The organism is Allobosea eneae, assembly GCF_042657265.1.
GTDB classification, from domain to species: Bacteria; Pseudomonadota; Alphaproteobacteria; order Rhizobiales; family Beijerinckiaceae; genus Allobosea; species Allobosea eneae.
In genome coordinates this window covers 56,864-111,475 of sequence record NZ_JBHSLW010000013.1, presented here as the reverse complement: position 1 = coordinate 111,475, position 54,612 = coordinate 56,864, and the positions used below count along the sequence as shown (strand labels likewise).

The 54,612-nt window shown below is 67.3% G+C and carries 56 protein-coding genes (2 of these 56 only partly in view); 26 read left to right on the top strand and 30 right to left on the bottom strand.

The window, feature by feature from the left end; translation table 11 throughout:
• The 5 genes from ACFPOB_RS11745 to ACFPOB_RS11725 form a co-directional block, all read right to left on the bottom strand.
• Positions 1-171, bottom strand: partial view of an OsmC family protein gene (locus ACFPOB_RS11745; RefSeq protein WP_137884437.1) — the 5' portion only. It extends 339 nt beyond the left edge of the window; 171 of the gene's 510 nt are visible here — the first part of the coding sequence; the start codon lies at positions 169-171; its stop codon lies beyond the left edge, outside the window.
• A 41-nt stretch (positions 172-212) separates the two neighbouring features.
• Positions 213-923 carry an AAA family ATPase gene (locus tag ACFPOB_RS11740; RefSeq protein WP_377798495.1) on the bottom strand — a complete coding sequence of 237 codons (711 nt, stop codon included), beginning with the start codon at positions 921-923 and terminating at the stop codon, positions 213-215.
• A gap of 162 nt (positions 924-1,085) precedes the next feature.
• Positions 1,086-1,868 (bottom strand): ABC transporter ATP-binding protein, encoded by a 783-nt coding sequence (locus ACFPOB_RS11735; RefSeq protein ID WP_377798493.1) that lies wholly within the window; start codon positions 1,866-1,868, stop codon positions 1,086-1,088.
• A gap of 7 nt (positions 1,869-1,875) precedes the next feature.
• On the bottom strand, positions 1,876-2,709 hold the full coding sequence (locus ACFPOB_RS11730) for an ABC transporter permease (RefSeq protein ID WP_377798491.1): 834 nt from the start codon (positions 2,707-2,709) through the stop codon (positions 1,876-1,878).
• Positions 2,710-2,893: 184 nt separating this feature from the next.
• Complete coding sequence (locus tag ACFPOB_RS11725) at positions 2,894-3,874, bottom strand: aliphatic sulfonate ABC transporter substrate-binding protein (protein ID WP_377798488.1); 981 nt, start codon at positions 3,872-3,874, stop codon at positions 2,894-2,896.
• 326 nt (positions 3,875-4,200) lie between these two features.
• Here ACFPOB_RS11725 and ACFPOB_RS11720 point away from each other — a divergent pair, with 326 nt between their 5' ends.
• The 3 genes from ACFPOB_RS11720 (at position 4,201) to ACFPOB_RS11710 (ending at position 8,321) form a co-directional block, all read left to right on the top strand.
• On the top strand, positions 4,201-6,966 hold the full coding sequence (locus ACFPOB_RS11720; RefSeq protein WP_377798738.1) for a [protein-PII] uridylyltransferase: 2,766 nt from the start codon (positions 4,201-4,203) through the stop codon (positions 6,964-6,966).
• Between the two features lie 95 nt (positions 6,967-7,061).
• Positions 7,062-7,685 carry a nucleotide exchange factor GrpE gene (grpE, locus tag ACFPOB_RS11715; RefSeq protein ID WP_377798486.1) on the top strand — a complete coding sequence of 208 codons (624 nt, stop codon included), beginning with the start codon at positions 7,062-7,064 and terminating at the stop codon, positions 7,683-7,685.
• A 3-nt stretch (positions 7,686-7,688) separates the two neighbouring features.
• Complete coding sequence (locus ACFPOB_RS11710; RefSeq protein ID WP_377798484.1) at positions 7,689-8,321, top strand: trimeric intracellular cation channel family protein; 633 nt, start codon at positions 7,689-7,691, stop codon at positions 8,319-8,321.
• On the opposite strand, the gene ACFPOB_RS11705 is transcribed toward ACFPOB_RS11710, so the two are convergent.
• The 3 genes from ACFPOB_RS11705 to ACFPOB_RS11695 form a co-directional block, all read right to left on the bottom strand.
• The gene (locus ACFPOB_RS11705) at positions 8,313-8,936 is read right to left on the bottom strand and encodes an alpha-ketoglutarate-dependent dioxygenase AlkB family protein (RefSeq protein WP_377798482.1); all 624 of its coding nucleotides are present in this window, start codon (positions 8,934-8,936) and stop codon (positions 8,313-8,315) included. The genes ACFPOB_RS11710 and ACFPOB_RS11705 overlap by 9 nt on opposite strands.
• Positions 8,936-9,742, bottom strand: a complete 807-nt coding sequence (dapB, locus tag ACFPOB_RS11700; protein ID WP_377798737.1) for a 4-hydroxy-tetrahydrodipicolinate reductase — start codon at positions 9,740-9,742, stop codon at positions 8,936-8,938. Before dapB ends, ACFPOB_RS11705 begins: the two co-directional genes overlap by 1 nt.
• A 142-nt stretch (positions 9,743-9,884) precedes the next feature.
• Positions 9,885-10,856, bottom strand: a complete 972-nt coding sequence (locus ACFPOB_RS11695; protein ID WP_377798480.1) for a TIM44-like domain-containing protein — start codon at positions 10,854-10,856, stop codon at positions 9,885-9,887.
• Between the two features lie 248 nt (positions 10,857-11,104).
• Here ACFPOB_RS11695 and ACFPOB_RS11690 point away from each other — a divergent pair, with 248 nt between their 5' ends.
• Positions 11,105-11,347, top strand: a complete 243-nt coding sequence (locus tag ACFPOB_RS11690) for a hypothetical protein (protein ID WP_377798478.1) — start codon at positions 11,105-11,107, stop codon at positions 11,345-11,347.
• A 475-nt stretch (positions 11,348-11,822) separates the two neighbouring features.
• Here ACFPOB_RS11690 and ACFPOB_RS11685 read toward each other — a convergent pair whose 3' ends face one another.
• The 3 genes from ACFPOB_RS11685 to ACFPOB_RS11675 all read right to left on the bottom strand — a co-directional run bounded on the left by ACFPOB_RS11685 (position 11,823) and on the right by ACFPOB_RS11675 (position 14,676).
• A complete protein-coding gene (locus ACFPOB_RS11685) occupies positions 11,823-13,067 on the bottom strand; it encodes an amidase (RefSeq protein WP_377798476.1) in 1,245 nt (414 codons plus the stop codon).
• 131 nt (positions 13,068-13,198) lie between these two features.
• Positions 13,199-13,978 (bottom strand): SDR family NAD(P)-dependent oxidoreductase, encoded by a 780-nt coding sequence (locus ACFPOB_RS11680; RefSeq protein ID WP_377798474.1) that lies wholly within the window; start codon positions 13,976-13,978, stop codon positions 13,199-13,201.
• Complete coding sequence (locus tag ACFPOB_RS11675) at positions 13,978-14,676, bottom strand: hypothetical protein (RefSeq protein WP_377798472.1); 699 nt, start codon at positions 14,674-14,676, stop codon at positions 13,978-13,980. The genes ACFPOB_RS11680 and ACFPOB_RS11675 overlap by 1 nt, the downstream gene beginning before the upstream one ends.
• A 122-nt stretch (positions 14,677-14,798) precedes the next feature.
• Between ACFPOB_RS11675 and ACFPOB_RS11670 the strand changes: the two genes are divergently transcribed.
• From ACFPOB_RS11670 to ACFPOB_RS11655, 4 genes are read left to right on the top strand one after another with little or no spacing between them, the layout of a single operon-like run.
• A complete protein-coding gene (locus tag ACFPOB_RS11670) occupies positions 14,799-15,647 on the top strand; it encodes an IclR family transcriptional regulator (RefSeq protein WP_377798470.1) in 849 nt (282 codons plus the stop codon).
• Positions 15,644-16,450: an ABC transporter permease gene (locus tag ACFPOB_RS11665; protein WP_377798468.1), complete on the top strand. Its 807-nt coding sequence runs from the start codon at positions 15,644-15,646 to the stop codon at positions 16,448-16,450. Before ACFPOB_RS11670 ends, ACFPOB_RS11665 begins: the two co-directional genes overlap by 4 nt.
• 51 nt (positions 16,451-16,501) lie before the next feature.
• Positions 16,502-17,491, top strand: a complete 990-nt coding sequence (locus ACFPOB_RS11660) for an ABC transporter substrate-binding protein (protein ID WP_377798466.1) — start codon at positions 16,502-16,504, stop codon at positions 17,489-17,491.
• A complete protein-coding gene (locus ACFPOB_RS11655; protein ID WP_377798464.1) occupies positions 17,488-18,270 on the top strand; it encodes an ABC transporter ATP-binding protein in 783 nt (260 codons plus the stop codon). Before ACFPOB_RS11660 ends, ACFPOB_RS11655 begins: the two co-directional genes overlap by 4 nt.
• Positions 18,271-18,394: 124 nt before the next feature.
• On the opposite strand, the gene ACFPOB_RS11650 is transcribed toward ACFPOB_RS11655, so the two are convergent.
• Positions 18,395-19,102, bottom strand: coding sequence for a glutathione S-transferase N-terminal domain-containing protein (locus tag ACFPOB_RS11650; protein ID WP_377798462.1), 708 nt, complete (start codon positions 19,100-19,102; stop codon positions 18,395-18,397).
• A 181-nt stretch (positions 19,103-19,283) separates the two neighbouring features.
• Here ACFPOB_RS11650 and ACFPOB_RS11645 point away from each other — a divergent pair, with 181 nt between their 5' ends.
• Together ACFPOB_RS11645 and ACFPOB_RS11640 are read left to right on the top strand one after the other, a co-directional pair.
• A complete protein-coding gene (locus ACFPOB_RS11645) occupies positions 19,284-19,688 on the top strand; it encodes a DUF2306 domain-containing protein (protein ID WP_377798460.1) in 405 nt (134 codons plus the stop codon).
• Between the two features lie 118 nt (positions 19,689-19,806).
• Positions 19,807-20,952, top strand: a complete 1,146-nt coding sequence (locus ACFPOB_RS11640) for an extensin-like domain-containing protein (RefSeq protein WP_377798458.1) — start codon at positions 19,807-19,809, stop codon at positions 20,950-20,952.
• A gap of 9 nt (positions 20,953-20,961) precedes the next feature.
• On the opposite strand, the gene mepA is transcribed toward ACFPOB_RS11640, so the two are convergent.
• On the bottom strand, positions 20,962-21,903 hold the full coding sequence (mepA, locus tag ACFPOB_RS11635) for a penicillin-insensitive murein endopeptidase (RefSeq protein ID WP_377798456.1): 942 nt from the start codon (positions 21,901-21,903) through the stop codon (positions 20,962-20,964).
• A gap of 148 nt (positions 21,904-22,051) precedes the next feature.
• Here mepA and ACFPOB_RS11630 point away from each other — a divergent pair, with 148 nt between their 5' ends.
• Together ACFPOB_RS11630 and ACFPOB_RS11625 are read left to right on the top strand one after the other, a co-directional pair.
• The gene (locus tag ACFPOB_RS11630; protein WP_377798454.1) at positions 22,052-23,035 is read left to right on the top strand and encodes a Bug family tripartite tricarboxylate transporter substrate binding protein; all 984 of its coding nucleotides are present in this window, start codon (positions 22,052-22,054) and stop codon (positions 23,033-23,035) included.
• Positions 23,036-23,129: 94 nt separating this feature from the next.
• Positions 23,130-23,303, top strand: a complete 174-nt coding sequence (locus ACFPOB_RS11625) for a DUF3309 family protein (protein ID WP_092155107.1) — start codon at positions 23,130-23,132, stop codon at positions 23,301-23,303.
• Positions 23,304-23,419: 116 nt separating this feature from the next.
• Here the strand turns inward: ACFPOB_RS11625 and lhpI are convergent, their stop codons facing one another.
• From lhpI to sppA, 4 genes are read right to left on the bottom strand one after another with little or no spacing between them, the layout of a single operon-like run.
• Positions 23,420-24,364, bottom strand: a complete 945-nt coding sequence (gene lhpI / locus ACFPOB_RS11620; protein ID WP_377798452.1) for a bifunctional Delta(1)-pyrroline-2-carboxylate/Delta(1)-piperideine-2-carboxylate reductase — start codon at positions 24,362-24,364, stop codon at positions 23,420-23,422.
• 10 nt (positions 24,365-24,374) lie between these two features.
• Entirely contained in the window at positions 24,375-24,710 is a 336-nt protein-coding gene (locus tag ACFPOB_RS11615) for a lipopolysaccharide assembly protein LapA domain-containing protein (protein WP_092155111.1), read from the bottom strand.
• A gap of 18 nt (positions 24,711-24,728) precedes the next feature.
• Positions 24,729-25,013 (bottom strand): integration host factor subunit beta, encoded by a 285-nt coding sequence (gene ihfB, locus ACFPOB_RS11610; protein WP_092155113.1) that lies wholly within the window; start codon positions 25,011-25,013, stop codon positions 24,729-24,731.
• Positions 25,014-25,041: 28 nt separating this feature from the next.
• A complete protein-coding gene (sppA, locus tag ACFPOB_RS11605) occupies positions 25,042-26,010 on the bottom strand; it encodes a signal peptide peptidase SppA (protein ID WP_377798449.1) in 969 nt (322 codons plus the stop codon).
• A gap of 164 nt (positions 26,011-26,174) precedes the next feature.
• On the opposite strand from sppA, the gene ACFPOB_RS11600 reads away from it, so the two are divergent.
• Entirely contained in the window at positions 26,175-26,549 is a 375-nt protein-coding gene (locus ACFPOB_RS11600; protein WP_377798447.1) for a cupin domain-containing protein, read from the top strand.
• 6 nt (positions 26,550-26,555) lie between these two features.
• On the opposite strand, the gene ACFPOB_RS11595 is transcribed toward ACFPOB_RS11600, so the two are convergent.
• Entirely contained in the window at positions 26,556-27,845 is a 1,290-nt protein-coding gene (locus ACFPOB_RS11595) for an Hsp70 family protein (RefSeq protein WP_377798445.1), read from the bottom strand.
• Between the two features lie 89 nt (positions 27,846-27,934).
• Positions 27,935-29,641, bottom strand: coding sequence for a 30S ribosomal protein S1 (rpsA, locus tag ACFPOB_RS11590; protein ID WP_377798443.1), 1,707 nt, complete (start codon positions 29,639-29,641; stop codon positions 27,935-27,937).
• A gap of 448 nt (positions 29,642-30,089) precedes the next feature.
• Here rpsA and ACFPOB_RS11585 point away from each other — a divergent pair, with 448 nt between their 5' ends.
• Positions 30,090-31,097 carry an LLM class flavin-dependent oxidoreductase gene (locus tag ACFPOB_RS11585; protein ID WP_377798441.1) on the top strand — a complete coding sequence of 336 codons (1,008 nt, stop codon included), beginning with the start codon at positions 30,090-30,092 and terminating at the stop codon, positions 31,095-31,097.
• A 6-nt stretch (positions 31,098-31,103) separates the two neighbouring features.
• On the opposite strand, the gene ACFPOB_RS11580 is transcribed toward ACFPOB_RS11585, so the two are convergent.
• A complete protein-coding gene (locus ACFPOB_RS11580; RefSeq protein WP_377798439.1) occupies positions 31,104-32,096 on the bottom strand; it encodes a helix-turn-helix transcriptional regulator in 993 nt (330 codons plus the stop codon).
• 261 nt (positions 32,097-32,357) lie between these two features.
• On the opposite strand from ACFPOB_RS11580, the gene ACFPOB_RS11575 reads away from it, so the two are divergent.
• The 5 genes from ACFPOB_RS11575 (at position 32,358) to ACFPOB_RS11555 (ending at position 37,975) form a co-directional block, all read left to right on the top strand.
• Positions 32,358-34,586, top strand: coding sequence for a TonB-dependent receptor (locus ACFPOB_RS11575; RefSeq protein WP_377798437.1), 2,229 nt, complete (start codon positions 32,358-32,360; stop codon positions 34,584-34,586).
• A gap of 2 nt (positions 34,587-34,588) precedes the next feature.
• The gene (locus ACFPOB_RS11570; RefSeq protein ID WP_100963278.1) at positions 34,589-34,960 is read left to right on the top strand and encodes a hypothetical protein; all 372 of its coding nucleotides are present in this window, start codon (positions 34,589-34,591) and stop codon (positions 34,958-34,960) included.
• Positions 34,957-36,198: an MFS transporter gene (locus tag ACFPOB_RS11565; RefSeq protein ID WP_377798435.1), complete on the top strand. Its 1,242-nt coding sequence runs from the start codon at positions 34,957-34,959 to the stop codon at positions 36,196-36,198. Before ACFPOB_RS11570 ends, ACFPOB_RS11565 begins: the two co-directional genes overlap by 4 nt.
• A 114-nt stretch (positions 36,199-36,312) precedes the next feature.
• Complete coding sequence (locus tag ACFPOB_RS11560; RefSeq protein WP_092155139.1) at positions 36,313-36,870, top strand: LemA family protein; 558 nt, start codon at positions 36,313-36,315, stop codon at positions 36,868-36,870.
• Positions 36,871-36,904: 34 nt separating this feature from the next.
• Entirely contained in the window at positions 36,905-37,975 is a 1,071-nt protein-coding gene (locus ACFPOB_RS11555; RefSeq protein ID WP_377798432.1) for a M48 family metallopeptidase, read from the top strand.
• On the opposite strand, the gene ACFPOB_RS11550 is transcribed toward ACFPOB_RS11555, so the two are convergent.
• Complete coding sequence (locus ACFPOB_RS11550; protein WP_377798430.1) at positions 37,972-38,580, bottom strand: 2-hydroxychromene-2-carboxylate isomerase; 609 nt, start codon at positions 38,578-38,580, stop codon at positions 37,972-37,974. The two genes, ACFPOB_RS11555 and ACFPOB_RS11550, sit on opposite strands and share 4 nt — an antisense overlap.
• A 258-nt stretch (positions 38,581-38,838) precedes the next feature.
• On the opposite strand from ACFPOB_RS11550, the gene ACFPOB_RS11545 reads away from it, so the two are divergent.
• Positions 38,839-40,071, top strand: a complete 1,233-nt coding sequence (locus ACFPOB_RS11545; RefSeq protein ID WP_377798428.1) for an argininosuccinate synthase — start codon at positions 38,839-38,841, stop codon at positions 40,069-40,071.
• A 94-nt stretch (positions 40,072-40,165) separates the two neighbouring features.
• Here ACFPOB_RS11545 and ACFPOB_RS11540 read toward each other — a convergent pair whose 3' ends face one another.
• Entirely contained in the window at positions 40,166-42,367 is a 2,202-nt protein-coding gene (locus ACFPOB_RS11540) for an esterase-like activity of phytase family protein (RefSeq protein ID WP_377798426.1), read from the bottom strand.
• Positions 42,368-42,504: 137 nt separating this feature from the next.
• Positions 42,505-42,927, bottom strand: coding sequence for a hypothetical protein (locus ACFPOB_RS11535; RefSeq protein ID WP_377798424.1), 423 nt, complete (start codon positions 42,925-42,927; stop codon positions 42,505-42,507).
• A 134-nt stretch (positions 42,928-43,061) separates the two neighbouring features.
• Between ACFPOB_RS11535 and ACFPOB_RS11530 the strand changes: the two genes are divergently transcribed.
• Positions 43,062-43,883, top strand: a complete 822-nt coding sequence (locus ACFPOB_RS11530; RefSeq protein WP_377798422.1) for a helix-turn-helix domain-containing protein — start codon at positions 43,062-43,064, stop codon at positions 43,881-43,883.
• An 89-nt stretch (positions 43,884-43,972) separates the two neighbouring features.
• Positions 43,973-44,164: a CsbD family protein gene (locus tag ACFPOB_RS11525; RefSeq protein WP_091833448.1), complete on the top strand. Its 192-nt coding sequence runs from the start codon at positions 43,973-43,975 to the stop codon at positions 44,162-44,164.
• A gap of 59 nt (positions 44,165-44,223) precedes the next feature.
• Here ACFPOB_RS11525 and dnaJ read toward each other — a convergent pair whose 3' ends face one another.
• Both dnaJ and dnaK read right to left on the bottom strand, forming a co-directional pair.
• Positions 44,224-45,357 (bottom strand): molecular chaperone DnaJ, encoded by a 1,134-nt coding sequence (gene dnaJ, locus ACFPOB_RS11520; RefSeq protein ID WP_377798420.1) that lies wholly within the window; start codon positions 45,355-45,357, stop codon positions 44,224-44,226.
• Between the two features lie 138 nt (positions 45,358-45,495).
• On the bottom strand, positions 45,496-47,418 hold the full coding sequence (gene dnaK, locus ACFPOB_RS11515) for a molecular chaperone DnaK (RefSeq protein WP_377798417.1): 1,923 nt from the start codon (positions 47,416-47,418) through the stop codon (positions 45,496-45,498).
• A 463-nt stretch (positions 47,419-47,881) separates the two neighbouring features.
• Between dnaK and ACFPOB_RS11510 the strand changes: the two genes are divergently transcribed.
• Complete coding sequence (locus ACFPOB_RS11510; RefSeq protein WP_377798415.1) at positions 47,882-48,784, top strand: hypothetical protein; 903 nt, start codon at positions 47,882-47,884, stop codon at positions 48,782-48,784.
• A gap of 9 nt (positions 48,785-48,793) precedes the next feature.
• Here ACFPOB_RS11510 and ACFPOB_RS11505 read toward each other — a convergent pair whose 3' ends face one another.
• Entirely contained in the window at positions 48,794-49,780 is a 987-nt protein-coding gene (locus ACFPOB_RS11505) for a methylated-DNA--[protein]-cysteine S-methyltransferase (RefSeq protein WP_377798414.1), read from the bottom strand.
• Positions 49,781-49,898: 118 nt separating this feature from the next.
• On the opposite strand from ACFPOB_RS11505, the gene ACFPOB_RS11500 reads away from it, so the two are divergent.
• Positions 49,899-50,504 (top strand): class I SAM-dependent DNA methyltransferase, encoded by a 606-nt coding sequence (locus ACFPOB_RS11500; RefSeq protein ID WP_377798412.1) that lies wholly within the window; start codon positions 49,899-49,901, stop codon positions 50,502-50,504.
• A gap of 8 nt (positions 50,505-50,512) precedes the next feature.
• Here ACFPOB_RS11500 and ACFPOB_RS11495 read toward each other — a convergent pair whose 3' ends face one another.
• Together ACFPOB_RS11495 and ACFPOB_RS11490 are read right to left on the bottom strand one after the other, a co-directional pair.
• Positions 50,513-51,016: a hypothetical protein gene (locus tag ACFPOB_RS11495; protein WP_377798410.1), complete on the bottom strand. Its 504-nt coding sequence runs from the start codon at positions 51,014-51,016 to the stop codon at positions 50,513-50,515.
• 2 nt (positions 51,017-51,018) lie between these two features.
• Entirely contained in the window at positions 51,019-51,546 is a 528-nt protein-coding gene (locus tag ACFPOB_RS11490; RefSeq protein ID WP_377798409.1) for a DUF2244 domain-containing protein, read from the bottom strand.
• A gap of 20 nt (positions 51,547-51,566) precedes the next feature.
• On the opposite strand from ACFPOB_RS11490, the gene nth reads away from it, so the two are divergent.
• Complete coding sequence (gene nth / locus ACFPOB_RS11485) at positions 51,567-52,268, top strand: endonuclease III (protein WP_377798407.1); 702 nt, start codon at positions 51,567-51,569, stop codon at positions 52,266-52,268.
• A 3-nt stretch (positions 52,269-52,271) separates the two neighbouring features.
• On the opposite strand, the gene ACFPOB_RS11480 is transcribed toward nth, so the two are convergent.
• Positions 52,272-53,258: a Bug family tripartite tricarboxylate transporter substrate binding protein gene (locus ACFPOB_RS11480; protein ID WP_377798405.1), complete on the bottom strand. Its 987-nt coding sequence runs from the start codon at positions 53,256-53,258 to the stop codon at positions 52,272-52,274.
• Positions 53,191-54,393, bottom strand: coding sequence for a 4-oxalomesaconate tautomerase (locus ACFPOB_RS11475; RefSeq protein ID WP_377798404.1), 1,203 nt, complete (start codon positions 54,391-54,393; stop codon positions 53,191-53,193). The genes ACFPOB_RS11480 and ACFPOB_RS11475 overlap by 68 nt, the downstream gene beginning before the upstream one ends.
• A gap of 86 nt (positions 54,394-54,479) precedes the next feature.
• Here ACFPOB_RS11475 and ACFPOB_RS11470 point away from each other — a divergent pair, with 86 nt between their 5' ends.
• On the top strand, positions 54,480-54,612 hold the beginning of the coding sequence (locus ACFPOB_RS11470; RefSeq protein ID WP_377798402.1) for a LysR family transcriptional regulator. It continues 782 nt past the right edge of the window; only the first 133 of its 915 coding nucleotides appear in the window; the start codon lies at positions 54,480-54,482; its stop codon lies off the right edge, out of view.

Here is a 54,612-nt window from a genome sequence, read left to right as displayed (position 1 = left end):
TGCCGGGTGCAGGCCGGCGAGCGCGATCGCCCGGCCGGTCTCGACCTTGCAGGCGATATGCTGGTCGTCGAGCTCGCCTTTGGCTTTCAGCGTGATCACCGCCGCATCGGGAGCCTCACGATACTTGTCCTTGAGCGGAGCCTGCAGAGCGCGCAGCGCGGTGACGTCCATGATCGTTATCCTTATGCACCAGTCGCAGGCTTGTAGCCGGTTCAGGCGGCCGCCTCCACCTCCGGCGCGGCATGCCGAACTTCCTTGTCGAGCGCCCGGCGCAATTCGCGGCGCAGGGCGACGAAGCCGACCGAGCTCTCTTCGCGCGGTCGTGCCAGCAGGTTGTCCAGGCTGAAGGCGACCGGGCCCGGCTGCTGCGGCAGGACGAGGATGCGGTCGGCGAGGCGCAGGGCATCCTCGACCGAGCCGGTGGCGATGACGACGGCCGGACGCCCCTGCGTACAGAGCTCAGGCAGGAAAGAAGCGAGCCGGTCGCGCGCCTCGCTGTCGAGCCCGGCAAAGGGCTCGTCGATCAGCAGCAGGCGCGGCCTCACCAGCAGCAGGCGGGCGATGGCGAGCCGCAACAGCCCTTCGGCCGGGAGAGCATCCGGCCGTTGCGCTGCCTGCGCGGCGAGGCCGACGCGGACCAGCACATTGGCGATCAGGCCTTCACGCTCGAACGGGCTCGCCTTCGGCAGAGCGAAGGCAAGATTCTCGGTGAGATTGAGCCAGGGAAAGAAGCGCGGCCGGGCGCAGAGCAGGCCGATCTCGGCCGTCGGCACAGTTCCCTCGTCGGCGCGCAGGCCGGCGAAGCCGCGCAGCGCCGCCGCCCGAGCCTCGGCAGCGCCGAGCAGAGCGACGACTTGCCCCGCAATCGGGCGCGGCAGAGCGCTTTCGGGAGAGCGGGAGAGCGTGTGAAGATCAGCCGACATAACTGGCTCCATCCATTAAGAAGGCGGAAGGAGCGCCGACGGCCGGAAGGCCGTCCCGTCGTTCCCGCGCTTTAGCTGCATTTGTTTCGCGCCCGCAAGCTGAGGCTCAAATCGGCGCGTGTCCTTTCATAAGGTCTAAGCGTCCGTTTTGTCAAACGGCCATCACCACCACATGCCGGCGCTCTCGGCCGCCTTGTGCTGGCGCGGCTCGCTGTCGGTGAGCGAGCGATCGAGCGTGCGCAGCGCCTCGCGCTTGATCGCCTCGAAAGCAGGCGAGAGCCGGTCGCGCGGACGGGTCAGTGGGTTGTCGAGCTCGTCGAAGATGCGGCCGGGCCTGGGCTGCATCACCACGATGCGGTCAGCCAGCGTCACCGCTTCCTCGACATCGTGGGTGACCATCACGACGGTCGGCCGGCTCTCCTCCCAGAGGGCGAGGAGATGGCCATGCAGGCTGGCGCGGGTGGTCGCGTCGAGGGCCGAGAAAGGCTCGTCCATCAAAAGGAGCTTCGGCCGGGTGACGAGCGCCCGGGCGATCGCAACGCGCTGCTGCTGGCCGCCGGAAAGCTCGCGCGGCCAGCGCGCCTCATAGCCGGCGAGGCCGACGCGAGCGAGCGCCCCGGTGACGAGGCGGTTGCGCTCCGCCGCGGGCAGATGGCTGAGGCCGAAGCCGGCATTGTCGGCAACCGAGAGCCAGGGCAGCAGGCGCGGCTCCTGGAAGATCACGCCGACATCGGCGCGCGGCTCGGTGATGGCGGCGTCGTCAAGGAGGATGCGGCCCTCGCTCGGCCGGTCGAGCCCAGCGACGAGGCGCAGCAGGGTGGTCTTGCCGCAGCCGGAACCGCCGACCAGCGCCAGGATCTCGCCGGCGGCGACGGAGATGTCGATGCCCGACAGGGCGCGGGTGCCGTCGGCATAGGTCTTGGAGAGGTGGTCGAAGGTCAGCATCGCGCCCTCAGAGCCTGTCCCTTGCGGTGTCCTGCCAGGCGAGGAAGGGGCGTGTCAGCGCGAGCAGCAGGCCGTCGGCGAGCTTGCCGAGCACGGCGAAGGCGATGATGGCAGCGATGATCGTGTCGGGGCGGCCGACCTGCTGGCCGTCGACCAGGAGATAGCCGAGGCCCTCGCTCGCGCCCATGATCTCGGCGGCGACGACGAACATGAAGCCGAGGCCGAGGCCGCCGCGCAGCGCCGTGAACCAGTCGGGCAGGATCGCCGGCAGCAGTACGCGGCGGACCATGGCGAGCCGGCCGAGGCGGAAGACGCGGCCGACCTCGACGATCTTGCGGTCGATCGAGAGAATGGCGGCGGCGACGCCGAGATAGACCGGGAAGAAGACGCCGACCGCGATCAGCGCCACCTTCGAGGCCTCGAAGATACCGAACCACAGGATGAACAGCGGCACCCAGGCGATCGAGGGGATGGCGCGCAGGGCCTGCAAGGTCGGGTCGAGCAGGCCGCGGGCCAGCGGCAGGGCGCCAGTGAGAGCTCCGAGCGCAGTCCCGACGGCGGCGCCGATGCCGAAGCCGGCGCCGACGCGCCAGAGCGTCGCCCATGCATGGGTCCAGAGCTCGCCGCTGACTGCGAGCTGCCAGAGCGTTTTGCCGACCACGCTGGGCGGCGGCATCAGCCGGCCATTGGCGAGGCCGGCGCGAACGAGGATTTCCCAGATGATCGCGAGGACGACCGGCAGCAGGAGGCCGGCGAGCCGCAGGCCAACGCGGGAAGCCGGCCGATCAGGAGGCGCGGCCGGCTTCTCGTCGATGGCGTCTGCGACCTCGATTGAACTCATCGTGGTGTGATCATCGCCACTCGGAACTCGTTTGGGAACTCCCCCCAGCCCTCATCCTGAGGAGCCGCGCAGCGGCGTCTCGAAGGATGGCCCAGGAGGCTCCCGAACCAGCTGGAACATCCTTCGAGACGCGCTCCTGCCGAGCGCTCCTCAGGATGAGGGCTGTGAATTTGCAAGCCAATGCTCAGTTGGTCGCGGCAAAGCGCTTGTCGATCAGCGCGTCGACGGATGCCTTGACGTCGGCAGTCGCGGGCAGCACGCCGGCCTGCTGCAAAGCGAGGCCCGCGGCGAGAATGGTCTCGGCCTGCGCCGGGCCGATCGTGCTGTGGGTCAATTCGGTCCGGGTGAGCTGGCGCTCGATCACCGCGTCGGAGAGCTTGGTCGCCTCGACCAGCGCCTTCCTGACCTCGGCCGGATTGGCGAGGGCGATCGCGCGCGCCTCCTCATAGGCCTTGAGCACCTTGCGGACGAGCTCTGGATTCTTCTCCGAGAACTCCTCGCGGACATTGAGCACACCCCAGGTGTTGTCGGCGGCCTTGCGGTGGAAGAGCTTGGCGCCGGCTTCGACCTCGGCGGCGGCCATCATCGGGTCGAGCCCGGCCCAGGCCTCGACATCGCCGCGCTCCAGGGCGAGCCGGCCATCGGCATGCTGCAGCAGCACGAGCTTGACGTCCTTCTCGGTCAGGCCGGCCTCGGCCAGCGAGCGGACAAGGAAGATGTGCGGATCGGTGCCGCGGGTGACGGCGACGCGCTTGCCCTTGAGGTCGGCGACCTTGCTGATCTCGCTCTTGGCGCCCGTGACCAAAGCCGTCCATTCCGGCCGCGAATAGACATAGATCGACTTGATCGGATTGCCGTTGATCTTGGCGATCAGCGCGGCGGCGCCGGCGGTCGAGCCGAAATCGAGCGAGCCGGCATTGAGGAATTCAAGCGCCTTGTTCGAGCCGGCCGAGAGCACCCAGCGCACCTTGATGCCCTCGGCCTCCAGCGCCTTCTCAAGGATGCCGCGCTCCTTCAGCAGCAGGCTGACCGGGTTGTAGGTGGCGTAGTCGACGCGGATCTCCTTCGGCGCCTGCGCCTGCGCCTGCGCACTGCCAAAGGCGACCGAAGCTACGGCAAGGCCGGCGAGCACAGCGCGGCGGGTCGGAAATGAGATGATCGGCATGGCGTTCCCCTTCGATCGACTTATGCGAAGGGGTGGAGAACATCAGTCTCCGGCGCCCCCGCTTTAGCTGCACTTGTTTCGCGCCCGCAAGCTGCTGGCTCAAATCGGCGCGTGTCCGATTGATAGGTTCGATCGTTCTCTTTGTCAAACAAAACGTAGAATGGCGTGATATTGATAATTTCACATTATATGCTTGTTTAATTATGTCTCCGCGCCGGCCCTCGTTCGTGCTAGGGATCGGCCGCCGCCGCGTTGCCGAAAGTCTCGAAGAGCCTCGTTCAGTGCCGCCCTCCCCCGACAAGCCAGCACCCCGCCTCGCCGAATTCATCGACAATCCCCTGGCTGCGGTCGGCAAGCTGGCGCGACGGTTCAACGAGGGCGATCGCGATAGCCTGCGCGGTGCGCTCGTCGATGCACTGCGCGACAATCTTGAGGAAGGCCGCCAGTCAGCCCGCGAGATTCTGGCCAAATCCCGCAATGGTCTCGCTTGCGCCAAGCGGCTCTCCAGCGTGATGGACAGCGTCGTCGGAAGCCTGCATGTCGCGGCGACACGGCATTTCTACCCGGTCGAGAACCCGTCCGCCGGAGAGCGCATCGCCGTCGTCGCTGTCGGCGGCTATGGCCGCGGCACGCTGGCGCCGGGCTCGGATGTCGATCTGCTTTTTCTCTTCCCCGACAAGCAGACCGCCTGGGGCGAGAGCGTGGTCGAGGCGATGCTCTATCCGCTCTGGGACCTGAAGCTGAAGGTCGGCCATTCCGTGCGCTCGGTCGACGACTGCATCCGCGAGGGCCGGGCCGACATGACGATCCGCACCGCGCTGCTGGAGGCACGCCTGATCTGCGGCGATGCGGCGCTGTTCGCCGATCTGCAGCGGCGCTACGGCGCCGAGATCGCCGAGGGCACCGCCGCCGCCTTCACCGAGGCCAAGCTCGCCGAGCGCGAGACCCGCGTCGCCCGCGCCGGCTCGTCGCGCTATCTGGTCGAGCCCAACGTCAAGGACGGCAAGGGTGGCCTGCGCGATCTCAACACGCTGTTCTGGATCGCCAAATACTCCTATCGCGTCGACGATCCGGCCGAGCTGGTCGAGGCGGGCCTGTTCGATGGGCGCGAATTCGCGATGTTCCAGCGCTCGGAGGAATTCCTCTGGCGGGTGCGCTGCTGGATGCACTTCATCACCGGGCGAGCAGAGGAGCGGCTCTCCTTCGATCTGCAGCGCCAGGTCGCGGCCGCGATCGGCTATGCCGGCCGCAGCGGCCAAGCGCCGGTCGAGCGCTTCATGAAGGCCTATTTCCTCGTCGCCAAGGATGTCGGCGACCTCACCGCGATCGTCTGCGCCGCGCTGGAGGCGCGCCAGCAGAAGCCGCGCGCCAGCCTGACCAGCCTGATCGGTTCCTTCACCAAGCGCCGGCGCGTACGCGCGCTCGGCCATCCCGACTTCACCCTGCGGAGCCAGCGCCTCGCCGTCATCGACGACGAGGCCTTCAAGCGCGACCCGGTCAATCTTCTGCGGCTCTACGAGATCGCCAGCCGCGACGATCTCGCCATCCACCCCGACACCAGCCGGCTGGTGACGCAGTCGCTGCGCCTCGTGACGCCGCAATTGCGGCAGGACCGCGAGGCCAACCGCATCTTCCTGGAGATCCTGACGGCGCGGCGCTCGCCCGAGCCGGTGCTGCGGCGGATGAACGAGTCCGGCCTGCTCGGCCGCTTCATCCCGGATTTCGGCCGCGTCGTCGCGATGATGCAGTTCAACATGTATCATCACTATACGGTCGACGAGCACCTGCTCCGCTCGATCGGCATTCTCGCCGAGATCGATGCCGGCAAGCTCGAAGCCGAGCATCCGCTGGCGAACTCGATCTTCGCGACGATCACCAACCGGCGCGCCCTCTATGTCGCGCTGTTCCTGCACGACATCGCCAAGGGCCGGCCGGAGGACCATTCGGTCGCCGGCGCCCGCATCGCCCGCAAGCTCTGCCCGCGGCTCGGCCTGACCGAGGCGCAGACCGAGACCGTGGTCTGGCTGATCGAGAACCATCTGGTGATGTCGACCGTCGCCCAGAGCCGCGATCTCGGCGACCCCAAGACGATCGAGAGCTTCGCGGGAATCGTGCAGACGCTGGAGCGGCTGAAGCTGCTGCTGGTGCTGACCGTCGCCGACATCAAGGCGGTCGGCCCCGGCGTCTGGAACGGCTGGAAGGGCCAGCTCCTGCGCACGCTCTACTACGAGACCGAGGTCGTGCTCGCCGGCGGCCATTCCGGCATCGAGCGCAAGGCCAGGGTCGAGCGCAAACAGCAGGCGTTGGAGGCGCGCCTCGCCGACTGGACGGAAGAGGAGCGGGCCGCCTATCTCGCGCGGCATTATCCGGCCTACTGGCTCAAGGTCGAGCCCGAGCGGCAGGAGCAGCACGCCCGCTTCCTGCGCGAGGCGGAGGTTGCCGGCCGCACCACGGCGACGCGGGTCGAGACCGACCAGTTCCGCGGCGTGACCGAGCTCACCGTGCTGGCGCCCGACCATCCGCGCCTGCTTGCCATCGTCACCGGCGCCTGCGCTGCAGCTGGCGGCAACATCGTCGACGCACAGATCTTCACCACCACCGACGGGCTGGTGCTCGACACCATCTTCGTCTCGCGCGCCTTCGAGCGCGACGACGACGAGCTGCGCCGGGCCGAGCGGATCGCTGCAGCGATCGAGCGCGCGCTCAAGGGCGAGATCAAGATCGCCGACCTCGTCGCCCAGCGCCGCGCACCCCCGCCGCGCGGCGGCACCTTCCAGGTCGCGCCCGAGGTGATCATCGACAATGTGCTGTCGTCGCGGCACACGGTGCTGGAGGTGTCGGGCCTCGACCGCCCCGGCCTGCTCTACGACCTCACCACCGCGATCGGGAAGCTCAACCTCAACATCGCCTCGGCGCATATCGCCACCTTCGGCGAGAAGGCGGTCGACGTCTTCTACGTCACCGATCTCACCGGGGCGAAGATCACCTCGACCGGCCGGCAGCTGGTGATCCGCCAGGCACTGCTCGCCGTGTTCAACCTGGAGCTCGACAAGCCGGCTTCCAGCAAGCCCAAGGCCGTGGCCCGCGCTTGATTTCGCCGCACCGAAGCCCGATATCGGCTGCGAAGCCGGTGTGCCGAAAGGCAGCGCCGCAATGATGCATGATGATCAACGATTGGGATGATGGAATGACGCAGAACCCTGCGAAGGACGATCCGAAGCCGGACACCGAGAGCCAGGACGCGGCTGAGACGACTGCGAGCGAGACGCAGACGCCCGATCCGCTCGCCACGGCCCAGGCCGAACGTGACGACTTCAAGGACAAGCTGCTGCGCACGCTGGCCGAGATGGAGAACCTGCGCCGGCGCACCGAACGCGAGATCGCCGACGCCAAGGCCTATGCGGTGACCAGCTTCGCCCGCGACCTGCTCGGCTCGGCCGATAATCTGCGCCGCGCGCTCGAAAGCGTACCGGAGACGGCACGCGCCACTGCCGACAATGCCCTGAAGGCCGTGGTCGAGGGCGTCGAATTGACCGAGCGCGAGCTGCTCAAGACGCTGGAGCGCCATGGCGTGCGCAAGATCGATCCGCAGGGCGAGAAGTTCGACCCGAACCTGCACCAGGCGATGTTCGAAGCGCCCGATGCGGCCATCGCCAAGGGCCTCGTCTCGAAGGTGGTGCAGACCGGCTACAAGATCGGCGAGCGCGTGCTGCGCCCGGCCTTGGTCGGCGTCTCGGCCGGCGCGCCCAAGCCCGCCACCAATGGCTCGGAGAACCCGGCGGCCGATGCCGGCGACAATCCGGCGAACTGACAGGTGCTCGAAGCTGCGGGCGTCGTCGTCTTCGCCCTGACCGGGGCGCTGGTCGCCGCCCGCAAGCGGATGGATCCGTTCGGCTTCATCCTGCTCGCCATTGTCACCGGCGTCGGCGGCGGCACCTTGCGCGATCTCCTGCTCGACCGGCGCGTCTTCTGGATCGAGGCGCCCTCCGACGTGATGCTGTGCACAGCCGTCGCGCTTGGCGCCTGGGTGATCGCCTATTTCAAGCCCGGCACGCTCGACGGCTGGGGCGCCAAACGCCTGCTGATCTGGGCCGATGCCGCCGGGCTTGCGCTCTTCGCCGTGGTCGGCGCGCAGAAGGGCCTTGCAGCTGGCGTTCCGATACCCTCCGCCATCGCCTTCGGCGCGATGACCGCCACCTTCGGCGGCATCATCCGCGACCTCCTCGCCGGTGACCGGCCGATGGTGCTGTGGAGCCGCGATTTCTATGTCACCGCCGCGGCTGCCGGCGCCGGAGCGACGGTCGGTCTCGCGCAGATGGGCTTTTCCCCGATTCTCGTCATGCTCGGGGGAGTCGCCGCCGGCTTCGGCCTGCGCGCCGGCTCGATCCTGTTCGGCTGGTCCTTCCCGAAGCTGCCGGGCGACGACGCGCCGACGCCGTCAGCCTGACGGTTTCGTCACCCGCCGCAGAGTCAGGTTGATGCGTCCGGCTTGCGGCAGCAGGCTCGACGAGCCGGCGAGGATGCGGTCGATGCCGTGATAGGCCAGCCGCGCCTCTCCGCCGAAGGCGAGCGCATCGCCGGACGCCAGCTTCAGCGAGAGCGTCTTGCCGCCGCGGCTGGTACCGCCGATGCGGAAGACCGCAGTGTCGCCGAGCGAGAGCGACAGCACCGGCGCGTCGAAGTCCTGCTCGTCACGGTCCTGATGCAGGCCCATCTTCGCTGATGGCTCGTAGAAGTTGACCAGGCAGGCCTCGGGCGGATGCGGATAGCCGGCGAGTTCCTCCCAGGCGCGCAGCAGCCGGGCCGGGATCGGCGGCCAGGGCGCGCCGGTCTCGGGATGCAGCGGCTGATAGCGGTAGCCACGCTCGTCCGAGACCCAGCCGAGAGAGCCGCAATTGGTCATTTTGACGGAGAATGGTTTTCCCGTCTTCGGCATGCGCGGCACATAGAACGGCGCCTGCCGCGCGGCCTCGCGCAAGTCCGCGACCAACGCCGCCTGCTCGGCCGGATCGAGATAGCCCGGCCAATGCGTCACGCCCGGCGCGACCGCGAGCACCATCATCAGAATTTGTCGAGGCCGAGCACGTCGGCCATCGAGTACAAGCCCGGCTTGCGACCGCGGCCCCAGAGCGCCGCCTTGACCGCGCCTTGGGCGAACAGGCTGCGATCCTCGGCGACATGGGCGAGCTCCAGCCGCTCGCCGGCGCCGGCAAAGATCACCCTGTGGTCGCCGATGACGGTGCCGCCGCGCAATGCGGCGAAGCCGATCGTGCCGGGCTGGCGGGCGCCGACCTGGCCGTCGCGCACCGCGACGCGAGCCTCGGCCAGCTCGACGGCACGCCCCTGCGCCGCCGCCTCGCCGAGCAGGACCGCTGTGCCGGAGGGCGCGTCGATCTTCATGCGGTGATGCATCTCGACGATCTCGATGTCCCAGTCGGTGCCGAGCGTCGCTGCGACCTTGCGCACCATGGCCGCCAGCAGATTGACGCCGAGGCTCATATTGCCGGAGCGGATGATCGCAGCATGGCGCGAGGCCGCCTCCAGCTTGGCCAGATGCTGCGGCTCCATGCCGGTGGTGCCGGCGACATGGACGATGCGGGCCTGGGCGGCGAGGCCGGCGAAGGCGACGGTGGCCTCAGGCGTGGTGAAGTCGAGCACCCCCTCGGCCTCGACGAAGGCGGCGAGCGCGTCATCGCTGACCTTGACGCCACCTGCGGGAAGGCCGGCGAGCGCGGCGGCATCCTGGCCGAGCGCCGGCGAGCCCGGCCGCTCGATCGCGGCCGAGAGCACGCAGCCTTGCGTATCGTGGATCGCTTTGACCAGCGTGCGGCCCATCCGGCCGGCAGCGCCGACGACGACGAGGCGCATGTCGCTCATGGTGAAACGCTCCAGATACCCAAGGCGCGCCAGAACGGCGCCAGCATTGCCTATAGGGCGCTTCGCTGGCCGCTGAAACGAAAAACGGCCGGGCTGAGGCCCGGCCGTCCAGATTTCGGGTGTCGTAACTGGCTTACTCGACCGGCTGGATCGCCGCGACCTTCCACTCGCCGCCGCGCGAACGGACGAAGGTCCAGTGCTCGGTGACCTCGCGCGGGATGGTGGCGTGGCCCTCGACGACCTTGCCGCCATTGCGCTCGACCATGGCAGTGAGCAGGCTGAAGCGCATCGCGACGGTGGCGTATTCGTAGCCGTCCTCGCGCCAGGATTCGGCGAGGTCGCCCTGCAGCAGCTTGACGTCGGCTGCCTTCTCGATCAGCCCGTTGCGGGCGTTCTCGGCGAACTCGTCCTCGAGCGCGCCGGAGATCTCCGGCGTGGTGATCTGGCGCAGGCGCGCGATGTTCTCATCGGAGATCGCGGACTGCACCTCGGCGAGCAGGCGCTCGAAGGTGCCGTAATCGGCGCTCTGCAGCTCGAACTCGACCGGCTTGACGGCAGCAGCCGCGGCAGCGCCGCCGCCAAGACCGCCCATGGCCGGAGCCGCCGGCTGCGGCTGATAGGCCTGACGGCCGAGCGGGCCACCGGCGCTGGCGAGCTGCGGCTCGCTACGGCGACGGAACAGGCGCAGCGCCAGCCAGATCAGGCCGCCGATCAGCGCGACCTGGAAGAGCAGGCCGAGCATCCCGGCGAGACCGCCGAAGCCGGCGCCTGAAAGCAGGCCAAACAGGCCGGCGCCGAGCAGACCTCCGGCGACGCCCATCATCAGGCTGCGTGCCATAGACGGGCGGGCAGCCTGTGCGGCGGCACCGGCCGCTGCTCCGGCAGCCGGCGTGGCGGCCGACGTGCCGGGGGTCTGAGCCTGGTTGCGCTGGAACGAAGAGCCGGGTGCGGTCGGCGTCGGCGCGACCTGCGATTGGCTGCGCGAGCCGCGGCTGCCCATGCTGCGGCCGCCCGGGGCGGCCTCGGCGATGATCGGCACCAGCAGAAGCGCGCCGGCGATAAGGGCGATTGCACGGCCACGACGGGCGAGCGAAATCAGTGACATGGTTCCTCCCGGAGCCGGGATCGGCTCACTGGAACCGAAATATGGTCGGGTCGTACAACTTTCGCAAGGTGGGGGTGGCCTTCAACCTTCGGCCGACGGGTCATGACAACATTGGGTTGCCGGCTTCACTATGCTATCGTTTCCGTCTCGTTACGCCGTCAGGCGAACGACAGGAGCGAGCCATGGTCCGACCCCCTCGGAGGCTATCCCGCTCTGGCACCGCGACATTGCTGTTGTCCGCGGTATCCATGACCATGTCTTTGCTGCTCATGTCGTCGGCGCCGGCGCAGGAACGGGCCATCGCCCTCGACAAGCCACGTCTGGCGCAGGCGCCCGAGCCCCTGTGCTTCTGCTGGAACGACGGCAAGAAGATCGCGGAAGGCAGCATGGCCTGCATCCGCACCACCCAGGGCCGGCGCCTCGCCACCTGCGGGCGTGTCATCAACATGATGTCCTGGGACGTGACCGAGAACCCCTGCCCGGAGAGCTGAGCCGGCAAGAAGCGGGGCCCCTCCCCGGAAAAGGAAAAGCGCCGCAGGGCCTCTCCCGCGACGCCTCCCAATTGGCTTGTGGTCTTTCGACTTGAGACTGACTTCCCCGTCAGAACGCTCCGATCACGATCGCCAGAACCAGCGCAAATGCCGCACCCATGGCCAACCGGTCGAGACTTAGCGTGAGGTTCATGTGAACCCTCCTTTGTCATTGACCTGACATGGAAGCTAGCAGAAACGGCGGCCGCCGCAAGTGGCTGCAGCGCCGCAGCCGGCGCCGCAGCAGAGAAGCGTTCTTAATCAGTGGTTAAAACATTGAACTGCTTTGTGGATAGTCCCCCACAAGACCTTCCTATCGGAAGCTTTTAGTATTTCCAGGTGCAGCATAAGTCCTTGCGGTCACAATCGCGCCGAAGTTGTTGCAGCGCAATATTGTCCCATGCGGAACGAGCGCCCAAGTCTCGCCGAGAAATCGTCATGCCGGCAGCAGGATCAGGCGCTCGAGCGCGCGCGCCACGGCGACAACGCGGGCGTCATCGCCGAAGCGGCCGACGAGCTGGAAGGAGACCGGCAGGCCGCGCGGACCGCGCATCAATGGCACGGTCAGGCAGGGCGTGCCGAGCAGGGTCCAGAGCCGGTTGAACTTGGAATCGCCGGTTGAGGCGAGGGTCTCGGGCGCTTCGCCCGGTGCAGCATAGGTCAGGATCAAATCGACCTCGCCGAACCAACGCTCGGCCGCATGCCGGCCGCGTCGAGCGGCGGCGCGCGCCACGTCATACTCTTCAGGCGTAGTGGCTCGGGCTTCGTCGAGATAGGCGCGCAGCTTCGGCGGCAAGTCGTCGCGGTGGTTGGCGTATTCCCAGGCGAGCGCCTGCGTCGCCTCCCAATTCTGCAGCGGGCCATGGGCATGGAAGGTTTCGGCGACCTCGGCCGGCGTCGCGATGTCCAGGACGGTCGCGCCGCCCTTACGGGCGAAATCGGCGATGCGCTGCAAGGCGCCCTCGCAGGACGGCTCGGGCCTGTCGGCGAATTCCTGCCGGCAGAGGCCAAGCCTCAGCCCGTCCAACGTGGCATCGGGCGCATCGAGATCAGGCCGGCCGGTCAAGGCGGCCAGGGCGAAGCCGAGATCGTCGGCGCTGGCGGCCATCAGGCCGAGCGTATCGAGCGACCAGGAGAAGGGCTTCACGCCGACCGTCGGCAGCAGCCCGTAGGACGGCTTGATCGCGGCAACGCCGCAATAGGCGGCCGGACGGATCACCGAGCCGCCGGTCTGGGTGCCGATGGCGAGCGGGACGAGACTGGCCGCCACAGCCGCGGCCGAACCGGCCGAGGAGCCGCCAGGGCTGGCCGAGGGGTCGTGCGGATTGCGGGTGGGAGCGGGGTCGAGGAAGGCGAAGGCGGTGGTCTGGGTCTTGCCGGCGATGGTCGCGCCGGCCGCCTTCAGCGCCATCACGATCGGCGCATCGGCCCTGGGCTGGTGGCCGTCATAGATCGACGAGCCCATGCCGGTCGGCAGGTCGGCGGTGTCGATGATGTCCTTGACCCCGACCGCGACGCCGGCGAGCGGCCCTGCGCTGGCCGCCAGGATCTTGGGACGAGCCGCGAAGGCGCGCAGGTCGGCATCCCGCTCGTCGATTCGCCGCTCGCTGTCGGCAAGGGCGGCCTGGGCCGACAGGGCGCCATTGGCGACGCGGCGGGCGATATCGCGAACCGAAAGCATGAAATTGTTCCTGGAATTTGCGCGGCCGGACCACCGTTACGCCATGCTGGCACAGGCCCGGCGTCGGAAGGAAGCCGGGAACGGGACCTTGCAGGCTTGATATGCAGCTGGCACGTCGCGGATCGCGCGGCTCAATAGGTCGCGCGGCCACCCGAAAGGTCGAATATGCCGCCGGTCGAGAAGGAGCAGTCGTCGCTGGACAGCCAGAGCACCAGCCGCGCCACCTCCTCCACCTCGACGAAACGCCCCATCGGAATGCGCGACAAGATGTCGGCGCGCCGCTCGGCCGAAATCTCCCTGGCCATGGCGGTCTCCGCGGCAGCGGGCGTCACCGCTGTGACGATGATGCCCTCCTTCGCCGTCTCCTTGGCGACGCTCTTGGTCAGCGCGATCAGTCCCGCCTTCGAGGCGGAATAGGCGGCCGCCATCGCCATACCCTCCTTACCCTGGATCGAGGCGATGTTCACGACATGGCCGCGCAAGGGATGGCCATCGGGCGAGCGTCGCGGCTCCTGGCGGAGCATGCGGCCGACCACGGCCCGCGTCACCAGATAGGCGCCGAACAGGTTGACCTGCAGCACGCGTTGAAAATTCTCCGGCATCGTCTCCCAGATCGGCCTGACCTCTCCGAGCACGCCGGCATTGTTGATCAGGATGTCGATGCGCCCATGAGCCACGACCGCAGCATCAGCAGCGGCCTCGACCGCATTGACGTCGCGGATGTCGAGCTGGCGCTGGGTCGCGCGGCGTCCGAGTTCGGCCACGGCCTGCGCGAGACCGGCCGCATCCTGGTCCCAGAGCTCGACGCCGGCGCCGGCTTCGATCAGCGCCCGGGCGATGCCTCGACCTAGCCCGCCGGCCCCGCCGGTAATGACCGCGTGCCGGCCGGACAGATGATGGCGCACGCTCATCAGCCGGGACTCCAGGCCGTCTTGGTCCGGGTGATCTGATGGCGGTAGAGGCCAAGCGAGAACGGCCCCTCGCCACCGAGCGCCTTCAGATTCTCGCCCGCGAGCTCCTGTTTGGCGAACGCGACGAACTCGGCCTCGTCACCCCACCCCTCGACCAGCAGTACCCAGCGGGGCACGGCATTGGCGACGCCGCGTGCCGCCTGCTCGGCAGTGGCAAGGCCGCTTGCCTGCGCATCCGCCGTCAAGAGATGCACGCCGGCGACGCCCCGCGCCGCCAGCAGGTCCGGCACCAGCCCGCGCAGCAGGGCCGCCCTATGGGCCGAGGCGATGTTGTCGGGCACATCGTAGCGCAAGGTTGCGATCAACCCACCCTGTGCCGGGCCGGTGGTGTGGGCGACACGGCAGATCGCGCGCGCCACCGAGCGGAAATGCTTCACCGCCGAGAAGGTCCAGGGCGTCGGCGCATTGACCCTGGCGGTATAGTCCTGACTCTTGAGCACCTCGACGGTCTGCGCCTCGTACAGATTGAAGAACTCGAGATCGGCGTCGATCGCGACATAGCGGCGCCCGCGCAGGAAGCCGGGGATTCCAACTCGCTCCGGCATGTGCTCCTCGCCATGCCAGGCGTAGAACTCCGCCCTGCCCTCCGGCGCGATGTCATGCCAGATCGCGACCGCCCCCTCGCCTGCCAGGCTCATCGTTCTCTCCACCTACTTACCCTGCGTGGCGCGTTGACTCGGCCTCGCCTCCTCTCTATACGAAAATGAAATCCAAATTGGAAATGATTTCCAATTCTAATTGAAACAAGGGGCGGGGACGGGTGACGATCGCGGCGGTCGAGCGGGCATTCAAGCTGCTGGAAGCGCTGGCCGACGAGGCCGACGGCGCCGACCTGACCGTGCTCGCCGAGCGGCTCGACCTGCCGGTCAGCGCCACGCACCGATTGCTCGCCACCCTCGCCGAGCGCGGATTCGTCACGCAGGACCCGCAATCGGGCGCCTATGGGTTGACCCTGAAGCTGTCGCAGCTCGCCTTCCGCAATCTCGACCTGCGCGGCCTGCCCGATGCCGGCCAGCTCGTGCTTGACGGGCTCGCCCGCGCTACCCGCGAATATTGCCGTCTCGCCGTGGTCGAGGGCGAGAGCCTAACCTGGATCGCCCGCGCGCAGGGCGCGACCGCCGGCCTGCGCTACGAGCCGCCGATGGGGATGGGCATCGTCCTGCACGCCACCGCGACCGGCAAAGCCTGGCTCGCCTCCCTCCCGGAAGCGGACGCATTGCGCATCGTCTGCGCCCGCGGCTTCGACGGCGAGGGGCGCACCGGCCCAAATGCACTCGGCGATGTCGATGCCTTGAGGCAGCATCTCGGCGAGACCCGCAGCCGCGGCTACGCGCTGGCGGTCGAGGAGGGTGAGATCGGCACCGTCGCGATGGCGACGACCTTCCGCGCCGAGCTCGATGCCGGCGCTCCGGTCGCCGGCACGCTCAGCGTCGCCGGGCCATTGCCACGCATGCACGAGGCGCGCCGCGGCGAGATCGCGGCAGCGCTCGCCACCGCCGCACGGGACATGGCGGCAATCTGGCCGCTGAGGCGGCGCCAGATCGGCGCCCTCCCCGCCGTTTCGACAGAGGCGGCCCTGCGCGTGCTGCCGACAGAGACCTCAGCATGAGCAGCGATACCGCACCCGCCACGGCCACGCCGCAGGCCACCGGCAAGGCAGCCGCCTGGGCCTCGGCCATCGCCTGGCCGCTGGCGAGCTTCGCAGTGCTGCTGATCGCCTGGCAGTTGCTCGTGCCAATGGCGGGCATACCGGAATACATCCTGCCGGTGCCGAGCGCCTTCTTCGAGCGGCTCTGGATCGACCGCGTCGACATCTTCCGGCACACGCTGGTGACGGCGAACGAGATCGTGCTCGGCTTCCTGATGGCGGCGGTGATCTCGATCCCGCTCGGCTACATCATCGTCTCGGTGAAGCTGCTGGAGAAGGCGGTCTATCCGGTGATCGTCTTCTTCCAGCTCGTGCCGAAGATCGCGATCGCGCCGCTCTTCGTCGTCTGGTTCGGCTTCGGCCTGTTCCCGAAGGTGCTGCTGACCTTTCTGCTCTGCTTCTTCCCGACGTTGGTCGCGAGCATGACGGGCTTTCGGGCGCTGGACGAGCGCGTGCTGTATCTGACGCGCTCGATGGGCGCCTCGGCCTGGCAGACCTTCCGCTATGTCCGGGTGCCGGCGGCGCTGACCTATATCTTCTCCGGCCTCAAGGTCTCGGCCGTATTCGCTGCGACGGGCGCGATCGTCGGCGAATTCGTCGGCGCCAATGCCGGCCTCGGCTATCTGCTGCTGCGCGGCACGAGCTTCCTCGACATGCCGCTGATCTTCGCCTGCCTGGTGGCGCTCTCCGCCGTCGGCATCCTGTTCAGCTATCTCGTCGACTGGCTCGAAATGCTGCTGATGCCCTGGCAACGCAAAGGCTGATCCGATCGCGATCTCGCCGGAGCCAACCGGCACCATAGGGAGGATAGACCGATGAAACGCAGGACCTTGCTGACCACCGCCGCCATCCTCGCCCTGAGCAGCGGCATGGCTTTCGCCCAGACCGGCAAGCCGATGAAGATCACGCTGAACTTCCTCGCCGCGGCGCCCAATGCCGGCTTCATGATGGCCAAGCAAATGGGGCTCTACGAGAAGGCCGGCATCAACCTGACGATCGAGGAAGGCAAGGGCTCGGGCACGACCGCGCAGATGGTCGCGACCGGGCAGACCGATGTTGGCTTCGCCGATGCACCGGCCGCGATGCAATTGCGGACCAAGGGCGCGCCGGTGAAGATCGTCGCGCCCGTGCTCCAGACCAACGGCTTCGCCATCATCGCGCTGGAAGAGAGCGGCATCGCCTCGCCCAAGGATCTCGTCGGCAAGAAGCTCGCGGTCCAGCCCGGCACGGCGCAGACCATTCTGCTCGACGCCATCCTCGCTTCCAACCAGATCGACAAGAGCAAGGTCGACATCATCAACATCGATCCCGGCGCCTTCGTCGGCGCGCTGCTGGAGAAGAAGGTCGACGCCATCCTCGGCGGCGCCGACTTCCACTCGGTGCAGATCCGCGAGCGCGGCTTCAAGGTCCGCGATCTCTTCTATCGCGATGTCGGCGTGCCGACGGTCGGGCTCTCGATCATCGCCCGTGACGACAAGATCAAGGCCGATGCCGAGCTCTACAAGAAGTTCATCGAGGCGAGCCTGCAGGGCTGGGACGCCGCCCGCAAGAACCCGGACGCCGCCGCCGACGCCGTCGTCGCGCAATTCCCCTCGGTGAAGAAGGCGCAGGTGCTGGCCCAGTTCGACGTGGTCAACAAGCTGCTCTGCGCCCCCGGCGCGACCGCGCTCGGCAAGGTGCCGGAGAAGAACTGGAACGTGAGCTTCGACCTGCTGACGCAGTATCTCGGCCTGCCCAAGGACAAGCCGATCAGTGACTACTACACGACCGAGCTGCTCCCGGCCTCGGCGCCGGCCTGCTCGTGAGCACGACGGCCGCCAACGCCGCCGCTTCGATCGAGGGGCGCGGCATCGTCAAGACCTTCGGCGGCTTCACGGCCGTCGACGGCCTGACGCTCGACATCAGGAGCGGCGAGTTCGTCAGCCTGATCGGCCCCTCAGGCTGCGGCAAGAGCACCTTCATGCTGATGGCGGCCGGGCTGATCCCGACCAGCGGTGGCGAGCTTCTGGTCAACGGCAAACCGCTGACCGAGCCGCTGACCGATATCGGCATCGTCTTCCAGGACCACCTGCTGCTGGAATTCCGGACGGCACTCGAAAACGTCATGCTGCAGGCGGAAATCCGCGGCCTGCCGCTGGTGCCGGCCAAGGAACGGGCGCTCGAACTCTTCGGCAAGCTCGGCATCAGCCATGCCGCCGACCGCTATCCCAAGCAGCTCTCCGGCGGCATGCGCCAGCGCGTCTCGATCGCCCGCGCGCTGATCCACAACCCCTCGGTGCTGATGATGGACGAGCCCTTCGGCGCGCTCGACGCGATCACGCGCACGCAGATCCGGCACGATCTCGAAATGCTCTGGCTGGAGACCGCCAAGACCGTCGTCTTCATCACCCATTCGATCGAGGAGGCGATCGGCCTGTCCGACCGGGTGCTGGTGATGTCGCCGACGCCGGGCCGGGTCGTCGACGAGATCAGGATCGAGTTGCCGCGGCCGCGCCCGGCCCATCTCGGCGACTATCCAAGCTTCAACACCTATGCCGACCGCATCCACGACGCGTTCCGGCGGTTCGGGGTGATCAAGTATTGAAGAGCGTCATTCTCGGGCGCAGCGAAGCACAGGCCCGAGAATCACTTGCAGAAGACGGCGCTGGCCGGAGCCCCCTCCGGCCTGAGATGCACGGGGCAAGCCCGACCATGACGGTAGCGCCTCCTCAACCCGGCCGCTTCGGGATCTCCAGCCCGCGCTGCACGGCCGGACGAGCCAGGCCGCGCTCCAGCCATTTCGGCACCAGCTTGAGCTTGTCGTATTCGACCAGCTCGCCGGCACCATAGAAGCCGACGAGATTGCGGACCCAGCCCAGCGTCGCGATGTCGGCGATGGTGTAGTCGTCGCCCATGATCCAGTCGCGGCCGGCGAGCCTGGTCTCGAGCACGCCGAGCAGGCGCTTGCTTTCATTGGCGTAGCGGTCGCGCGGGCGCTTGTCCTCGTATTCGCGGCCGGCGAATTTATGGAAGAAGCCGAGCTGGCCGAACATCGGGCCGATCGCCGCCATCTGGAAGAAAACCCACTGCAGGGTCTCGTAGCGGCGGGCCGGATCGGTGGGCAGGAACTTGCCGGCCTTGTCGGCGAGATAGACCAGGATCGCGCCCGATTCGAACAGGCCGAAGGGCTTGCCGCCGGGGCCGTTGGGATCGATGATCGCCGGGATCTTGCCGTTCGGGTTGAGCGCGAGATATTCCGGGATCCAGGTCTCGTTCTTGCCGATGTCGATCAAGTGCGGCTCATAGGGGATGCCGGTCTCCTCCAGCATGATCGAGACCTTCACGCCGTTGGGCGTCGGCAAGGAATAGAGCTGCAGGCGGTCGGGATGCTGGGCCGGCCAGCGCTGCGTGATTGGAAAGGCAGAGAGATCTGACATCTAGGGGGTATCCTCGGATGGCGGGGCGCCAGCGGCGAAGAGCATGGCGTTGCGGCGTAACTTGGAGTGGCCCCCTCAGCGGCGCAACCAGGCCGAGCTTGCGCAAACGCCAACCGGCTTACGCAGGATTCACATCTCGACGCTATGCTCGGCATCGTTGTCACCCCGCGAGGACATCGCGATGACGCTCGCCCCTCTGCTTGCCGCGCCGACCGTCATGCAGCTCCATGCCCTGGCGGCGCTGGTCTCGCTGGCGGCGGGCCTCACCGTGCTTTTCCTGCGCAAGGGCACGCCACGCCACCGCCTCATCGGCTGGATCTTCGTGGTCGCGATGACGGTGACGGCGATCAGCTCGGCCTTCATCACCAGCAACGGGCACTACAGCGCGATCCACCTGCTGAGCGTCCTGACGATCGTGACCCTGCCCCGTGCCATCATCATGCGCCGACGCGGCAACATCGCCGGCCATCGCGCCGCGATGCTCTGGCTCTTCGCCGGGCTCGCCCTGGCCGGCGCCTTCACGCTGATGCCGGGGCGCATGATGAACAAGGTCGTTTTCGGCCAGGCGACGGCGGCAGCGCGTTAACGCCCGCCATGGTGCTTTAACCACCGCTTAACGCCATCGGCAAAGTTAATCCGCCCGTGGCTTCCGGGACGCAGCCGGTCAACAAACCGTTCACCCAACGCCTCGCATTTGATTGGTCATGCGTCGCGTTCACCTCGCCCTCATCGCGCTCGGCGTCATTGGCGTCGGCATTGCCGGCTGCGGCAAGTTCCAGAAGCCGCAGCGCGCCGCCTGGCGTGACCAGGCCGAAGCCCAGTGCCTGGCCTCGCGCCAGGTGCAGCTCTCGGCCTATGTCAGCCTGCGCGAGAAGGCGATCGACGGGCCGGGCACCTGCGGCATGGAGAAACCGCTGCGCGTCGCCGCCTTCGCCAATGGCAGCGTCGCCCTGACCAGCAATGCGACGCTCGCCTGCCCGATCGTCGCGACCACCGACAAGTGGTTCACCGACGTGGTGCAACCGGCGGCGATGAACGTGCTCGGCGCGCAGGTAATCGAGATCCGCGCCGGCTCCTATTCCTGCCGCGCCATGAACAACGGCACCGGCACGAGCCGCACCTCCGAGCACGCCTTCGGCAACGCCGTCGACGTGTTTTCCTTCCGGCTGAACGACAACCGCGTCGTCACCGTCAAGGATGGCTGGCGCGGCGCGCCGGAGGAACAAGCGTTCCTGCGCGAAATCTTCGTCGGCGCCTGCGAGCATTTCTCGACGGTGCTCGGTCCCGGTGCCGATGCCTTCCACTACGACCATTTCCACATCGACCTGGCGCGCCATTCAAAGGGCCGGCGCATTTGCAAGCCGGTGATCAAGTACGAGCCCAACTACAACCTGCCGCCGCCCGATCCGGCGCGGCCGAACAGCATGGCGCTGCAGCAGCATGAGCCGTCGATGCGCCAAGGCCTACCGCCGCCGATGGTGGCGGGCGCCTCGGGCGGCCTGCTGCGCCAGCCGAGCGGCGGCCTGCGCCCGCCCGGCGCGGTCGACAGCGGCTACTCCGTCGCCCATCGCTCCGGCCAAAGCGGGCTCGACGGCCAGCGGCGCTATCTCGAAGAGGCGCCGCAAGCGAGCCCACGCTACCAGCCGCAGCCGGCGCCGAGCGAGATGCGCGGGCCGCTGCAACTGCCGGGCTCGGTGCCGCCGACCGAAGAGCTGATCGTCGGCGACGACGAGGGCAACGGCATCATCGACGAAGCCCAACCGGCCGATAGCGAGCCGCCTATCAACCCGCGCAACGACCCGTTCGCCTACCGGCCGCAGGGGCAGCAGACTGGATCGTTGCGGCGGTAAGGTCGCCGGCTACCGCGACACCAGCACCTGCCGGCACTCGGCCGGAAGTGCGTCGAGAGACATCGGCGGCTTCGGTTTCGGCTTCGGGCCGGGCTTCGGCTTGGGCGGGTTGAAGATCGCCTGATGCTGACGCTCGATCCAGCCGGAGAGCTCCTCGCCGCAACCGTCGCCGAAATTGGGCGGCTCCTGGCCGCTGCAGCCCTCGACGCCGGGCGGGCAGCTCATCCTGATGTGGAAATGGTAGTTGTGCCCCCACATCGGCCTGACCTTGCTGAGCCAGCTCCTATCCGAGCCGGCCTCGCGGCAAAGCGCGACCTTGAGGGCCGGATTGACGAAGATGCGCTCGACGCGCGGCTCGCTCGCCGCCGCCCTGATCAGGCGAGTATGGGCCGGCGTCCAGTTCTTCGGGTCGACATCGCGCCAGTCGGAGCGGGCCATGTTGGTCGCCGCCATGTTCTCGCGATCGTCGCTGTCGAGGCGCTTGCGCGGCATAGGCGTCAGCCAGATGTCGGCGTCGAGGCCGATCTGGTGCGAAGCATGACCGGTCAGCATCGGTCCCCCGCGGACCTGCGAGATGTCGCCAACCAGCAGCCCGGACCAGCCGGTGATCTTCGGCACCTCGCGGGCGAAGCGCTCGAGGAAGGAGATCAGCTCGGGATGGCCCCAGTTGCGGTTGCGGGCAAGGCGCATGACCTGCCAGTTCTCGCCATCGACCGGCAGGGCGGTCGCGCCAGCAAGACAACCGCGGGCATAGGAGCCGATGGCGCGCGCCTTCATGGCCGCAGGCGTGGTCTTCTGGCCGAACAGGGCGCGCGCCGCATCGGGATAGGCGGCGATGTTGGCGGCACGCGCCTTGGCCTCCGCTTCTGCGGTGGACTGAGCGTGCGCAGCGCCGGTGGCGACCAGCAACGGCAGGAGAATCAGCGGGGTGAAGCGGCGAAGCAACTGCATGGCGGCAGAATCGCAGTCCGCTCACCCCGCGGTCAAGCCGCCGAGCTATCAATCGGCTGGACAGGGCGTGCGGGAGCCGGCAGCGTCGGCGCGCCGAAGAACGGGCGGCAAGCCCGCCGGCCAACGCTTCTGGAGGAGATGACCGACGATGAGCCGTTTTTCACTCGACCGCCGCGCGCTGCTCGGGGGCCTCGGCGCCTCGCTCGCCCTGCCAGCATCCGGGTTCGCGCAAGGCGCCTGGCCGCAGGGGCGCGCGCCGAAATTGGTCGTGCCGTTCACGCCCGGCGGCGCCACCGATATCCTCGGACGGCTGGTCGCCGACAAGGTCGGCCAGGCGCTCGGCGCGACCTTCGTGGTCGAGAACCGCGCCGGCGCCGGCGGCAATATCGGCGTCGAGGCTGTGGCCCGGGCGGAGCCGAACGGCGACACGCTGCTGATCGTCTCGGTCGGCCTCGTCGCCAATCCGGCGCTCTATGCCAAGGTCAACTACGACCCGCTGACCGACTTCGCCCCGATCACCATGGTCGCGCTGGTGCCGAACCTGCTCGTCGTCAGCCCGACCTTGAAGGTCAAGGACACCGCCGAGCTGATCGCCTATGGCAAGGCCAATCCAGGCAAGCTGACCTATGCCTCCTCCGGCGTCGGCACCTCGATCCACCTCGCCGGCGAGCTCTTCCAAAAGCTGACCGGGATCAAGATGGTGCATGTGCCCTATCGCGGCTCGGCCCAGGCGATGCAGGATCTGATCGGCGGGCGCGTCGACCTGATGTTCGACAATATCACCGCGGCACTGCCACAGGTCCGTGCGGGGACCGTGCGCGGCTTCGGCGTCACCACGGCACAGCGCGCGCCGACCGCTTCCGAATTCGCGCCGATCAACGATCTCGTACCGGGCTTCGACGTCTCCTCCTGGTTCGCCCTGTTCGCGCCGGCGAAGACGCCGCAGGCGATCATCGACCGGCTCCAGTCCGAGACCAAGGCCGCGATCGCCGACCCCGTGGTGCGCGGCAAGATGGACCAGCTCGCGGCCCAGCCGGTCGGCAACATGCCGGCGGAGCTCGCAGCCTTCGTTCGCGCCGAGCAGACGAAATGGGTCGGCCTGATCCGCGAGGTCGGCATCAAGGCGGAGTGACCTTCCGGGAACCTACGGTTCGCGCCCGACGTTCTCCAAAAGCCCGCCCGCCGATCGGCGAGGACGCGGGCGGACGGAAGAAGGGGCGCGAGCCATGTCCACCCTCCTCATCATCATCCTGCTCATCATCCTGCTCGGTGGCGGCGGATATTACGGCCATCGCAGCTATGGCGGCGCCGGCCTCGGCGGCGTCGTCGGCCTCGTGCTGGTCATCGTGATCGTGCTGTGGCTGCTCGGAGCGCTCGGCGGCCCGGCCGTCAGGGTCTGAGCCCTCACCGTCATTGCGAGCAAAGCGAAGCAATCCAGATCGCAGAGCGCTGCCGCTCCAGGATTGCTTCGTTGCTGACGCTCCTCGCGATGACAAGGGAGCGGCTCGCACCACCGTCAGTTCGCGAGCTTCCAGACCAGCATGGCGGCAGCGAGATCCTCGAGCGCGGTGCCGACCGATTTGAACAGGGTCACATCATCGCGCTCGACCGCAGGGTCATACTCCCCACGGCAGAGGCCGGCCAGCGTGCCCGAGACCTGCTCGGCCGTATAAGTACCCGCCTTGATCGCGACGGCGACATCGCCGCCCTCGTGCAGCGCCGCCTCAGTATCGACGAAGACATGGGCGCGCTGCAGCGCTTCGTCATCGGCCTCGCGCATCGACAGGTTGAAGGCCCCGACCAGGTCGAGATGAGCGGTGCGCTTGAGCCAACGGCCATGGATCAGCGGCTCGCGCGACAGCGTGGCGCAAGAGATCAGATCGGCCTGGCGCGCCTCGGCTTCGAGGTTCTCGGCGACGCGCACTTCGATGCCCTCGCGCGCCAATTCGGCGACCACCTCGGCCGCAGCCTCGGGGCGGCGCGCCCAGATCGCGACGTCCTCGAAATTGCGGACGCTGCGATGCGCCTTGACCAGGAAGGTCGAGAGCGCACCGGCGCCGACCATCAGCATCCGCTTGCAATCCGGGCGCTCCAGCATGCGTGAGGCGAGTGCCGAAGCCGCCGCGGTGCGCCACAGCGTCAGGCGCGCACCATCGAGTGCCGCCAGCGGCGCGCCGCTCGCTCCGTCCATCAGCAGATAGCTCCCCATCACGCTCGGCAGGCTGGCCGTGGCGTTGCCAGGGAACACCGTGACGACCTTGGTGCCGAGGAAAGCGGGCTTTTCCTCCGGCGCGGTCCAGGCCGGCATCAGCAGGAGGGTCGCGGCGGCATCGGGCCGCTCGATCTCATGGTGATGGCGCACAGGCGTGACGATGTCGCCGCGGAAGGCGTCGGCAAGCGCATCGATCAGCGCGGGGAAGGTGAGCAGGCCGTCGATCTCGGCGGCGGAGAAGAAGCGCATGGTCGTGGGGTCAGACGCGGTTGGTCAGGGCGGGCAGTGCCGAATCCGGCACGGCGGCGCGCAGCGACTGCGCCTCGCTGCGCAGCTTGTCGGCCTCGCGGCGGTTGACCCGCGCGGCCTTGCGATGCTTGCCCTGTGCCAGCCAGGAGGCGAAGCCGCCGATCAGGATGCCGAGCGCGATAGCTGCGAGGATCACGGCGAAGAGCGGCAGGTCGAGCGCGAGCGCCGGGGCATCGCGGCTGATCGGATCGAGCGAGACCCGGACAGGAGCGCGGTTCGCCACCGAGAACAGCACCACGATCAGCGCGACCGGGACGAGCACCAGCGCCTTGAAAAAAGCCTTCATCCCGCTCCTCCGGCCTGCTCAGGCCTTGCCGTTCAGCCGCATGCGCAGCTCCTTGCCAGTCTTGAAGACTGGTACGAACTTCTGCTCGACCTTGACGGAATCGCCGGTGCGCGGATTGCGGCCGACGCGGGCAGCGCGCTCCTTCGTCGAGAAAGCGCCGAAGCCGCGCAATTCGACACGATCGCCGCGCGCCAGCGCCTTGACGACTTCATCGAGGATCGAGCCGACGATGTTCTCGATATCCCGCTGATAGAGGTGGGTGTTGCGCTCGGCGATGCGCTGGACGAGCTCTGATTTTATCATGGGTCCAATATAACCGCTTGTAACATCGTCACTTTTCGACGGCAGGCTGCCAGAGCGCCAAGGGCGCGTCAAGCCGGAGCCCGACCGGGACTTCGGCCGCGCGCGCGAGCAGCGCCGCGAGCGGCTCCAGGCCGGCGGCGCGCGCCATCGCCTCGCCCGCGCTCCACAGGCCGTAGGACGAGGATTCGCTACGGCGGCGCCAGTCGCGCACCGGCAGATCCTTGCCGACGCCCTTCTCGCGTTCGAGCCAGGCGATCGCCTCCGGCTCGCCGCCGACCTCATCGATGAGCTTGAGCGTGACGGCCTGGCGGCCTGAATGGACGCGCCCGTCGGCGACCTTGGCGACCTCGGCATCGGCGAGCTTGCGCCGCTCGCCGACCAGCCGCTTGAACCAGTCGTAATTGTCGGCGATGACGCGTGCCGTCTCGGCGGCAGCTTCAGGCGAAGTCGGCTCCAGACCACTCGGGGCGGCCTTGAGCGGGCTGGAGCGGGTGATCTCGAACTTGACGCCGATCGTGTCGAGCAGCCTGGAGACATTAGGGATCTGGGCGATCACGCCGATCGAGCCGACCGGCGAGGTCTGGCGCGCGACGATGCGCTCGCTACCGAGGGCGACGATGTAGCCGCCGGACGCTGCAACCCCGTCGACCACCGCGACGACCGGCTTCTTCGCGGCCAGCCGGCGGATCGCGTCGTACAGGGCCTCCGAGCCGGTCACCGTTCCGCCGGGGCTGTCGATGCTGAGCAGCACGGCGCTGGCGCGGCTGTTCTCCAGCGACTTGATCAGGTCGAGCGTGCGGCGATCGCCGGAGATGAAGCCGGAAATGGTGACGCGGGCGATATGGGCCTGGGCCGTGCTGCCCGGCAGGCGCCCGCTCCAGGCCAGGGCCCCGGCGACGAGCATCACGACGACACCGCCGAGCGCGAGCAGCCGCCAGAGCGACAGTTTGCGCCGCAGGCTGCGACGATCGGCGAGCAGATCGGCATCGGACGACATGTCGGCGGCTCCGGTTAGCAGGGCCTGTGATGTAGCCCCGTGGTACCCGACGGGCAAGGCGGCAGTTGTCGCGCCGATGACCGAAACAGGCGTTGCACGATCGTTCAAGACCTGGCGATGCCCGGCACCGAAGATGCCGATATCTTGATCGGAGCCCTACCCAAATGCCGCAAAACACCTATCGCGCCATCAACTTCGCCGAAAAGCTCGGCCAAATTCACGAGCACTGGCAGCCGCGCGTCATGGCCGAGCTCAACGATTATCAGATCAAGATCGTCAGGATCGAAGGCGACTTCATCTGGCACGACCATCCCGAGACCGACGAAGCCTTCCTCGTCATCGAAGGCTCGCTGCGGATCGACTTCCGTGACGGTTCGGTCATCGTCGGCCCAGGCGAGATGTTCGTCGTGCCCAAGGGCAAGGAGCACAAGCCCTTCGCAGAGAAGGAGGTCAGCATGCTGCTGATCGAGCCGCGCGGCACGCTCAACACCGGCCATGAGGGCGGGGCGCGGACGGCGCAGAATGATGTGTGGGTCTGAGCGGCCTTAAGCCGCGGCCAGCGCTCGCTGGCGATCGAGCGCGAGCAAAGCAAGCCCGCTCGCCACCGAGCGGAAGGCGTCGCCGATATGGATGCGCTGCGGGCTGAAACGGCGGTCGAACAAGGCGCGCACCGCCGGCACATAGGAGGTGCCGCCGGTCATGAACACCGCCTCGATCTTGTTGCCGGCGACCCCGGCGGCAGCCAGAGCCTCGTCGAGCGCGCCCTCGATCGCGGCCACATCGTCGGCGATCCAGCGATCGAACATCGTCCGCGTCACAGTCCGGTCGATGCGCACCCCCATCTGATCGAAACTGAGCTGCGCCTCCTCCTGCGATGAGAGCGCGATCTTGGTCGCCGAGACGGCGCGGTAGAGCTCATAGCCAAGATCGTATTCGATCACCGTCATCAGGTCCTCGAGCCGCTCGGGCTCGACCGCGTCGCGGATCAGCGCCTTGAGCTCGGTCATGGTCTCCCTGCTCTTCATCAGCGAAAGCCGGTGCCATTGCGCGAAGGCGGCGTGATAATGCGCCGGGATCGGCAGGCGCTTGCCAAAGGAGAGATAGTCCGAGCCCTTGCCGAGCAGCGGCGAGACCGCATGCTCGATGATGCGGTAGTCGAACGTGTCGCCGGCGACGCCGACACCGGCATGGGAGAGCGGAACGGCCTGCAAGGTCCCGTTGCTACCGGGCTCGAAGCGCATCACCGAGAAGTCGCTGGTGCCGCCGCCGAAATCGGCGACCAGCATGGTCTGCGGCGTCTTCAGCTCGCGGGCGTACCAATAGGCGGCGCCGAGCGGCTCATAGGCGAAGTCGACCTTGCTCATTCCGGCCTTGCCATAGGCGACCGAGAGACGCGTCAAAGCGAGTTCTTCATCCGGCCGATCGCCGGCGAAGACGACGGGGCGGCCGGAGAGGACGGCGCGCTCGCCGAGATCGTCCAGCCCGGCGGAGAGGTCGCTCAGGAAGACCGCGATCAGGTCCTCCAGGCGGAAGAGCTTGCCGAACAGGCGCGTCTCCTGGAAGGCGCGGCTCGACAGATGCGTCTTCAACGATTGCAGGAAACGGTGCTCGGTGGTCATGCCGAGCGCCATATCGAGCGCGTCGGGGCCGCTGACATGGGCGACATGGGTGTTGGGCGGGCGGCCCTCGCGCCAGAACATCAGGGCCGAGCGATAGGCGTCGACGGCGCCCTGCTTCGTCGCGAAGCTGCGGGTCGTCACCGAGCCGTCGGGACGTGCGAGCGCGACCACGCTGTTGGTCGTGCCGAAATCGATCCCGATCGCTGCGTCGTTCATGCTCGCCTCCTTCAGCCGAAACAAAAGCCCGCGCGGATTTCTCCGCGCGGGCCGATGGATTGGTCAGGCCGCAAGATGCGGCCTGGTGATCACTTCTTGTCGGTCGTCGCCTTCTTGAGGGCGGCGCCAAGGATGTCGCCGAGCGAAGCACCCGAGTCGGCCGAACCGTAGGTGGCCATCGCCTCGCGCTCCTCGGCCACTTCCAGGGCCTTGATCGAGACCTGGATCTTGCGGGCCTTCTTGTCGAAGAGGATGACGCGGGCGTCGACCTTCTCGCCGGCCGCGAAGCGCTCGGGGCGCTGCTCGGCACGATCACGCGCGATTTCGGCGCGCTTGATGAAGGTGGTCATGTCCGTGCCGGCGATCTTGACGTCGAGACCGCCTTCCTTGACGTCGATGACCTCGCAGGTCACGACCTGGCCCTTCTTGAACTCGCCGGCATCCACGAAGGGATCGCCGCCGAGCTGCTTCAGGCCGAGCGAGATGCGCTCCTTCTCGACGTCGACATCGAGGACGACCGCCTGGAGCATGTCGCCCTTCTTGTACTCCTCAATCACCTGCTCGCCCGGACGGTTCCAGTCCAGGTCCGACAGATGGATCATGCCGTCGATGTCGCCCTCGAGGCCGAGGAACAGACCGAACTCGGTCTTGTTCTTGACCTCACCCTCGACCACCGAACCGGCCGGATGCTGCTCGGCGAAGACCTCCCACGGGTTGCGGAGGGTCTGCTTGAGGCCGAGCGAGATGCGGCGCTTGACCTGGTCGACCTCGAGGATCGCGACGTCGACTTCCTGCGAGGTCGAGACGATCTTGCCGGGGTGGACGTTCTTCTTGGTCCAGGACATCTCGGAGACGTGGATCAGGCCTTCAATGCCCGGCTCCACTTCGACGAACGCGCCGTAGTCCGTGATGTTGGTGACGCGGCCCTTCAGGCGGGTGCCGACCGGGTAGCGGGCGGCGATGCCATCCCACGGATCGGCCAGCAGCTGCTTGATGCCCAGCGAGATGCGGTGCGTCTCCTGGTTGATCTTGATGATCTTGACCTTGACCGTCTGGCCGATGGTCACGACCTCGGACGGATGGTTGACGCGGCGCCAGGCCATGTCGGTCACGTGCAGCAGGCCGTCAATGCCGCCGAGATCGACGAACGCGCCGTACTCGGTGATGTTCTTGACGACGCCGTCGATGACCTGGCCCTCTTCGAGCGAGGCGACGAGCTCGGAACGAGCCTCGGCGCGGGTCTCTTCGAGCACGGTGCGGCGCGAGACGACGATGTTGCCGCGGCGACGATCCATCTTGAGGATCTCGAATGGCTGCGGCTGGCCCATCAGCGGGCCGACGTCGCGGATCGGGCGGATGTCCACCTGCGAACGCGGCAGGAAGGCGACGGCGCCGTCGAGATCGACGGTGTAGCCACCCTTGACCGTGTTGAAGATGTTGCCCATGACCTTCTCGCGGGCCTCGAACGCCTTCTCGAGCTTGACCCAGCTCTCTTCGCGGCGAGCCTTGTCGCGCGAGATGACGGCTTCGCCGAGCGCGTTCTCGATCCGGTCGAGATAGACCTCGACCTCGTCGCCGACCTTGAGCTCCTCGTCCCGGCCCGGGCCGGTGAATTCCTTGAGGGCGACGCGACCTTCGGTCTTCAGACCGACGTCGATGATCGCCATGTCCTTCTCAATGGCAACGACCTTGCCCTTGATGACGGTCCCTTCGAGGGCCTCGTTCCGGGTGAACGATTCCTCGAGCAGGGCGGCGAAATCCTCGCGACCCGCGTTATAGCTTTCGACAGCTGACATATGTGCTCCTGAACGCCGGCCGCGTATCCCGCGGATGTCCGGCATGGCGCCGATTGGGCTGGTGCTGCACACCGGATCGATCCGCACGGTGCTCCACTCGTGGAGCGAGCCATCCCTTAAGGACGGCGGCGCCTGGCCGCAGGGGCCGATCCGCATCCGGCCGGCCATTTTCCAAACACGAAACGGGAGCCGGCCTGCTGGCCGCCCCCCGGCTGTGATCGATCACGGCCCTTCGGACGAGGCTGACCTAGCGATTTCCGCTGCCAGTTGCAAGCTGCGCAACCAAAATCGCGGCTCTCTTCTCGGAGGACACGAGCGAGCATACCGAGCATCGCGTCGCCAAATGCCGGTCGCGCATGCGCAGGGCGGCCTTGTGACTCGGGCAGGCGAGCCCGATCTCTTACGGCGAAGCCCGGCGCCAAGCCGGAGCGATGCAAGGGAAAACCCGATGTTCCCGCTTTCCATCCTCGACCTCGCCTTCATTGCCGAGAGTTCGACCGCGGCAGACGCCCTGCACAACAGCCGCGACCTCGCCCGCCATGCCGAAAAGCTCGGCTACACCCGCTTCTGGCTGGCCGAGCACCACAACATGACCGGCATCGCCAGCGCCGCGACCGCGGTCGCGATCGGCTATGTCGCCGCAGGCACGCAAACGATCCGCGTCGGCGCCGGCGGGATCATGCTGCCGAACCATTCGCCGATCGTGATCGCCGAGCAGTTCGGCACGCTGGAGACGCTCTATCCCGGCCGCATCGACCTCGGTCTGGGCCGCGCGCCCGGCACCGACCAGCGGACCTGGCGGGCACTGCGACGCGAGGCTGATGCATCCGAGCGCTTCCCGCAGGACGTGCTGGAATTGCAGGCGCTGCTCGGGCCGTTGCAGCCGGACCAGGTGATCCAGGCGGTGCCGGGCACCAACACCAATGTCCCGCTCTGGATTCTCGGTTCCAGCCTGTTCGGCTCGCAGCTCGCCGCCGTGCTCGGGCTGCCCTATGCCTTCGCCTCGCATTTCTCGCCGGACGCATTGATGGATGCGCTCGCCGTCTATCGCGAGCGCTTCCAGCCTTCGGCGCAGCTCGACAGGCCCTACGCCATGGTCGGCTGCAACGTCATCGCCGCCGAGACCGATGCCGAGGCGCAATACCTCTTCACCTCGTTGCAGCAGCGCTTCGCCGACATGCTGCGCGGCCGGCGCGGCCTCCTGCCGAAGCCGATCGACGACATCGAGGATTACTGGTCCGGCCCGGAGAAGGCGCAGGCGCAGCGCATGCTGGCCTGCTCCTTCGTCGGCTCGCGCGAGAGCGTGCGGGCGCAATTGCAGGCCTTCATCGAGAAGACCGACGCCGACGAGTTGATCGTCGCCTCGGCGATCTTCGATCACGCCGCGCGCAAGCGCTCCTACGAGATCCTGGCCGAAATCCAGCCGACACTGGGCTTGGCGGCGGTCGCAGTTTGAACCGCCTTACCCCGCCCTGACCTGCGAGGGCGAGCGGCCGAAGCGCTTGCGAAAGCTGCGGTTGAAATAGGACAGGTCGCCGAAGCCGACCTCGAAGGCGACGCCGCTGATCGAAATGGCGTCGTCTTCGGCCGACATCAGCTTGAGCCAGGCCCGTTCGAGCCGGCGCTCCAGCACATAATCCGAGAAGGTGCGCCCTTCGGCGCCAAAGGCCTTCTGGATAGCCCGGGGGGTCACGCCATAGAGCCCGGCGATCAGGTCGATCGAGAGTTCGCGCCGCTCCAGCCTGGTCTCGATGTCGGCCTTGATCGCGGCGAGCCGGCCGCCGCGGCGCGGCGTCGCTGTCACCGGCGGTGCACTGCGGTCGGCCAGCATCACGCCGATCAGGTCGTGGACATGGCCGATGGCGAGGTCGCGCAGCGGCGCCGAATTAAGCGGGAACAGGCCGCGCAGCAGCAACGCCCCATAATGCGCCAGCACCTGCAGGCCGCGATTGCCGCGCGGGATCGCCTGCATCAGCTCATCGGGGGTGAGTTGCGCCAGGGTCGGCAGGCGCGCCGGATCGAGTGCGATCAGGTCGATCCGGCCGAGCTCGACCAAAGTGAAGCGCGTCTCCTGCGCGAGATCGACGACAGCGGCATCGCGAGCCCGCAGCGAGATGCGGCGCCCCGCCTGTTCGATCACGCAACGGCCATCGGAGGGGCGGACAAGAATATAGCGCGGCTCCTGCCCACTCTGGCGCGCCGGCCAGATCCAGGGCGTCGCCGGGGAAAAGCAGGACATCAGCCCGATATCGGGCCGCGTCGTCAGCATGCTGCGGGCGGCAAACGGCAAGGCAGCCTCGGCGCGGATGTCATTGCCATCAGGCACATGACCGAAAACCTTGTGCGCCATCGCCTGGACTTCATCGGGCGCAGCTTCGCCCGAAACCAACCAGAACGGCGCGAATGTCTCGCCCTCGGCTGCCTTGGCGGCCGCAGACCGTTGCAGCGCGGCCACAGCCACCTCATCCCGCATCGGAGTTCGCTTTTGTCCCATTGCGCGTTCGCGCAAGTCCAAGATGACGCTTTGGATATAACTTTAGAGATCGCAAGAACACAACGCATCGAGAGCTTTTCGCCGCAGAGATCAATGAATAAAGCTAGTTTATTCTAGTTCTAAACTAAGATCGAAACGGCACCACAACTTCAGATCGAAAGACCCGGCGCGATACCCTTTCGCTCGGAGCGCCGATCCGGACCGACGACGACAGGTGTCTTCATGAGCAAGCGCGCTTCCCTCGCCATCAGCCTGCCGGCTCTGCTTTGCGCCTCGGCGGCGGTGGCGCAATCGACGCCCTCGCCTGTGATCGATCTCGACACGATCACCGTCACCGCGGCGCGCACCGAGCGCAGCACGGCCGAGACGCCGCAATCGATCCAGGTGCTCGACCGCGCGCAGATCGAGGAGCAATTGAAATTCAGCCCGAACGCCGCGGCCGCACTCGGCAAGCTGGTGCCGGGCTATTCGATGTCGACGCAGACGGTATCGAGCGCCTCGGAGAATTATCGCGGCCGCGACCTCCTGGTGCTGATCGACGGCGTGCCGATGAACACACCGCTGCGCGACGTCTCGCGCATCCTCTCGCTGATCGACCTCAATACGGTCGAGCGCATCGAGCTGGTCGCCGGCGCCTCCAGCCTCTACGGCGCCGGCGCGACCGGCGGCACGGTCAACTTCATCACCAAGACGCCAATCGAGGGCAGCAAGCCGCGGGTGACGGTCAACACCGCGGTGCGCGGCTTCACCCAGGCTCTCGGCCGCTCGCTGGCGCCGGAAGCCTCGGTCACTGTGTCCGGCAAGATCCCGAACGGTTTTGACTATCTGATCTCCGGCAGCGCCCGCGGCGCCGGCCGCACCTATGACGGCGCCGGGCGTGAGCTGCCCTCGGACGGCCTGCTAGGCCAGGGCGGCGGCGACCGCTACAAGGCCGGCAACCTGCTCGCCAAGCTCGGCTATGATTTCGACGCCAGCAAGCGCATCGAATTGCAGGGCTCGCTGATCGCCTTCGACCAGGACCCGAAGTACCTGACCAGTTATGCCGCGCCCTTCGCCCGACCTGACCGGACCCGGCTCTATACCGGGCAGAACGTGATCGAGGACACCAAGTCGGTCTCGCTGCGCTACAGCGACAGCGACTTCGCCCTCGGCAAGCTCAGCGTGCTCGGCTACTACAACGACATCAAGAAGCGCTTCAATTACTCGACCTTCTCCTACCCCTACAACAGCCAGGTCTACTATTCCTTCAACCCAGCCTCGCCGACGAGCCCGGACAACCAGACCACGCTCTATTCGCAGCGCGGCGGCGTGAACCTGACGATCGACACGCCGCTCGATCGCATCCTGCCCGGCGCCAAGCTGACCTGGGGCGGCGACCTCAACCAGGAGAAGACCTGGCAAACGCTGACCAGTGGTCAGGACGTGTTCACGCCGCTGAAGCAGACGACGAGCGCCGCCTTCGGCCAGCTGCAGATCCCGATCGGCGAGCGGATCACCCTGCGCGGCGGCCTGCGCTACGAGTACTTCGCCCTGGATGTCAGCGACTATACCCGCCCGGCCGCCTATGCCGCGGTCGCCGCCAACAATGCCCAGGGCTATCAGAGCTTCGTGCTGCCGGCGCTCAACGTCACCGGAGGCAAGTTTGACTACAAGGCCTGGACCGGCAATCTCGGCGCCACGGTGAAACTCTCCGAGAGCAGCGAGATCTTCGGCGGTTTCTCGCAGGGCTTCGCATTGCCGGATGTCGGCGCCTTCACAAGGCGGGCCGGCATCTCCACCGCCTATGCCTGCCCGGTCACCAATGTGAACTGCCTGCCGGCCAACCGGCGCAGCATCAGCTATGCCTCGATCGCGCCGGAAGCGCAGATCGTCAACAATTACGAACTCGGCATCCGCGGCAGCCACGGCATCTTCAAGGGCTCGCTGACCGGCTTCATCAGCACCTCCGGCAAGGGCGTGACCTTCGACCAGGCAAGCAACACGATCTCGCAGCAGCGGGAGCGGATCTGGGGCGTCGAGGCGACCGGCGACGTCGCCGTCACCGAGCAGTTCACCCTCGGCACGGTCCTCTCGTATCGCGAGGGGCGCTACGACACCAATGGCGACCGCAAGCTCGACAGCGCCCTGCCGAACAACCGCATCGGCTCGCCCTATCGCGGCATGCTCTATGGCAGCTACCGCTTCACCAACGGCATGCAGCTTCGCCTCGAGGGCGAGGCCTTCTCCGACCGCGACGTCGCGACCGACCTGCGCGGCACCCGCAACAGGCTGAAGGGCGCGGCGACCATGAATGTCGCCTTCACCGCCCCGGTGCTGGAGGGCGAGGCCTATGTCGCGGTCAACAACCTGTTCGACCGCAACTACCAGAACCCGACCGCGACCTCAGTTCGCAATCTCGCCAACTATGCCTGGGGTCGCACCGTGACGCTCGGCTTCCGCAAGACCTTCTGACCATGGTGAGCCTCGACAGCGACGCCGACGGCATCGTCACCCTGCGCTTCGCGCCGCCCTATGCCGACAATGACGAGCGCGCCTATCTCGACGCGCTCGCCGAGCTCGGCCGGCGCGAGGAACCTTTCCTGCTGCTCACCATCTTCGGCGGCGGCCGCAAGCTGTCGCAGGCCGGCGAGCGCGAGCAGGCGATCTGGTTCAAGCGGACGCGGGCCCAGTTCGGCGCGCTCTGCGGCGCCTGCGCCATCGTGCGCCCGGGCGCGACCGAGGCGATGGCGGACGTCTTCCGCCGGCTCTGGCCCTTCCCGATCAGCCTGGAGACCGACGAGGCGGCGGCGCGAGCCTTCCTGCTGAAACACAGGAGAGCGGCATGAGCGCGGGCGAGGCCGCCATCGGCGCAGCTCCGGCCAGCAATGCCGCGCGCTACCGGCTCTTCGCGGTGCTCGGCGGGCTCTATCTCGCGCAGGCGATCCCGTCCTATCTCTTCGTCGCGGCGCTGCCGCCGATCATGCGCGAGGCCGGCGTCTCACGCACTGCCATCGGTTACATGAGCATCCTGCTGCTGCCGCTGGTGATCAAGTTCGTCTGGGCACCCTGGATCGACCGCATCAGACCGTTCGCGCGGGCGCACCGGGCCGGCTGGGTCTTCATCACCCAGACCGGCACGATCCTGTGCATCCTGGCGCTGATCGCAGTTGGGCCGCTCGATGTCACCAGGATCATCGCGATCGGCTTTGTCGCATCGCTGCTGATCTCCACGCAGGACATCGCCACCGACGGCTATGCGGCGAAGTACCTGCCGGAGGCCGACCGCGCCATCGGCAACGCCATCCAGGGCGGCTCGATCGCCTTCGGCGTCGTCATCGGCGGCACGCTCGGCCTCGTGCTGCACCATTATATCGGCTGGACCGGCATGCTCGTCACCATCGCCGCGATCTCGCTGCTGCCGCTCATCGCGGCGGCGATGATGCGCGAGGGCGATCCGACCCCGACCGAGACCGCCAAGCGCCCCTCGATCCGCGCCTTCCTGCGCCGGCCCGAGGCACGCCAGATCCTCTGGATCGCGCTGATCTACCGGGCGAGCGAGGGGCTGGTGAAGGCGATGGAAGGCTCCTACCTCGTCGATGCCGGCGTGCCGCTCAACCAGATCGGCTATCTCTCCGGCATATCGGCGACGACGGCCGGCCTTGCCGGCTCGGCGATCGCGGCCTGGCTGGTCAAGCGCCAAGGTGTCGCCTTCGTGCTCGCTCTGCTCGGGGCGGCGCGCACGCTCTGCTTCCTGCTCTTCGCCTGCCATGCGCTGGGAGCCGTCGTCGGCGCCTGGCCGCTCTTCGGCGCTGCCGGCTTCCAGACGCTGATCCGCTATATGGAGATCGTCGCGCTCTACTCGCTGTTCATGGCGGTGACGACCTCGGACCAGCCGGGCACCGACTTTACCATCCTCGCCTGCGCGCAATTGCTGGTCTATCTCGCCGGCTCGATGCTGGCCGGCAAGCTCGCCGATACGCTGGGCTATGGCGCACTGTTCTGCCTGGCGACCGCGATCTCGGCGGTCGCGGTGATCGCCACCGTCAGGATGATCGCGCGCAGCAGCGTCGGAAAGCCGGCCTGACCGGCGCAAAGCGCTCGCTGCGAGCGGCGACAGCTTCCCTAGCGTCGTCCTTCATGCAAGGTTGCCGGCGAGATCGCCTGTGCCGCAAGATCGCCTGTGCCGAAGGAGAACACCATGGGTTGGGTCGTCCTTGGACTGATCGTCGTCGTCGTGGTCTGGCTGATCATGACCTATAACGGCCTGGTCGCGATGCGCCAGCGCGTCAACCAGGCCTTCGCCGACATCGACGTGCAACTGAAACAGCGCCACGACCTGATCCCCAATCTCGTCGAAACCGTGAAGGGCTATGCCAGCCACGAGAAGGAAACCTTCGACGCGGTGATCAAGGCGCGCAACCAGGCCCAGTCCGCGAGCGGGCCGCACGACCAGGCCGTGGCCGAGCAGCAGCTCACCGGCGCCGTCGGGCGCCTGCTGGCGCTCGGCGAGGCCTATCCGGACCTCAAGGCGAGCGCGAACTTCCAGCAGCTCCAGCAGGATCTCGGCAATGTCGAGGACAAGCTCGCGGCTGCCAGGCGCTTCTTCAACAATGCGGTCAGCGAGTTCAACGCGGCGATCCAGGCCTTCCCGGCCGTGTTCTTCGCGCCGCAGATGGGCTTTTCCCCGCGCGAGTTCTTCGATGTCGGCGAAGAGACGCGGGCGCAGATCGAGGTTGCACCCACCGTGAAGTTCTGAGCGCCTCGATAGGCGTTACAACGGAGCTGCGGCGATGCCGGGGGAAGCCTTCGGGCTCTACACCCATCAGCGCAACAACCGGACCCGGTCGATCGCCCTGATCATCGGGCTTTTCCTGATGGTCTATCTGACCGTCTGGGGCGTGATGCTGGTCGGCTACGGCTATGTCGGCGTGCCGCGCGGATACACGGTGACGAGCTTCGTCGGCCAGCGCTTCTGGTCCTGGCTCCCCTTCATCACCCTCGCCACCGGCGCCTGGGTCTTCATTGGCTTCCAGATCAACGTGAAGCTGATCGAGGCCGTCTCGGGGGCGGAGGGCGTGACGCGGGAGGCGCAGCCAAAACTCTATCGGATGCTGGAGAATCTCTGCATCTCGCGCGGCATGGTGACGCCGAAGCTCGCCATCATCCAGAGCGACGCGCTCAACGCCTTTGCCAGCGGCGTCAACGACAAGCAGTTCACGGTGACGCTGACCACCGGGCTGATCGAGCAGCTCAACGACGCCGAGATCGAGGCGGTGATCGCCCATGAGTTGACCCATATCCGCAATGGCGACGTCCGGCTGATGGTGATCGCGGTGGTGATCGCCGGCATCATCTCCTTCGTCGGCGAAGTCGTGTTCCGCAATCTCGGGCGGGTGCGGATTTCCTCCGACGGCGACAAGAAGGGCAGCGGCTTTGCGATCATTCTCGGCTTTGCGGTCATCGCCGTCGCCTGGCTGCTCGCCGTGCTGATCCGGCTGTCATTGTCACGGGCCCGCGAATACCTCGCCGATGCCGGGGCGGTGGAGCTGACCAAGAATCCGGACGCGATGATCTCGGCCCTGCTCAAGATCTCGGGCCGCGCCGATATCGACAATGTCCCGTCCGGCGTGATGGACATGTGCTTCGAGAACGATCCGGACGATTTCGCCGACCTGTTCTCGACCCATCCTTCCGTCACCAAGCGCGTGCAGGCGCTGGTGCAGACCGCTGGCGGGCGCCTGCCGCCGGAAGCACCGCCCGGCCCGCCGAAGATCAGCGAGCGGCAGCCTTTGCCGGAGATCGCTCAGACCTCGGCGACGCACGGACCGTGGTCGCGGCCGGCACCGCCGGCAGGGGGCTAGCGCCCGTCCTTGGCCCAAGCGAGCGCTTCCTCGAGCCGATCGTCGCCCCAGAACAACTCGCCGTCGCCGGTGACGAAGGTCGGCGCGCCGAAGATGCCGAGCGATTTGGCGAGCTCGGTCTCGGCCTTGAGCCGGCCCTTGACCTCCTCGCTGCGCGACGCTGGGAAGACGCTGACCGGATCGGCCCCGGCCGCGCGCAGGGCCGCGTTCAGAACGGCCTCCTCGGCAATGTTGCGCCCCTCGCAGAACTGCGCGCGGAACAAAGCCTTGGAGAAGGTCGGCAGCCAGCCGGCCTCGCGCCCCGCCAGAGCAAGCCGCGCCGCGACGAGGGAATTCTGCGGGAAGGTTTCCGGCCGCACGATAGTGAGCCCGTTGCGGGCGGCCCGGCGCGCCGTGTCGCGCCACATATAGCGGCCCTTGTTCGGGTAGAGGTTGAAGGGCGAGGTCGCCCAGCCCTGTGCCGCGAAGATCGGTCCGAGCAGGAATGGCCGCCAGCGCACCTCGACGCCAGCCGCCTCGGCCAGCTCTTCGATCCTGAGGGCACTGAGACAGGAATAGGTCGACGCGAACTCGTACCAGAAATCCAGAACAGGACGATTCGGCATCAAACCTCCACGCGGGAGCGGCTTTGAACAAACTGAGCCGATTATCCGCCCCCGCGAATCGGCCCACAAGCCAGAAGCCGCAAACGCGCCAACGGACAGCGATCCATCAAACGATGACGCGCAATCGATCAGAAGGTTCCGATTGCGTCGTCCCTAGCCCTGCGATAGTGCCCGGTTACGTCCGAAATGCGGCCGGGAAAGCCGCATTCACTACTCCAGGCGCGAGGCTTTCGTGCCGCCACTGCAGGAAGACAGTCCATGGCCGACAAGCGCGTGAACAAGGTCGTGCTCGCCTATTCCGGCGGGCTCGACACCTCGATCATCCTGAAGTGGCTGCAGACCACCTATAATTGCGAGGTCGTGACCTTCACCGCCGATCTCGGCCAGGGCGAAGAGCTGGAACCGGCCCGTCAGAAGGCGCTGCTGCTCGGCATCAAGCCGGAGAACATCTTCATCGAGGACCTGCGCGAGGAGTTCGTGCGCGACTACGTCTTCCCGATGTTCCGGGCCAATGCCGCCTATGAGGGCGTCTACCTGCTCGGCACCTCGATCGCCCGCCCGCTGATCGGCAAGAAGCTGATCGAGATCGCCGAAAAGGTCGGCGCCGACGCGGTCTCGCATGGCGCGACCGGCAAGGGCAACGACCAGGTCCGCTTCGAGCTGACCGCCTATGCGCTCAAGCCCGACGTGCACGTCATCGCGCCTTGGCGCGAATGGGACCTGCGCTCGCGCGAGCAGCTGATCGCCTTCGCCGAGCAGCACCAGATCCCGATCGCCAAGGACAAGCGCGGCGAGGCGCCGTTCTCGACCGACGCCAACCTGCTGCACGTCTCCTCGGAGGGCAAGGTGCTGGAGGATCCCGCGCAGGAGGTTCCGGACTACGTCTTTTCGCGGACTGTCTCGCCGGAAGAGGCGCCCGACACCCCGACCGTGATCTCGATCGACTTCGCCAAGGGCGATGCGGTCGCGATCGACGACGTTCAGCTCTCGCCGGCCAAGCTGCTCGCCAGGCTCAACGAGCTCGGCCGCGACAACGGCATCGGCCGGCTCGATCTGGTCGAGAACCGCTTCGTCGGCATGAAGAGCCGCGGCATGTACGAGACGCCCGGCGGCACGATCCTGGCCGTCGCGCACCGCGCCATCGAGTCGATCACGCTCGACCGCGGCGCCGCCCATCTCAAGGATCAGCTCATGCCGCAATATGCCGAGCTGATCTATAACGGCTTCTGGTTCTCGCCGGAGCGCGAGATGCTGCAGGCGCTGATCGACAAGAGCCAGGAGTTCGTCGCCGGCCAGGTGCGGCTCAAGCTCTACAAGGGCGGCGTCCACGTCATCGGCCGCTCCAGCCCGTACTCGCTCTACGATCAGGACCTCGTCACCTTCGAGGAAGGCGCGGTCGCCTACGACCATCGCGACGCCGCCGGCTTCATCAAGCTCAACGCGCTGCGCCTGCGCACGCTCGGTCAGCGCAAGCGCAAGCTGGGGCTGTAAAACTCCGGTCCGGAGCGAGCGCGAGCCCGCTGCGATCTCCCAATAAAAAAGGCCGGCGAGCGATGCTCGCCGGCCTTTTCGCTCGACGGAACGCTTACTTGGCGAGCTTGCCGAAGGCGAAGAATTGGGTCTCGCCGGAGGCGTCGTCGACGCCGTCATTGTCGGTGACGACGAAGAGGTTGCCGTCCTTGTCGACCGCCATGCCCTCGACCTTGTCGAGCCCGTAACCGCCGAGCTTCATCAGCTCCGGCGTCAGGTCGCGCAGCAGCGTCTTCGCGACGGTCGGGATCTCCGAGGAGCCGAACGGCGCCGGCTTCAATCCCTTGACCGAGAAGGTCGCGAGCGTCTTCACCGCCTTGGCACCGAACTGGTTATCGCGCTCGATCACGGCGAAGCTGTCGTCGCCGAGATAGGTCAGCTCGGAGAGGCCCATCCAGGCGCCGGCGGCGGGGGCCGTCAGCGGGTAGTAGAGGATGCCCCAGCTCTTGGTGAAGGGCTTGTAGGAGAGGAGCTTGACCTTGCCCTTGGGGTCGTCCTTCCACTCGCGCTGCACGGCGATCCAGACCGTCTCGTCCTGGCCGCTGCCGGTGACGGCGACGCCCTCATAGCCCTGGTTGGTCGCCTTGGCGGCGAATTCCTCCGGCAGGGCGATCTCCTCCTCGATCTCGCCCTTGGCCGAGGCGCGCAGCAAGAGGTTCTGCGTCGGCTTCTCCTTGCGCTCCGGCGCGCCTTCCGAAGCCAGCCAGAAGCCGCCGCCCGGGCGCGTCGCGATCCCCTCGAGATCATAGGAGGCGGGCTTGCCGTCCTTGGTCACGGTGATCGCGCCCGTGATCGTCGCCGGCTTCTTGGTCGCGTCGATCTCGAGGATGCGCGAGGGCGTATAGGCGCTGTCGGTGATGCTGAAGAGCCGGCCCGGCAGTTCGGGATGGGCGGCAAGGCCCGAGAGCGCGCCCCAGCCGCGCGGCAGACCATCGACATCGGCCGAGACGATGGTCGGATAGACGACGGGTCCTTCGCTGCGCTCGTAGATGGTCACGGCCGAACGTGGCCCGCCCTTCTCGCCGAGATCGGCCTCGGAGGCGGAGACGAAGAGGTTGCGCTGCGGGATGGCGAGCAGGCCTTCCGGCGCGATGCCGCCCGGCAGCGCCTGCAGGAAGCGCGGGGCGCGGCCAGGACCTTCATCCTTGAAGACGAGAACGAGCGAGGCGCGCTCCAGCCCGACGAAGAACAGGCGCTCGCCATTATAGGTGCCAACCTCGATGCCTTCCGGCTCGCTGCCCTTGGCGGCCGAGCGGCGCTCCGGATAGTGGCCGAGGCGCATGGCGATGTGGTCGACCATGTTGCCCGAATCAAACTCGACCGTGCCGTCCTTGCGACGAATCGTGAAGCCGCGCGAGCCGCCCTTCCAGTCACCTTCATTGGCGGTGACGAAGCGGTCATTGTCGAGCCAGCGCACCGCATCGGGCTCGCGGCGCACGCCTTTCAGCTCCTCGACCGGCCTGATCTCACCGTCCCGGGTCTTGTCGATGCCCTTGAGGTCGACGGTGCCGGCCGGGAAATGCGCGACGAGCTTGCCGGTCTTGGTATCGACCACGGCAAGGTGGTTGTTCTCCTGCAGCGTCACCACGGCAAGGCCGTCCTGGTTGACGTCGACAAATTCCGGCTCCGGATCGGTCGGCTCGACCGCGGCGATACCGGTGAGATCGACGACCTGCCTCGAGGCGCAATCGGCCTGCCCGTCCTTGAGGCCGATGAGCGTGAGATTGCCGCCGGGAAGCTGCGGCAGGTCGCCCTTGCCCAGCTTCTCGTCGCGCTCGTTCTCGATGACGATGGCGAGCTTGCCCTTGTCCTTGGTCAGGGTGATCGAGTCGGGCTGGCCGCCGAGCTCGCATTTGGCAGCGACCTGTTTGGTCTTGAGGTCGATGGTGGCGAGATGGCCGGCCGGCTCCTTGAAGTTGTCGCCGGAGGTGACGACCACGGCGAAGGCGCGCTCGCCGAGGATGACGACCGAGGTCGGCTCGCCGCCGACCGGAATGAAGCCGCCGGGCTTGGGGGCATTGGCGGTGCTGATGTCGACGAGGCCGATCGCCTTCTGCTCGGCGTCGGTATAGGCGAGCAGAGTTCCAGCCTCATTGGCCGTGATGATCTCGGAGACCGTCTTCTTGCTAGCGTCGCGGTCGGACGGCAGGTTGAGCGGCACCTGGAAGGTGGCGATGCGGTTGAAGGTCGGCTCGGCCAGCGCCGTACCGCCGGCGAGGAGCGTCGCGAGAGCCGTAAGGACGAGAGGTTTGCGCATGGGACGGCCCTGTTCCGTAGGGTGAGGAGGCAGGCCATCCGGCTAGTGAGCACAGACGACAGTTTCGTGACAAGCCGTCGCAAACGAAAGCCGCCGCAGCATGAGCCACGGCGGCCTCAAATCGCAGGCATTCCGGATCAGCGCAGCGCGGCTTCGGCTCCGCCGGTTTCGATGACCGACTTCTTCAGGCCGATCACCTCGAGCTCGGTCACGACAGCGACCGCCGCGGCCTGGGCGAGAACGAAGGCGATGCCGAGCGTGGTCGGCGCGAACCAGCCGGCGACCAGGATCAGGACGCTATCGGCGATCCAGAGGATGTTGACACCGATCACGGCGTAGACGGCAAGCCGCGGCAACCGCGCCCGGCTGGCAAGGAAGGCGAGGACCGCGGCGCAAGGCAGCAGCACGAGGCCGGCGCCGCGCAGGAATTCGGTGGGCAAGCCGAGCAGGCCGGAGAGCGCGCCGGCGCCGACGGCGAGCAACTGGCCGGTCGCCGCGCAGGCGGCGGCATCTAGGGCAAGGGCGTTGCGCAGGAAACGCGAGGACTGGATGAAGGCCATGGTCGTTCTCCGGTTCAGGCCCCGTCTCGTCCGGGGCGGTTGCTGATGGAGGCCATGCTGACGGATGCCGGGAGGCTGGTCGATTAAGCGGGAGGTAATTGGAAGACGGCCTTAGCGCAGCTAGCTTGCACGCCATGAACAAGCACCAGCAGCCCGCGATCGGGCATCTCATCCGCGACTGGCGCCAGCTGCGCCGTCTCAGCCAGCTCGACCTCGCGCTCGAAGCCGAGATCTCGCAGAAGCATCTCAGCTTCGTCGAGAGCGGCCGCTCGGTCCCGAGCCGCGACATGGTCCTGCTGCTCGCCGAGCATCTCGGCGTGCCGCTGCGCGAGCGCAACGCGCTCCTGCTCGCCGCCGGCTATGCGCCGGTCTATCTCGAACGGTCGCTCGAGGATCCGAGCCTGCAGGCCGCACGCAGCGCGATCGACCTTCTGCTCAAGGGCCATGAGCCTTATCCGGCGGTCGCGGTCGACCGGCACTGGACCCTGCTCGCGGCGAACGCCATGGTCCCGCCGCTGCTGACGCTGGTCGAGGACGCCGACTTGCTGCGCCCGCCGGTCAATGTGCTGCGGTTGAGCCTGCATCCGCGCGGGATCGCCCCGGCGATCCTCAACCTCGCCGAATGGCGCGGCCATCTGATCGCCCGGCTGCGCCAGCAGATCCGCGCCACGGCCGACCCGCTGCTGGCCGAACTCCTGACCGAGTTGCTGAGCTATCCCGTCGCGGCTGCGCCCTCGGCCAAGGGCAAAGCGCAGGAGGAGGCAGAGCCTCCGATCGTGGTGCCTTTGAAGTTGCGGCTGGGCGAGACCGAGCTGTCGCTGATCTCGACGACGACGGTGTTCGGCACGCCGGTCGACGTGACCTTGTCGGAGCTGGCGCTGGAGACCTTCTTCCCGGCCGACGAGGCAACGGGCCGGGCGCTGCGGGCGATCGCAGAGACGATCACGTCCGCTTGAGCGCGGGAACCAAAATCCGGCCGTGACGTTCTCCCATCCGAAGCGGCGCCGAGGCGCCGAGTTCAACTTATTCGGAAAGGAACACGTCTATGGGCAGCACCGCCGACAAGATCAAGGGCATGGCCAACGAGGCCGCCGGCAACATCAAGCAGGCAGCCGGCAAGGCGCTGAACAAGCCCGAGCTTCAGGCCGAGGGTATCGCGCAGGAGCGCAAGGGCGAAGCCCAGCAGGCGGTCGGCAAGACCAAGGACGCCGTCAAGAAGGTGATCGACAAGGCCTGACCATCAGGCCGGCTCCGACCACAGAAGAACGGGCGCCGCAAGGCGCTCGTTTTTTGTTTTCAGGCCGCTCCGCCGAGGCCGCCGAGGAAATCCTTGACCCGGCCAAAGAAGCCGGCTGTCTCGGGATGGGTGGCGCCCGAGCTCTCGCGCTCGAACTCCATCAGCAACTCGCGCTGGCGGGCGGTCAGCTTCTGCGGCGTCTCGACCAGCACCTGGATGTAGAGATCGCCCATCTCGCGCGAGCGCAACACGCTCATGCCCTTGCCCTTCAGGCGGAACTGCTTGCCGGTCTGGGTGCCCTCAGGGACTTTCACCCGGGCCTTTTCACCATTCAGCGTCGGCACCTCGATCTCGCCGCCGAGCGCCGCCGAGGTCAGGCCGATCGGCACGCGGCAGAACAGGTCAGCGCCGTCGCGCTGGAAGATGGCGTGCGGCTTGATCGAGAGGAAGATGTAGAGATCACCAGCCGGCCCGCCGCGTAACCCAGCCTCGCCCTCTCCGGCAAGGCGGATGCGGGTACCATCCTCGACACCGGCCGGGATGTTGACCGAGAGGGTGCGCTCGCGGGTCACGCGGCCGGCGCCATGGCAACCGGTGCAGGGATCGTCGATGATCTCGCCGCGGCCATTGCAGGTCGGACAGGTTCGCTCGACCGAGAAGAAGCCCTGGCTGGCGCGGACGCGGCCATGGCCGCCGCAGGTCGGGCACTGGCGCGACTTCGAGCCCGCCTTGGCACCGGTGCCGGAGCAGACCTCGCAGGTCACCGAAGTCGGGACGCGGATCGTCTCGTTCTTGCCGGCATAGGCCTCCTCGAGGCCGATCTCAAGATTGTAACGCAGATCGGCGCCGCGCTCGCGGGAGTTGGCGCCGCGCGGGCCGCCACGGCCACGGCCTTCGCCGAAGAAGGATTCGAAAATGTCGGACATGAAGTCCGACATGTCGGCCGGACCACCGCCACCGCCGCCATTCTCGAAGGCCTGGTGGCCATAGCGGTCATAGGCCGCACGCTTTTGGCCGTCAGAGAGGATCTGATAGGCCTCGTTGATTTCCTTGAACTTGATCTCGGCCTGCTTGTCGCCCGGATTCTTGTCCGGGTGATATTGCATGGCGAGCTTGCGGAAGGAGCTCTTGAGCTCGACCTCCGTCACGGTCCGGGAGACCCCGAGGATCTCGTAATAGTCGCGCTTAGACATTCAACCAGCTGCCCCTGCGCCGCCCTGCGCTTGCTGCGCGAGCCGGCGAGTCATGTCCTGCCGACGCCATCGTCTCAAGGGAATGGCCGGGTCAAGCCCGGCCATCCCGTCCCAGTCGATGGATGACCAAAAGCGCGATCAGGCGCTCTTCTTCTTGTCGCCCTTGTCGTCGCTGACGTCCTTGAAGTCGGCGTCGATGACGTCGTCCTTCTTCGAGTCCTCGGCAGCGGCGCCTTCGGAAGCGTTCGCTTCAGCCTGGCTGGCGGCATACATCGCCTCGCCGAGCTTCATCGACGCCTGCATCAGCTCGTTTGTGCGAGCCTGGATCGCCTCGACATCCTCGCCGGTGAGCGCGCTCCTGAGGGCTTCGAGCGCGGTCTCGATCGCGCCCTTGTCGGCGGCCGAAACCTTGTCGCCATAGTCCTTCAGCGACTTCTCGGTCGAGTGCACGAGGCTCTCACCCTGGTTCTTGGCCTCGACCAGCTCACGACGCTTCTTGTCGTCGGCGGCGTTCGCCTCGGCGTCCTTGACCATCTTCTGGATCTCGGCCTCGGAGAGACCGCCGGAAGCCTGGATGCGGATCTGCTGCTCCTTGTTGGTGGCCTTGTCCTTCGCCGTCACCGAGACGATGCCGTTGGCGTCGATGTCGAAGGTCACCTCGATCTGCGGCATGCCGCGCGGGGCCGGCGGAATGCCCATCAGGTCGAACTGGCCGAGCAGCTTGTTGTCGGCCGCCATCTCGCGCTCGCCCTGGAAGACCCGGATCGTCACCGCGCCCTGGTTGTCCTCGGCGGTGGAGAAGACCTGGCTCTTCTTGGTCGGGATCGTGGTGTTGCGGTCGATCAGGCGCGTGAACACGCCGCCCAGCGTCTCGATGCCGAGCGAGAGCGGGGTCACGTCGAGCAGCAGCACGTCCTTGACGTCGCCCTGCAGCACGCCGGCCTGGATCGCGGCGCCGATGGCGACGACCTCGTCAGGGTTCACGCCCTTGTGCGGCTCCTTGCCGAAGAACTGCTTCACGACTTCCTGGACCTTCGGCATGCGCGTCATGCCGCCGACCAGGACGACCTCGTCGATCTGGCCCGCGGACAGGCCGGCATCCTTGAGCGCCTTGCGGCAGGGCTCGATGGTGCGCTGGATCAGGTCGTCGACCAGGCTCTCGAACTTGGCGCGCGAGAGCTTGATGGCGAGGTGCTTCGGACCCGAGGCATCCGCCGTGATGTAGGGCAGGTTGATCTCGGTCTGCGAGGCGCTCGACAGCTCGATCTTGGCCTTCTCGGCCGCTTCCTTCAGGCGCTGGAGAGCGAGCTTGTCCTTCTTCAGGTCGATGCCCTGCTCGCGCTTGAACTCATCCGCCAGGTACTCGACCAGGCGCATGTCGAAGTCCTCGCCGCCGAGGAAGGTGTCGCCGTTCGTCGACTTCACCTCGAAGACGCCGTCGCCGATCTCGAGGATCGAGACGTCGAAGGTGCCGCCACCGAGGTCATAGACCGCGATGGTGCCGGCCTGCTTCTTGTCGAGGCCATAGGCGAGCGCGGCCGCGGTCGGCTCGTTGATGATGCGCAGCACCTCGAGGCCGGCGATGCGCCCGGCATCCTTGGTGGCCTGGCGCTGGGCGTCGTTGAAATAGGCCGGGACGGTGATGACGGCCTGCGTCACCGGCTGGCCAAGATAGGCCTCCGCGGTCTCCTTCATCTTCGTCAGCGTGAAGGCGGAGATCTGCGAGGGCGAGTAATCCTTGCCGTCGGCCTCGACCCAGGCGTCGCCCGACGGAGCCTTCTTGATCTTGTAGGGGACGAGGTCGATGTCCTTCTTGGTCATCGGATCGTCGAAGGTGCGCCCGATCAGGCGCTTGATGGCGAAGAAGGTACGCTCCGGATTGGTGACCGCCTGGCGCTTGGCAGGCTGGCCGACCAGACGCTCGCCGTCATCGGTGATGGCGACGATCGAAGGCGTGGTGCGGGCACCCTCGGAATTCTCGATGACCTTGGGTGTCGACCCTTCCATCACTGCAACGCAGGAATTGGTGGTTCCGAGGTCGATACCAATGACTTTACCCATGGATGGGATCCCTTTCGATTTAGCAGATCGCCGGAAGGCCGCGTCCAGGACGCCGTCCCCCGGCCCATGGCCCCGGATCGCCCCCACCTACCGCGGCGAACGAACCCGGGATATCCACGTCTGGCGACCGAAGTGACGGAACGGAGCCTTGGCTCCTTTCCGGCTTCGCCCGCCGGTTACAACAAAGAGCGGCCGGCCCTGCGTTTCCGCGCTCGCATGCGAGTGCTGGCGCCTAGCGCAATCCGGCCCCGATGGCCTTTGAAAAACCACCGCTTCGGGGCGTATATAGGGAGGGTGACGGGTTGCTTGCAAGGCGCGGAGCCGGATTAAGAATCGGCTTTGCGCATGGTCCTGCACAGAATTCGCGGGGCTGACCATTGCGGGTAAGTGTTGCCCGCATGCTCTTGCGCAACGGACGTAGCCATTCCATTCAGGAAGACCTTGCGCCACCAGGAAAACAGCCGTGACGACGCTCCGCCGCCCGACTGCCCATCGCCTCGCCGCCGGCGCAGGGCTGGCCTGGCTCGGCCTTGCGGGTTCCGTGCAGGCACAGCCGCTGCAACTGCCGGGCGCGCAGCCCTTCAACCAGCCCGGCGCCCAACAGTCGGCCCCGGCCTCCGTCGGCGGCCCGGCGACGCCGCGGCCGCGCACCATGCCAGCCATCAAGATCCCCGGCGAAGACTCGATCCTCGGCAAGACGTTGCGGCGCAATGGCGGCTTCGGCGAAGCGACGCTGGAGAAGACCGGCACCGGCTATGGCCTGAAGCTGCGTGCCGAAGGCTTCCAGTCCAGCAACCTCGTCGAACCCTGCGCCATTTCCTTCGGCGATGCGCCCGTGCCGGTGACCTCGCTCGGCAAGCCGGCGGGGCTGCCGCGCTACAAGCTCGAGGCGCCCGCCTGCCCGATCGTCTTCGACGTGCTCGATGGCGCCTTCCTGGTGCTTGAGCCGGAGCAGCCCTGCGTGATCGAGGCCGCCGCCTGCCGCATCGAGCCACGTGGCGTCTGGGGGCCGGATTCGCGCACCCTGGCCGCCCGGGCGAAGGACATCGAAGCCGAGCGCAAGCACGCAGAAGGTGCAGTGCGCGATGGCTACCGGGCGCTTTCGGCCAAGGCCGACCTGACGGAGCAGCGCACGATCGCCCGCGAGCAGGCCGGTTTCTCCTCGGAGCGCGAGCAGATCTGCCGCGACTTCCAGCGCGAGGGCTCGCACGGCTTCTGCGGCGCCCGCATCACCGAGGCGCGCGCCGCCTCGATCCGCTCCCGCCTCGGCCTGCCCGAGCCGAAGCCCGAGACGGCCAAGCCGCGCCCGGCCACGGCAAGGCGGACGCCCCCGCCTGCGGCAGCGCCCGCTCCGACCATCCAGTAGGGTTTCGGCTCAGGCGGCCTGCCCGCCCGCGACCTGCCCGGCCTCCCAGCCCAGGATGGCGCGCTTGCGCGTCAGCCCCCAATGATAGCCGGTGAGCGCACCGGACTTGCCGATGACGCGATGGCAGGGAACCACGAAGGAGATCGGGTTCTTGCCGACCGCGGCGCCGACCGCGCGGGCCGCCGAGGGCTTGCCGATATGGCCGGCGACGTCGCCATAGGTGGTGGCGCAGCCGACCGGGATGCGCAGCAGGGTCTCCCAGACGCGGACCTCGAAATCGGTGCCGATCAGCACGACGCGTAGCGGCGTCTGCGGCGACCAGCTCCCCGGCTCGAAGATGCGTGTCGCATAGGGCGCGGTGCTCTGCGGGTCGAAGCGGTAATCGGCATGAGGCCAGCGCCGCATCATGTCGGCCAGCGCCTCGGCCCGGCCGCCGACGACCTTGCCGCCGTCGAGGCTGTTCGAAACCCAGCCGAGACCGGCAAGGCCGCGCTCGGTCACGACGACCAGCGCCTCGCCGAAAGGCGATTGATGGAAGCCATAGGACATGCGCAGCCCCTCGCCGCCGGTCTTCCACTCGCCCGGCGACATCGCCTCATGGGTGACGAAGAGATCGTGCAGGCGGCCGGGACCGGAGAGCCCGACCTCGAAGCTGGTGTCGAGGATGCTGGCGGAGGAGGCCAGCAGGCCCTTGGCGTTGTCGAGCGTGATCGCCTGCAGGAAGGCTTTCGGCGTCAGCCCGCACCAGCGCCGGAACAGGTGGTGCACATCGGTTGGCGTCGCGCCGGCGGCATCGGCGATCGCCTCGATCGTCGGCTGCTGGCGCCAGTTGTTGGTGATGTAGGACAGGATGCGGCGGACGGTGTCGTAATCCGAACCGGGCGCGACTGCGGGAAAATCGGCTTCCGACGGAATGGCCTCGGTGGCGCGAGCAAGCACGGCATTGGAGACGACTATCGGTTTCATCGCCGTCCTGAGACTGGAATGGGCGTTCATCTTTCTGTCCTCGCGATCTCAAATCTCATGCTCGCGACGCTAATGCTGTCAGCATGCGTCTCCCACCCGAAAGCTGACAAGCTCGTCTTCGCCTCAAAGGCCGCGTAGACATCCAACGATGACCGATTCCGCCGACGCCGTCGTTTCGCTCTATCGACGCCACGCCACCGCCTATGACCAGCAACGCGGCCGCAAGCTGACGGAGGCGCGCTGGCTCGATCGTTTCCTGTCGCTGCTGCCGGCGATGCCTGCGGTCCTCGACATCGGCTGCGGCATGGGGGAGCCGATCGCCAGGCATCTGATCGAGCGCGGCTGCGGGGTCACCGGGATCGATTCGGCGGCGCCTCTGATCGCGCTCTGCCGGAAACGCTTCCCGCAGCAGGACTGGCAGGTCGGCGATATGCGCGAGCTCGCACTTGGCCGGCGCTTCGACGGGCTCATCGCCTGGGACAGCTTCTTCCATCTCAAGCCCGACGATCAACGGCGAATGTTCCCGCTCTTCCGTGCGCATGCGGCGGATGGAGCTGCGCTGCTTTTCACCAGCGGGCCCGGCCATGGCGAGGCGATCGGCACCTTCGAGGGTGAGCCGCTCTATCATGGCAGCCTCGATCCGGCGGAATATCGCGCGCTGCTGGACGCGAACGGCTTTGCCGTCGTCGAGCATATCGTCGAGGATCCGAACTGCGGCGGGCATACGATCTGGCTATCGCAGCAGCGGCGGTAAGAGGCTCGTCAAATGAACCGCTGCAACTTCTCCCGCGTGAGCCGCTGGTTGTTGCGATGCCATTCGTCGTCGGTGAAGAAGACCGGCGAGCTCTCGTCCCAGCCGCTGCAGCTGTAGTCCGACTGCTCGGCGAAGAAGGCGACGAAGTCCTCGCGCGAACGCCATTCGGCGATGGCCTCGCTGGCATGGTGGCCGTCGAGGATGTCGCAGAGCTTGACGCCGTCTCGCGTGCGGATCAGGCCGTGACCGCAATAATCGCGGTGGAATTCGTGGATCAGCCCCTCGCCGATCGGGCGAGCCATCACGCGATCCCAGACCCGCCCTGCCAGCACCGGGCCGAACAGGGCGCGATCGAGCTTGTCGCGCAGGACGAGTGCATAGCCGCGGACAGCCGCCTCGCCGTCGTACTCAGCGGGAGGAGGGCCGCGCCGAGCGCGATTGGCCCGCACCGCCGCGATGACGACGACGATGATGGCCGCCCATGCGATCAGCGGGATGACCGTCGCGGTCATCCTCAGGCAGGCTCGAAATCCGGGCCGCGCCTGGCCTTGGCGAGCGCCGAGCCGAGCGCCTGCGCAAAACCCTCGCGCTCCCCCGGCGAAAGCGCAGAGGCGACCACGGTGCGCCGGCCGCGCGAGACAAGGGACAGCTCGAGCAGGCCGTAATCATCGTCGTCTTCGCGCTCGAGCTTGGTCCAGGCGGGGTTGGAGCGCCAGATCTTCTCGCGGCCGTGATGCGAGACCTTGCGCAGCAGCACTTCGAGCGGCGTCACGACGATACGCTCGAAGGCGCGGGCCGCATTGAAATTGACCTTGAAGGCAATGAAGAGCGCCAGGATGTCGAGGCCGAAGAACCCGGCGACCGGCCAAGCGCCGAGCACGATGAAGGGAATCGAGGCTGCGACGCTGGTCAGGCAGACCAATGTCATCACGGTCCGGAATCCGTTCTGGCCGAGCGAGCGATGCGGCGTGATCGTCGCGTCGAAGACCGGCTTTTCGGCCGCTTCGACTGCAAGGTCGGATTCGGGCTTGCCCAAGGTCATGTGCCAACTATAACGCCGCGATGCCCGTGCCGAACAGTGCGAAACGCCGCAGCCCGTCGCCGAAGCGGATCACAAGTCCGAAGCCGCGCAGCGCCGCCGAGGTCTACGAGATCTTCAGCCGTTTCCGGCAACAGAGGCCCGAGCCGAAGGGCGAGCTAGACTACGTCAACGCCTTCACCCTGCTGGTCGCCGTCGTGCTCTCGGCGCAGGCGACCGATGCCGGCGTCAACAAGGCGACGAAGCGGCTGTTCGAGCTCGCTGACACGCCAGAGAAGATGCTAGCCCTTGGCGAAGATCAGGTGCGTGAGCTGATCAAGACGATCGGGCTCTACCGCAACAAGGCGAAGAACGTCATCGCGCTCTGCGAGAAGCTGATCGCCGAGTTCGGCAGCGAGGTTCCGACTGCGCGCGAGGCGCTGGAGAGCCTGCCGGGCGTCGGCCGCAAGACCGCGAACGTGGTGCTCAACATCGCCTTCGGCGAGATCACCCATGCGGTCGACACCCATGTCTTCCGCGTCGCCAACCGCCTGCGTATCGCGCCCGGCAAGAACGTGCTGCAGGTCGAGCTCGGCCTTGAAAAGGCAGTGCCGGCCGAATTCGGCCGGCACGCGCATCACTGGCTGATCCTGCACGGACGCTACACCTGCAAGGCGCTGCGTCCGGCCTGCGAGACCTGCGTCGTCGCCGATCTCTGCGATTCACCCGACAAGCGGGCGCCCTGAACCTCAATTGATCGCCAGCCGGGCCTGCTTGATGATCCCCGCCCAGCGCCGCGACTCGGCCTCCATCATCGCTGCGAACTCCTCCGGCTTGTTGCCGATCGGCTCGGCACCCTCGTTCTCAAGGCGCTCGCGGATGATCGGGCTGTTGATCGCCTCCACCGTCGCTTGGCGCAGCTTGGCCGCCACATCCTTCGGCGTGCCCTTGGGCACGACGAAACCGTACCAGGCGGTCGCCTCATAGTCCGCCCAGCCGCTCTCGGCGACCGAAGGCACCTCCGGGAAAAGCTTGGCGCGCGCCTTGCCGGTCACAGCCAGCGCCTTGACCTTGCCGCCATGGATCAGGCCGAGCACCGACGGCACGGTGGTGATCATGAAGTCGCTATTGCCGGCGAGCAGATCGGTCAGCGCCGGCCCTGCACCGCGATAAGGCACGTGCACCGCCTCGAACTGCGCGGTTTGAGCCAGCAGGATCGTCGCCAGATGGCTGGCGGAACCGTTGCCAGCCGAGCCATAGGTCAGCTTGCCCGGGTTCTTCTGGGCCTGGCCGACGAGCTCGGCCAGCGTCTTGTGCGGCGATCCTGCCGCCACGACGACGACGAGCGGCGCCGCCGTGATCAGCGTCAGCGGGTCGAAGGCAGTCAGCGGATCGATCCGGACATTCTTGAACAGATGCGGGTTGACCACCATCGGGCCCTGATTGGCCATCAGCACGGTATAGCCGTCCGGCGAAGCCGCAGCCGCCTGGGCTGTCGCGAGATTGCCACCGGCCGAGCCATTGTTCTCGACCACCAGCGACTGGCCCAGGCGCTCGCCGACGCCCTGCGCGACGAGGCGCGCGATCGCGTCCGTGCCGCCGCCGGCGGCATAGGGCACGAGCAGCTTCATCGGCTTGTCCGGGAAGGTGGCCTGAGCCTGCGCGAATTCAGGCAGGCAGGTGCTGGCCGCGGCGGCCGCGATCAGGCTGCAGAGGTGTCGGCGCGTGATCGTCATGGGTCAGTTCTCCTCCCGTTTCCGCCCTCTCTGCAAGCGCGAGGATCGCGCTGGCGGGGACGATGACGTTTCCTTCGAAAATGCGGCGCGCCGTGCGCACCAGGCTGGCGCGGGCCACCTGACCGGCGGCATCGAGCGCAAGGTCGACCTGGATGGCGCCGCTCGGATGCTCGACCGCGACCAGCGAGCCGATCCCGGGGGACAGCATCTCGGCGGCGACGCTGCCGGCGATACGGCTTGCCGCGGCGACGCAGAGCGCGCCGGTGACGGCATGGCTGCGATGGCAGCGATCCGGCGTGAAATAGCGTGAGGTCAGGCTGCCGCCGCGGCGCGCGGGCGAAAGCACCCCGACCTTGGGAATGACGCGTCCGGTCACATCGCCGAGGCCCATGCGGCGGCCAGCTTCGCGGCGCAGCCCCTCCAGGCGCGCCAGCACCGCGGCATTCGCATCGAGCTCGACCGGTGTCTCATCGCCGGCAAGGCCGAGATCGCTTGCCCGCAGCAGCAGCATCGGCGTGGCATAGTCGACCAGCGTCACCGGGATGCCGTCGATCTCCTCGCGAGCGCAGCCGGTCGGCAGCAACGCGCCGGTTTTCGAGCCGACAGCTTCGAGGAAGCCGAGCTTGATCGGGGCCGCCGTGCCGGCGACGCCGTCGATCGCAGTCGCGCCGTCATAGGCGACGACGCCGCCTGGGGTCTGCACGACCGCCTCGATCAGCGCGCCGGTGTTGCGGTTGTGAATGCGCACGATGGTCTCGCCATCGGCGGCCGGCACGAGGCCGGCCTCGATGGCGAAGGGGCCGACGGCGGAGAGCATGTTGCCGCAGTTCGGACTGAGATCGACATGAGCGCGCTCGACCGCGACCTGGGCGAAGAGATAGTCGACATCGGCATCGGGCCGACTGGAACGGCTGACGATCGCGACCTTGCTGGTCAGCGAATTGCCACCACCGAGCCCGTCGAGCTGCAGCATATGCGGCGAGCCCATCGCGGCGAGCAGGACGCGATCGCGCGCCGCCGGATCCCTCGGCAGGTCGCGCTCCAGGAAAAACGGGCCGCGCGAGGTGCCGCCGCGCATCAGCACGCAGGGGATGCGCAGGGCCTGAGCATGCGGGAGCTGGAAGGGAGCGGACAAGGGCGTCACCCGGCGATTGGCGATGCCCTCTCTTCTCAAATCAGATAACTGCTGTGAAATGCAGAGATCGACGCTATTGATACGTCATGAGCATCAATTTCGAAGCCCTCGATCTGCGCGCCTTCATCTCGGTCGTCGAGCTCGGCGGCTTCCACCGCGCCGCCGAGGCGCTCAACATGTCACAGCCGGCGCTGAGCCGGCGCATCCAGCGCCTTGAAA

Coding starts and splice junctions, on each gene's coding strand:
- ACFPOB_RS11535 (WP_377798424.1), bottom strand. CDS start 42,927: ATGGCCTTCATCCAGTCCTCGCGTTTCCTGCGCAACGCCCTTGCCCTA.
- ACFPOB_RS11505 (WP_377798414.1), bottom strand. CDS start 49,780: ATGAACGCCCATTCCAGTCTCAGGACGGCGATGAAACCGATAGTCGTC.
- ihfB (WP_092155113.1), bottom strand. CDS start 25,013: ATGATAAAATCAGAGCTCGTCCAGCGCATCGCCGAGCGCAACACCCAC.
- ACFPOB_RS11595 (WP_377798445.1), bottom strand. CDS start 27,845: ATGAACGACGCAGCGATCGGGATCGATTTCGGCACGACCAACAGCGTG.
- ACFPOB_RS11480 (WP_377798405.1), bottom strand. CDS start 53,258: ATGACGATCACGCGCCGACACCTCTGCAGCCTGATCGCGGCCGCCGCG.
- nth (WP_377798407.1), top strand. CDS start 51,567: ATGCCCGTGCCGAACAGTGCGAAACGCCGCAGCCCGTCGCCGAAGCGG.
- ACFPOB_RS11650 (WP_377798462.1), bottom strand. CDS start 19,102: ATGTCAGATCTCTCTGCCTTTCCAATCACGCAGCGCTGGCCGGCCCAG.
- ACFPOB_RS11690 (WP_377798478.1), top strand. CDS start 11,105: ATGACCATGTCTTTGCTGCTCATGTCGTCGGCGCCGGCGCAGGAACGG.
- ACFPOB_RS11675 (WP_377798472.1), bottom strand. CDS start 14,676: ATGAGCCTGGCAGGCGAGGGGGCGGTCGCGATCTGGCATGACATCGCG.
- ACFPOB_RS11630 (WP_377798454.1), top strand. CDS start 22,052: ATGAGCCGTTTTTCACTCGACCGCCGCGCGCTGCTCGGGGGCCTCGGC.
- ACFPOB_RS11575 (WP_377798437.1), top strand. CDS start 32,358: ATGAGCAAGCGCGCTTCCCTCGCCATCAGCCTGCCGGCTCTGCTTTGC.
- ACFPOB_RS11730 (WP_377798491.1), bottom strand. CDS start 2,709: ATGAGTTCAATCGAGGTCGCAGACGCCATCGACGAGAAGCCGGCCGCG.
- ACFPOB_RS11695 (WP_377798480.1), bottom strand. CDS start 10,856: ATGTCACTGATTTCGCTCGCCCGTCGTGGCCGTGCAATCGCCCTTATC.
- ACFPOB_RS11570 (WP_100963278.1), top strand. CDS start 34,589: ATGGTGAGCCTCGACAGCGACGCCGACGGCATCGTCACCCTGCGCTTC.
- ACFPOB_RS11645 (WP_377798460.1), top strand. CDS start 19,284: ATGACGCTCGCCCCTCTGCTTGCCGCGCCGACCGTCATGCAGCTCCAT.
- ACFPOB_RS11725 (WP_377798488.1), bottom strand. CDS start 3,874: ATGCCGATCATCTCATTTCCGACCCGCCGCGCTGTGCTCGCCGGCCTT.
- lhpI (WP_377798452.1), bottom strand. CDS start 24,364: ATGCGCTTCTTCTCCGCCGCCGAGATCGACGGCCTGCTCACCTTCCCC.
- ACFPOB_RS11660 (WP_377798466.1), top strand. CDS start 16,502: ATGAAACGCAGGACCTTGCTGACCACCGCCGCCATCCTCGCCCTGAGC.
- ACFPOB_RS11685 (WP_377798476.1), bottom strand. CDS start 13,067: ATGCTTTCGGTTCGCGATATCGCCCGCCGCGTCGCCAATGGCGCCCTG.
- dnaJ (WP_377798420.1), bottom strand. CDS start 45,357: ATGTCTAAGCGCGACTATTACGAGATCCTCGGGGTCTCCCGGACCGTG.
- ACFPOB_RS11495 (WP_377798410.1), bottom strand. CDS start 51,016: ATGACCGCGACGGTCATCCCGCTGATCGCATGGGCGGCCATCATCGTC.
- ACFPOB_RS11540 (WP_377798426.1), bottom strand. CDS start 42,367: ATGCGCAAACCTCTCGTCCTTACGGCTCTCGCGACGCTCCTCGCCGGC.
- rpsA (WP_377798443.1), bottom strand. CDS start 29,641: ATGTCAGCTGTCGAAAGCTATAACGCGGGTCGCGAGGATTTCGCCGCC.
- ACFPOB_RS11545 (WP_377798428.1), top strand. CDS start 38,839: ATGGCCGACAAGCGCGTGAACAAGGTCGTGCTCGCCTATTCCGGCGGG.
- sppA (WP_377798449.1), bottom strand. CDS start 26,010: ATGTCGTCCGATGCCGATCTGCTCGCCGATCGTCGCAGCCTGCGGCGC.
- ACFPOB_RS11600 (WP_377798447.1), top strand. CDS start 26,175: ATGCCGCAAAACACCTATCGCGCCATCAACTTCGCCGAAAAGCTCGGC.
- ACFPOB_RS11640 (WP_377798458.1), top strand. CDS start 19,807: ATGCGTCGCGTTCACCTCGCCCTCATCGCGCTCGGCGTCATTGGCGTC.
- ACFPOB_RS11705 (WP_377798482.1), bottom strand. CDS start 8,936: ATGATGGTGCTCGCGGTCGCGCCGGGCGTGACGCATTGGCCGGGCTAT.
- ACFPOB_RS11530 (WP_377798422.1), top strand. CDS start 43,062: ATGAACAAGCACCAGCAGCCCGCGATCGGGCATCTCATCCGCGACTGG.
- ACFPOB_RS11615 (WP_092155111.1), bottom strand. CDS start 24,710: ATGAAGGCTTTTTTCAAGGCGCTGGTGCTCGTCCCGGTCGCGCTGATC.
- ACFPOB_RS11560 (WP_092155139.1), top strand. CDS start 36,313: ATGGGTTGGGTCGTCCTTGGACTGATCGTCGTCGTCGTGGTCTGGCTG.
- dnaK (WP_377798417.1), bottom strand. CDS start 47,418: ATGGGTAAAGTCATTGGTATCGACCTCGGAACCACCAATTCCTGCGTT.
- mepA (WP_377798456.1), bottom strand. CDS start 21,903: ATGCAGTTGCTTCGCCGCTTCACCCCGCTGATTCTCCTGCCGTTGCTG.
- ACFPOB_RS11625 (WP_092155107.1), top strand. CDS start 23,130: ATGTCCACCCTCCTCATCATCATCCTGCTCATCATCCTGCTCGGTGGC.
- ACFPOB_RS11585 (WP_377798441.1), top strand. CDS start 30,090: ATGTTCCCGCTTTCCATCCTCGACCTCGCCTTCATTGCCGAGAGTTCG.
- ACFPOB_RS11680 (WP_377798474.1), bottom strand. CDS start 13,978: ATGAGCGTGCGCCATCATCTGTCCGGCCGGCACGCGGTCATTACCGGC.
- ACFPOB_RS11555 (WP_377798432.1), top strand. CDS start 36,905: ATGCCGGGGGAAGCCTTCGGGCTCTACACCCATCAGCGCAACAACCGG.
- ACFPOB_RS11550 (WP_377798430.1), bottom strand. CDS start 38,580: ATGCCGAATCGTCCTGTTCTGGATTTCTGGTACGAGTTCGCGTCGACC.
- ACFPOB_RS11740 (WP_377798495.1), bottom strand. CDS start 923: ATGTCGGCTGATCTTCACACGCTCTCCCGCTCTCCCGAAAGCGCTCTG.
- ACFPOB_RS11665 (WP_377798468.1), top strand. CDS start 15,644: ATGAGCAGCGATACCGCACCCGCCACGGCCACGCCGCAGGCCACCGGC.
- ACFPOB_RS11565 (WP_377798435.1), top strand. CDS start 34,957: ATGAGCGCGGGCGAGGCCGCCATCGGCGCAGCTCCGGCCAGCAATGCC.
- ACFPOB_RS11490 (WP_377798409.1), bottom strand. CDS start 51,546: ATGACCTTGGGCAAGCCCGAATCCGACCTTGCAGTCGAAGCGGCCGAA.
- ACFPOB_RS11500 (WP_377798412.1), top strand. CDS start 49,899: ATGACCGATTCCGCCGACGCCGTCGTTTCGCTCTATCGACGCCACGCC.
- ACFPOB_RS11525 (WP_091833448.1), top strand. CDS start 43,973: ATGGGCAGCACCGCCGACAAGATCAAGGGCATGGCCAACGAGGCCGCC.
- grpE (WP_377798486.1), top strand. CDS start 7,062: ATGACGCAGAACCCTGCGAAGGACGATCCGAAGCCGGACACCGAGAGC.
- ACFPOB_RS11735 (WP_377798493.1), bottom strand. CDS start 1,868: ATGCTGACCTTCGACCACCTCTCCAAGACCTATGCCGACGGCACCCGC.
- dapB (WP_377798737.1), bottom strand. CDS start 9,742: ATGCGCCTCGTCGTCGTCGGCGCTGCCGGCCGGATGGGCCGCACGCTG.